Consider the following 55114-nt stretch of genomic DNA (forward strand, 5'->3'; position numbering starts at 1 on the left):
CACGCGCCTTCGTCGAGCAGCAGGACGCATTGCTCGCCGGCACACTGCCGGGCGACCTGGTGGAACACATGCACGGCCCGGCCAAGCGCTGTGTACTGGACGCCAAGGACATGGCGCGCAAGAAAATCTTCCAGGACAAACGCAAGACCCTGCACGAGATCGGCGCCTACACCACCCTGGAAATCCTGCTGAACGCGTTTTGCGGTGCCGCCCTGGAGCAGCATGGCGGGCGCACGCCGTCGTTCAAGAACCGACGCATCCTTGACTTGCTGGGCAACAGCGCGCCGAACCCAGCCTGGTCGCTGCACGCTTCGTTTCTGCGCATGATCGACTTTATCGCCGGCATGACCGACAGCTACGCCACCGAAATGGCACGGGAGATGACCGGGCGATCCAGCCCACAGTAAAACCTTAGGTTATGCCGCCTGCGTCCCGTACAGACTTTACCTACGACGGGAACAGAGCGGCCTGATCGAATTCGCACATCGGCTCGAGGAATAATCGCGCACGCTTCTTGCGAACCTGACACGCAATTCCTACGTCACGCCCCTCTGACTGAGCCATGTGCCTTCTATGCCCATACCCCGTCTTCGAATCCTATTGGTGGAGGATCATCCCTTTCAACTCCTGGCCACGCAGTGCCTGCTCAAAAGCTTCGGTTTCGAACAACTGACCCTTGCGGAAAATGCCGAGCAGGCGATCCGCTCGATGTCTTGCGCCACCCGCCCCTTTGACTTGATGCTGTGCGATCAATGCCTGCCTGACCTGCCTGGGCTGGAACTGGTAGACATTGCCAGCCGCCAACACTTCATCACCGGCGCAATCCTGTTGAGCGGGCTGCCCGCAACAGAGTTGTCCAACCTGACACTCCAGGCCCGGCGGCGCGGGCTGCCCCTGCTTGGTTATTTATTGAAGCCCCTGAATAAAGATGCACTGACAGAGTTGATTGCGCCACTGCTCTCGTTATAACTGTAGGACTATAAACACCGTTCACCGGTAAACAATCGCCGCAAAACCATCGCCGAATCCCTGGCACGGCTCCAAGGCTTACTGATCCAACTATTACTTACATCCGACGACGCAAAGCCTTATCGAACCGTAGGTCGTTACCTTTTATTATGTAGGAATTCTCCTGTTTTATATCTACTCCCCCCAACGCTCGTCCTCCTCCCTCTTCTTCTGAGCTAATGTGCCCGCTTTATTTGCACTTGCATGGAATATGATTATGAACACGGTTTTTATCATTGATGATCACCCGGTTATCAGGCTGGCGATTCGCATGTTGCTGGAACACGAAGGTTATAAAATCGTTGGCGAAACGGACAACGGTTGTGACGCGATACAAATGGTTCGCGAATGCCTGCCCGACCTGATCATCCTGGACATCAGTATTCCAAAACTCGACGGCCTCGAAGTGCTCTGCCGATTCAACGCGATGAACACCTCGATGAAAACCCTGATCCTGACGGCCCAGAGCCCGACGTTGTTTGCCACCCGCTGCATGCGCTCGGGCGCAGACGGCTATGTGTGCAAGGAAGGCGACCTGAGCGAACTGCTGAGTGCCATTCGTGCGGTACTGTCTGGCTACAACTACTTCCCCAGCCAGGCACTCAATTCCAATGGCGCCGACAGCAAGGACGCACTGGAACTTGAATTATTCAAGGCCGTGAACGACCGGGAACTGATGGTGCTGCAACTTTTTGCACAAGGTCGTACAAACAAAGAAATCGCCAAAGGTATGTTTCTAAGTAACAAGACAGTAAGTACCTACAAAAAAAGGCTGATGCAAAAACTTAAAGCCAAGTCCTTGGTAGAACTTATCGAGATGGCAAAACGAAACGCGCTAGTGTGAGAAAGCGGATGCCAAGGCGTATAAAGGACTATCTGATTATATTATTGGCCGGCCTGTGCTTGAGCACTACCGTGCCCGCGGCCCCTCAAATCGGACCGGAACACTTCACCTTATTGAGCCGCGCGGGTACCGTTCAACTCGATATTCAGCTGGATAAGACCCAGCGCCAGTGGCTAATGTACAAACGTGAGCTGGTACTGGGCACCTCGGCACCCGACTATCCGCCCTTCGACCTCACCTCCAGCGGTCGCGACTATGAAGGCCTGACCGCCGATTACGCAGGGCTGCTGGCCAAAGCCATGGCCCTGCCCGTCAAGGTATTGCGTTATCCGACACGAGACGCCGCGATCCATGCGCTGGAAACCGGGGAAATCGACCTGCTGGGCTCATCCAATGGCTTTGAGGCCGCCAACCCGAAACTCATCCTGTCGCAGCCGTATGCGGTGGACCAGCCCGTACTGGTGACCCGCGAAGGTGAAACGCGCAGTTTAAGCGATGGTCTGGCCGGCCTGCGCTTGAGCCTTGTTTATCACTACCTGCCGCTGAACGAAGTGGAAAAGTTATACCCGCAGGCGGATATCCGCGCCTTTCCTTCCTATCAAAACGCGCTCAATGCCGTGGCGTTCGATCAGGCGGATGTGTTTCTGGGGGACACTATTTCCACCCATTACATGATCAACAAGGGCTACCTCAAAAATATCCACATGGCCAACTTCGGCAAGCATGAAGCCTATGGGTTCAGCTTCGCCTTGCGTCACGATCAGGAGGTTCTACAGAGCATCGTCGACGCGGTGCTGACGGCCGTCCCCGTTAATGAACGAGACAGCATTGCCAAGCGCTGGAGCGCCGGCAGCGACATCTTGCTGACCGACAAGAAACTGCAACTGACCCAGCGTGAAGAGCGCTGGCTCAAAGATCACCCGGTGGTAAAAGTCGTGGTCAATGAGACGTTCGCGCCGCTGACGTTCTTCGATGCCGACGGCAACTTTCGCGGTATTACCGCCGACCTGCTGGAACTGATCCGCCTGCGCACCGGCCTGCGTTTTGAAATACAGCGCAGTCGCGAAGTCAGCACGATGATCGAGCAGCTCACCACGGGTAAAGCCGATATCATCGGGGCCATCGTCCCCAGCACCGAACGCGAGGTTCAGCTCAGCTTCAGCCGCCCGTACCTGGAAAACTCCTACGTCCTGCTGACCCGCAAGGAGCCCGACGCGGCCACAAACCTGGAGCAGATGGCAGGCAAGCGCCTGGCAATCACCCTCGGTAACCCCCTGGAAAAAACCTTGCAAGAGAACTTCCCACAGATTCGCCTGGTGGAAGTCAGCGATACCTTCAAGGCCTCGGAAATGCTGGCTCAGGGAAGCGTGGACGGGGCAGTGAACTCACTGGTCATCGCCAACTATTTCCTGGCCTCCCAGGTGTTCCAGGACAAACTGCAGATCAGCGCCAGCATTGGCACGCTGCCCGCCACCTTCGCCCTGGCCACGCCGCGCGGTGCCGTCGAACTGAGCTCAATCCTGGACAAGGCGCTGCTGAGCATTGCCCCGGACGAAATGGGCGTGATCAACAGCCGCTGGCGCGGTTACACGCCAGCCTCGGACAGTTACTGGCGCAATTACCACCAACTGATTGCGCAAATCATCATTGGCACCGGGTTGCTGCTGCTGATTTCCCTGACCTGGAACGCCTACATGCGCCGCCAGATCAAGCACCGCAAAATGGCCGAGCGCGCCCTCAATGACCAGTTCGAGTTCATGCGCGCACTGGTCAATGAAACACCGCACCCAATCTATGTGCGTGATCGCAAGGGCCTGTTGCAGACCTGCAATGACAGCTACCTGCAAGTGTTCGGGGTCAAACGCGAAGAGGTCATCGGCAAGAGTGTGGTGCAAATGGACATGGCCCTGGCGCCTGAAGCCGCGCAGTACCATGCCGACTACCAACGGGTGGTGGTGGAAGGCACGCCATTGATCCTCGATCGCACCCTGCACATTCACGGCAAAAAACTCACGATCTACCACTGGATCCTGCCCTATCGCGACTCGGACGGCGAAGTCCAGGGCATCATCGGTGGCTGGATCGATATCAGTGACCGGCGCCAACTGTTCGACGAGTTGCGCACTGCCAAGGAACGCGCCGACGAGGCGAACCGCGCCAAAAGCACCTTCCTCGCCACCATGAGCCATGAAATCCGCACGCCGATGAATGCCGTGATCGGGATGTTGGAACTGACGCTCAAACGCGCCGATCAGGGCCATCTCGACCGTCCGGCTATCGAAGTGGCCTACAACTCGGCCAAGGACCTGCTGGAACTGATCGGCGATATCCTCGACATTGCACGTATCGAATCCGGCCGCCTGAGCCTGGCTCCCGAGCGCGTGAACCTGCGCGAAGTGATCGAATCGGTGGTGCGCGTCTTCGATGGCCTGGCCCGCCAGAAAACCCTCAGCCTGTTACTCGAATTCGACCCCAACCTCGACAACACCGCCGTGCTGATAGACCCGCTGCGCTTCAAGCAGGTGCTGTCCAACCTGGTCAGCAACGCGATCAAGTTCACCGAGCGCGGGCAGGTGAAGATCAAGGTGCAGGTGCAAGCCACCGAGCAGCCCCAAGAGGTGCAGATGAAGCTGGTGGTCGAGGACACAGGCATCGGCATCAGCCGGGACGACCAATTGCGCCTGTTCGAACCCTTTGCCCAGGCGGACAACTCCGGGCACCTGGCCAGGAGCGGAGCGGGCCTGGGGCTGGTGATCTGTCGCAGCCTGTGCGAGATGATGGGTGGGCAACTGAGCCTGAGCAGCGTGCCAATGGTGGGCACTCAAGTGCAGGTCAGCCTGAAGATGACCTGCCTCAAGCCCATTGAAGCGCTGGACGAGCTCAAGTCTCAGGCGCCGACAGCCGCGGCGGTGCTCAATGTGCTGGTAGTGGACGACCACCCGGCGAACCGTTTGCTGATGTGCCAGCAATTAGGTTACCTCGGGCACCAGTTCACGGCAGCCCAACATGGCGCCGCCGGGTTTCAGGCCTGGCGCCAGGAGCACTTCGACCTGGTGATTGCCGATTGCAACATGCCCATCATGAATGGCTATGAGCTGAGCCGTTCGATCCGTGAATACGAGCAGCGAGAACAGCAGGTGCCCTGCGTAATCCTCGGTTTCACCGCCAATGCCCAACCCGAGGAGAAACTTCGCTGTGCGCAGGCGGGCATGAATGACTGCCTGTTCAAGCCCATCAGCCTCACTGCACTGGAGCAGCAACTGGCGCAGATCAAACCCCGATCCAGCGGCCAGCGGCTGGAACTCGATTGCCTGGACGCACTGACCGGAGGCGACCCGCAGTTGAGCCAGCGTTTGCTTGCGCAACTGTTAAGCAGCAGCCGTCAGGACCGCGAGGACCTGGTGGCCTTGATGGCCCGCCAGGCAGCGCCCCAGGCGATCATTGAGCAAGCCCACAAGATCAAGGGCGCCGCGCGCATCGTCCAGGCAAGTGCATTGGCCGCGCAATGCGAAGCACTGGAGCTGGCCTGCGCCCGCAACGAGGAGCGCCCCACGATAGACATGGGGGTCAAGGCCCTGGAAAAACTCATGCTGGAGCTGGAGAGGACGTTGCAAGTGCAGCTGCATAAGCTGGACAGCCAATAACGGCGGCCGACCCTCTCCTGCGGGATCAGCAGTCGGTCAACCGCAGGAAAATCGCCGCCAACTGCTCGATGCCCGCCTGGTCCTGCGCGGTAAAACGGGCCAGCGACGGGCTGTCCAGATCCAGGACACCCACCAGTAGGCCATCCTTGACCAATGGCACCACCAGTTCGCTGTTGGAGGCACTGTCACAGGCAATATGGCCTGGGAACGCATGCACATCTTCTACCCGCTGGGTTTGCCGGGATGCCGCCGCCGCACCGCAGACGCCACGACCGAAGGGAATACGCACGCAAGCGATCTGGCCCTGGAACGGGCCAAGCACCAGTTCTTCATTGCGATTGAGGTAGAAGCCCGCCCAGTTCAAGTCGTCCAACTGGTTGAACAGGAACGCCGAGAACTGCGCACTGTTGGCGATAAAGTCACGCTCATCGGCGAGCAGCGATTCCAGCTGCGCGCAGAGCATGGCGTAGCCATCCAGGCCGGTGCCGGCCTGTTGTAAATCGATCATGGTTGACGCTCCAACAACTTGAGACCCACCCAGTAACGGGCGAATTGATACGCGCAACGGCCGTTGCGGTTGCCACGCCCGGTGGCCCAGCGCACGGCCAGGATGTCGAGGGCTTCATCACGCTGCCACTGCAAGCCGGCCTTGCTGGCCAGTTCGCCGATCCAGTGTTCGACCACATCCAGGAAGTGTTCCTGGCTGAACGGATAGAACGACAGCCACAGGCCAAAACGGTCGGACAAGGCGATCTTGTCTTCCACCGCCTCGCTGGGGTGCAACTCACCGTCCACGCGCTTCCAATTGTCGTTGTCGCTCTGGTTTTCCGGCACCAGGTGACGACGGTTGGAGGTGGCATACAGCAACACATTTTCCGGCGCTTGCTCAAGGGAGCCGTCCAGTACGCTCTTGAGTACGCGATAATCGCCCTCACCCGCTTCGAAAGACAGGTCGTCACAGAACAGGATGAACCGTTGCGGCAGCTTGAGCAGTTGCTCGACCACGCGCGGCAGGTCAGCCAGGTGATCGCGCTCGATTTCAATCAGGCGCAAACCGGCCTTGGCATGCTGGGCCAGCAAAGCACGCACCATGGAGGATTTGCCGGTGCCACGCGAGCCCCACAGCAACGCATGGTTGGCGGGCAGGCCATCGAGAAATTGCTGAGTGTTGCGAGCCAGTTGCTCACGTTGCTTGTCCACGCCGATAAGGTCGGACAGGCGCATGTCCAGGCTCACTTCCAGCGGGAGCAAAAAGCCAGTACGGCCTTCGCGCTGCCAACGGGCGGCGAGGCAGTTATTCCAATCGATGGCTTGGCGCGGTGCAGGTAACAGCGGTTCCAGGCGCGCAAGGACCGCATCGGCCCGCTCAAGAAAGGCATTCAATCGAGAATCCACGATTATTCCTCTGGCAAGTTCTTGCAAAAGATGGCGTATTGGCAACCCTGTGGCAGACCCCACGAGGCTGCGTATAAAACGATTCATGCCGGCCAAGCCAAAGCCTGTGGATGTTCAGCTATGCTTGCCGGGCGAAGGGAAACGTGAAGTGGTTCAACACCCGATGGATATCAAGTTCGCCCACCGCTTGTCTTATAAACAAGCTCGATTGACTGTGCTGGTCGGTTTCGTCTTGGGAACCTTGCTCAGCCTGATCCAAATCGGCATTGATTATGCCAGCGAAGACGCCTCGATCAACCGTGAAATACGCTCACTGATCGAAATCAGCCATAACCCTGCCTCACGTATCGCCTACAACATTGATGCCGAACTTGCCCAGGAACTGACCCTGGGCCTGTTGCACTCGCCGGCCATCACCCACGCGCAACTGGTCGATAACAATGGCGTGGTACTGGCCGACGTGAACCGGCCGCGCAAAGAGAGCGCCTACCGGCCCATCAGTGACTTCCTGTTTGGCGCCAACCGCTTGTTTGAAGATCGACTGTTCCTGAGCCACATGCCCGAGGATTCCCTCGGCGTGCTGCGCCTGGACGTCGACACCTACGCCTTTGGCAGCCGTTTCCTGCACCGCGCCGAGATAACCTTGCTCAACGGGTTCGCCCGCAGCCTGCTGCTGACAGGCATTCTGCTGGGCCTGTTCTACGTGATGCTGACCCAGCCACTGGTGCGCATCATCCGTGCCCTGAGCACCAGCAAGCAGGCCCGCCTGGATTGCCCGCCGGGTCACGAAAACGATGAAATCGGCGTGCTGGTGAACGTCGCCAACCAGCAATTCGAAAACATGCAGACCGAAATCCAGCAACGGCGCCATGCCGAGGACCGCCTCACCGAGTACCTGGGCCAACTGGAAGATATCGTCTCGGCACGCACTCTGGAGCTTAAGGCCAGCAACCAGCGCTTGAGCCAATCCAACGATGAACTCGAAGCCGCCAAATTGACCGCCCTGGCCATGGCCCAGGCGCGCGCCGCGTTCCTGGCCAATATGAGCCATGAGATCCGCACGCCGCTCAATGGCTTGCTGGGCATGATCGCGCTGTCGCTCGACAGCCCGCTGAACGCCGAACAACGCCAGCAACTGTCCATCGCCCACGATTCGGGCAAGGTGCTGGTGGAACTGCTCAACGATATCCTCGACCTGTCGAAATTCGACGCCGGCCAGTTGGAGCTCGAACGCATCCCGTTCGACCTCGGCTCATTGGTGGAAGACACCGCCAACCTGCTGTCGCAGAACGCGGCGCCGAGTGTCGAGTTGACCTGCCTGATCGACCCGCTGTTTCCTGCGCAAGTCATTGGCGACCCGACACGGGTGCGGCAAATCGTCAGCAACCTGCTTTCCAATGCCTTGAAGTTCACCCGCTTCGGGCGTGTGGATGTGCGCCTCAGTGCCGAGGGTGGCCGGGTAAAAATCGAAGTCTGTGACACCGGCATCGGCATTGCCCAGGAAGCGCAGGTGAAAATATTCCAGCCGTTTACCCAGGCCGGTGCGGGTATCACACGCCAGTTCGGCGGCACCGGGCTGGGGCTGGCGTTGACGCATAACCTGTGTGAAGCGATGAAGGGCCGCTTGAGCATCAGCTCGGAAGTCGGTTTTGGCAGCCAGTTCTGTGCCGACCTGCCGCTGCCCACACACTTGCCGGCCGCACGACAAGCGCCGCTGTTGGGCGAAGTCATCGCCATCACCAACACCGGGAGTGGCCTGGCGGAATTGCTCGGCACCTTGCTGCCGGCTTGGGGGCTGGCGCTGCGCTGTTACTCCCAGGATGACGACCTGACCGGGCTGGCCCCCGACCTGCTGATCACCGATTGCCCGGAGTGCCTGTTCCGCCTGCGCCCTGGCATCAGCGCGCCGATCCTGCTGGTGACGGCCTATGGCAACTTCATGCCCAGCGAAGAAGTCGCGGCTCTGATGCCGCTGCAGCAACAGGCACGCCCGTTGAGCCGCAACGCGCTGTATCAGATTCTGCAGCGCAACCTGCGCAGCGAGGCGCAACTGATCCTCGACCCTGTCCAGATGGAAACCGTGCCCCTGGCACATCGCGCGCGCATCCTGCTGGTGGAGGACAACCCGGTCAATCAATTGGTAGCCAAGGGCATGCTCAGCAAGCTCGGCTGCGAAGTGATTGTGGCTGCCCATGGCGGCGAGGCGCTCAAGTTGCTGGAGGAGCAGCGCTTCGACATGGTGTTGATGGACTGCAATATGCCGGTAATGGACGGCTACGAGGCCAGCCGGCAGATTCGCCGCAGCGGGCGCTGGCCGGAGCTGCCTATCGTCGCCCTGACCGCCAACGCCCTGGCGGAAGAACGCGAGCGCTGCCGGGCGGCGGGAATGGATGACTACCTGGCCAAACCGTTTCGCCGCGAAGAGCTCAAAGCCCTGCTGGACCTGTGGGTGCCGAACTCGACAAGTTTTTGATCTGCGCCAGCAGCTCGTCCAGACCATTGCGCAACACGTCGGCCTGGTTCAGGTCGACACCGCTGTCGCACAGCAGCCGGGTTTTCAGGGCATGGGCCTGGTCGCGCAACTGTACGCCCGCGGGGCTCAGGCTCAGATGCACCTCGCGCTCATCCAGCGCGTTGCGCCGGCGCTGCACCAGCGCCAGCTGTTCCAGGCGCTTAAGCAGCGGCGTCAGCGTGCCAGAGTCCAGCATCAGGCGCTCGCCCAGGGCCTTGACCGTGGGTTGCGTTGGGGTCGCGCAGTGCCATTCCCACAACACCAGCATCGCCAGGTATTGCGGGTAGGTCAGGCCCAACTGATCGAGCATGGGCTTGTAAGCCCGCGTCACCGCTCGGGACGCGGCATAGAGCTTGAAACACAGCTGGTCGTCCAGCGCCAGGGACACGCGGGGCAAGTCGGTCATTTGAGCAGGGCTTCAATCTCTTGGGTCAGGGCTTCGGGCTTGGTGGTTGGGGCAAAACGCTTGACCACCTTGCCATCACGGCCGATCAGAAATTTGGTGAAGTTCCACTTGATACCTTTGGAGCCCAGCAGCCCCGGCGCTTGTTTTTTAAGTTGCACGAACAGTGGGTGGGCGTCGCTGCCATTCACGTCGATCTTCTTGAACAGCGGGAAGCTGACGCCGAAGTTCAGCTCGCAGAACTCGGAAATCGCCCCTTCGTTGCCTGGCTCCTGTTTGCCGAACTGATTGCAGGGAAAGCCCAGCACCACCAGACCCTGGTCCTTGTACTGCTGCCACACTTGCTCCAGGCCTTTGTACTGTGGGGTGAAACCACATTTGCTGGCGGTGTTGACCACCAAAATGGCCTTGCCGGCAAAATCGGCCAAGGTCTTTTGCTCACCCTTGATGGTGGTGCACGGGATGCTCAGCAGGTTGTCGCTCATGGCAGCGCCTCGGATACGGAGAAAGAGCTATAAAGGTAGTAGGCAATTCAATTGCGTGCAATTTAATTGACCGCAGTGATGCCTGCACATAGATCGTTCCCACGCTCCGCGTGGGAATGCAGCTCAGAACGCTGTGCGTTCGCTTCTAAAGTCGTGACGCGAAGCGCCACAGGAGGCGTTCCCACGCGGAGCGTGGGAACGATCAGTCAGCGTGGAACGAGGTCCAGGCACACCGAGTTGATGCAGTAACGCAGGCCGGTGGGCGGCGGACCGTCCGGGAACACATGCCCCAGGTGCGCGTCGCACTTGGCACAGGTGACTTCGGTGCGGATCATGCCGTGGCTGATGTCACGGATCTCGATCATCGCGCTGTCGGCAATCGGCGCGTAGAAACTCGGCCAGCCGCAGCCGGAATCAAACTTGGTGGTGGAATCGAACAGCGGCTCACTGCAGCAAATGCAGTGGTACACGCCATCAGTCTTGGTGGCATTGTATTTGCCGCTGAAAGGTCGCTCGGTGCCTTTGAGACGGCACACGTTGTACTGCTCCGGATCGAGCATCGCCTTCCATTCTTCAACGGTTTTCTGCAACTTATCCATCGATACACCTCGGCAACTGAAAAACCCTGATCTGTGTCTTTTCCATGGATCAGGCGGCACGTATGATTGCGCCTCTTCAAAACGCCAGTCTGGCACCCGCGCTACCGGCATTCAAACGTATTTATGGGTGCGAGCCCCGCAGGTTTCGCAGTACGGTAGTGTCCACGCCGTCTGGATCGTTCATTTTCAGGATCACATCGCCATGCAGGTCAGCAAATCGAACAAGCTCGCCAACGTCTGCTACGACATTCGCGGCCCAGTGCTCAAGCACGCCAAACGCCTGGAAGAGGAAGGCCATCGCATCCTCAAGCTGAACATTGGCAACCCGGCGCCTTTTGGTTTCGAAGCGCCGGACGAAATCCTCCAGGACGTGATCCGCAACCTGCCGACAGCCCAGGGCTACAGCGACTCCAAGGGCCTGTTCAGCGCGCGTAAAGCCGTGATGCAGTACTACCAACAAAAGCAGGTCGAAGGTGTCGGCATCGAAGACATCTACCTGGGTAATGGCGTGTCCGAGCTGATCGTGATGTCCATGCAGGCCTTGCTCAACAATGGCGATGAAGTGCTGGTGCCGGCGCCCGACTACCCGCTGTGGACCGCTGCCGTGACCCTCGCCGGCGGCCACCCGGTGCACTACCTGTGCGATGAAGGCGCGGACTGGTTCCCGGACCTGGCCGACATCAAGGCCAAGATCACCCCGAACACCAAGGCCCTGGTGATCATCAACCCGAACAACCCCACCGGCGCCGTGTATTCCAAAGAAGTGTTGCTGGGCATGCTCGAACTGGCGCGCCAGCACAACCTGGTGGTGTTCTCCGACGAGATCTACGACAAGATCCTCTACGACGACGCCGTGCACATCTGCACCGGCTCCCTGGCACCGGACCTGCTGTGCCTGACCTTCAATGGCCTGTCCAAGTCCTACCGGGTGGCGGGTTTCCGCTCCGGCTGGATCGCCATCTCGGGCCCCAAGCACAATGCCCAGAGCTACATCGAAGGCATCGACATGCTGGCCAATATGCGCCTGTGCGCCAACGTGCCGAGCCAACATGCGATCCAGACCGCTCTCGGCGGCTACCAGAGCATCAACGACCTGGTCTTGCCCCAGGGCCGTCTATTGGAGCAACGCAACCGCACCTGGGAACTGCTCAACGCGATCCCGGGCGTCAGCTGCGTGAAACCCATGGGCGCGTTGTATGCCTTCCCACGCATCGACCCGAAAGTCTGCCCGATCCTCAACGACGAGAAATTCGTGCTCGACCTGCTGCTGTCGGAAAAGCTGCTGGTGGTGCAGGGAACGGCGTTCAACTGGCCGTGGCCGGATCACTTCCGCGTGGTGACCTTGCCGCGTGTGGATGACCTGGACATGGCCATTGGTCGCATCGGCAACTTCCTCAAGTCCTATCGCCAGTAATCTAAAAGTCGCTGTACGACCGCCATTCGGTCGTACAGCGAGTATCTGGCAACACTTCTCTACCCTGCCTTCCCTCCTCGCTCGCCGCTGCACACCACGCACCGGTCAACCCCTTGTAATTACAGGGCGCCAAGCCATGAGCGGGGTGATCACCCGTCACTTTCCAGGTCAGAAATTCCCTTCAAGGCTCTACATTGATGCTGTAGGACACAGTTTGAAATAGTCGCTCGGTTGAATCACCTTAGGCCGCACCTTATATACCCCGCAGTACGCGACATATTAAGCATGAGGAGAACTCTACAACCATGATGCGCATCCTGCTGTTCTTGGCCACTAACCTGGCGGTCGTGCTGATTGCCAGCATCACCCTGAGCCTTTTCGGCTTCAACGGGTTCATGGCGGCCAACGGGGTTGATCTGAACCTCAATCAGCTGCTGGTTTTCTGTGCGGTCTTTGGTTTTGCCGGCTCGCTGTTTTCGCTGTTCATCTCCAAATGGATGGCGAAGATGAGCACCAGCACCCAGGTCATCACCCAGCCACGCACCCGGCATGAACAATGGTTGCTGCAAACCGTTGAGCAACTGTCCCGCGAGGCCGGCATCAAGATGCCTGAGGTCGGGATCTTCCCCGCCTATGAAGCCAACGCCTTCGCCACCGGCTGGAACAAGAACGACGCGCTCGTTGCGGTGAGCCAGGGCATGCTCGAACGCTTCTCCTACGACGAAGTGAAGGCCGTGCTGGCCCACGAGATCGGCCACGTAGCCAATGGCGACATGGTCACCCTGGCGCTGGTACAAGGCGTGGTGAACACCTTCGTGATGTTCTTCGCACGGATCATCGGCAACTTTGTCGACAAGGTGATCTTCAAGAACGAAGAAGGCCGTGGTATCGCTTACTTCGTGGCGACCATCTTTGCTGAAGTGGTGCTGGGCTTCCTGGCCAGTGCGATCACCATGTGGTTCTCACGCAAACGCGAGTTCCGCGCAGACGAAGCCGGCGCCCGCCTGGCCGGCACCGGTGCAATGATCGCAGCGCTGCAACACCTGCGCTCCGAACAGGGCCTGCCGGTACACATGCCCGACAGCCTGACCGCGTTTGGCATCAACGGTGGCATCAAGCAAGGCTTTGCCCGCTTCTTCATGAGCCACCCGCCACTGGAGGAGCGTATCGACGCGCTGCGTCGTCGGGGCTGATGCGACACAGAAAGGGGCGATTTGATCGCCCCTTTTTTGTAGGTGCTGATAACGCCATCGCGGGCAAGCCCGGCTCCCACATTGGAACGCATTCACTGTGGGAGCTGGGCTTGCCCGCGATGGCGATGCAATAGTCAACGCAGAGTCAGTTGATACACACGCTCCTCCAGCCGCGTAACGCCGTCCTGCACAAACTTCCAGCTCTCGCCCAGGATGTCTTGCTCTTCAAGTACAGTCAGGCTCCAACGCAAGCCCAGCAACACCCTGACTTCCTCGTCAGCCACCGCAAATGGCGGCCCAGCCTTCTGCGTCTGATCATAGTCCAGGGTGATCAGCAGCCCCTTGCAACCAGGGCGCAGAAGCGTATTCAGATGCTCAGCATATTGCGCCCGCATCAGCGGCGGCAGAGCGATCAACGCCGCGCGATCATAGAGTGCAGTGCAATCGCTCACCGCCTCGGCGTCGATGGCGAAGAAGTCGCCGCACCACACCTCGATCAAGCCGCACGCATACACCTTGAACGCACCCTGCTGGCGGATATGCGGCGTCAACGATTGCTCATTGAAGAAGGCTTCAACCGCCTGCTCCGACAGTTCGACGCCCATTACGCGATACCCAAGGCTTTCAAGCCAGATCAAATCCAGGCTCTTGCCACACAACGGCACCAGCACTTTCCCAGCATCCGGCAATGCCAGTTTCGGCCAATGCCGTTGCAGGTAAGGGTTGACGTCAGGCAGGTGAAAGCCAATCTGATTGCGCGCCCAGCGCTCTTGCCAAAACTTAGGCTCCATAAATCACCCTGAAAAATCGATCAAAAGGCGCTAAAACTTATATTAGATTTAGATCAATGATCTGATTGAAGATGGGCCTATGTTAACCCTCAGGACCCGACTTATGCTCCCCAGCCTGTTTATCTCCCACGGTTCGCCCATGCTCGCCCTGCAACCCGGTGCCAGTGGCCCGGCGCTGCGCCGTTTGGCGGCTGAACTGCCACGGCCAAAGGCTATTGTGGTGGTATCGGCGCATTGGGAAAGCGACCAATTACTCGTCACTGGCAGCGCCGCCCCGCAAACCTGGCACGACTTCGGTGGGTTCCCTCCCGAACTGTTTGCCGTGCAGTACCCGGCGCCGGGCAACCCGCAGTTGGCCGCGCAAATCGTCGGGCTGCTGCAAGCCGATGGCCTCGGCGCGCAACTCGATGAACGCCGCCCCTTCGACCACGGCACCTGGGTGCCGCTGTCACTGATGTACCCGGCGGCGGATATTCCAGTGGTGCAGGTTTCCTTGCCTAGCCGCATGGGCCCGGCGTTGCAAACCCGAGTCGGGCATGCCCTGGCGAGCCTGCGCGAACAGGGTGTGCTGTTGATCGGCTCCGGCAGCATCACCCATAACCTGGGTGAGCTGAACTGGCGCGCCGGCCCTGAGAGCATCGAGCCGTGGGCGCGGGATTTTCGCGATTGGGTGGTGGAAAAACTTGCCGCCAACGATGAAGCGGCCCTGCACGACTACCGCCGCCAGGCGCCGCATGCCGTGCGCAGCCATCCCAGCGATGAGCATTTGTTGCCGTTGTACTTTGCACGGGGCGCCGGAGGGGATTTCAGTGTGGCGCATCAGGGGTTCACCTTGGGCGCGCTGGGGATGGACATCTACCGTTTCGGCTAACAGAGATCTAAAGGTGGGAGCTGGCTTGCCTGCGATAGCGGTGGTTCAGTTAGCCTATTTGCCACTGATACACCGCTATCGCAGGCAAGCCAGCTCCCACATTTGATCGGGTGCTGATCCGAAAGAAATGCCAGGCATAAAAAATCCCCGAACCAGTCGGGGATTTTTTATATGCGATCAATCAGCCCAAAGGCGGATCAATCTTCGCGGTAGCGACGCAGCTTCAGCTGCTTACCGGCAACGCGAGTGTCTTTGAGCTTGGCCAGCAGTTTTTCCAGACCGTCTTCCGGCAGCTCCACCAGGGAGAAGCTGTCACGAACCTGGATGCGACCGATGGCTTCACGTGCCAGGCCACCCTCATTGAGGATAGCGCCCAGCAGGTTCTTGGCGGCGATGCCATCACGCGCGCCCAGCGCGGTACGGCAGCGAGCACGACCTTCAGCCAATGGAACCGGAGCGCGACGCTCACGATCACCACGGTCTGGACGGTCACCGGTACGCTCTGGACGATCACCGCGTGGCGCGTTGTTCGGTACCAGTGGGCGTTCTTTCTCGATCGCTGCCAGGGTCAGGGCCTGACCGTTGGTGGCTTTGCGCAGCAGAGCTGCAGCCAGGGCACGTGGGGTGCAACCGATATCGGCAGTCAGGCGGTCCAGCAGGTCGCCGTGGGTCGATTCAGCGTCAGCCACCAGCGGCGACAAGCTGTTGGTCAGTTTCTTGATGCGAGCATCGAGAACGGCCTGGGCATCCGGCAGGCGGACTTCGGCAACTTTCTGACCGGTTACACGCTCGATCACTTGCAGCATGCGGCGCTCACGCGGAGTCACCAGCAGCAGTGCACGACCTTCGCGACCCGCACGGCCGGTACGGCCGATACGGTGAACGTAGGACTCTGGATCGTAAGGCATGTCAACGTTGAACACGTGAGTGATACGTGGAACGTCGAGGCCACGGGCGGCAACGTCGGTCGCCACAACGATGTCCAGACGGCCATCCTTGAGGGAGTCGATCACGCGCTCACGTTGGTTCTGGGCAATGTCACCGTTCAGCGCAGCGGCTTTGTAGCCTTTGGCTTCCAGGGCACTGGCCAGGTCCAGGGTCGCTTGCTTGGTGCGCACGAACATGATCAGGGCGTCGAAGTCTTCGACTTCCAGCAGGCTCAATACAGCCGAGGTCTTCTGGTCAGCGTGAACCAACAGGTGAGCCTGTTCGATCGCGGTAACGGTCTGAGTCTTGGTCTGGATCTTCACGTGTTGCGGATCGCGCAGGTGGCGTTCGGCAATGGCACGGATCGACTGTGGCAGGGTGGCCGAGAACAGTACGGTCTGACGGGTCGGTGGCAGCGCTTTAAAGATGACTTCCAGGTCATCCATGAAACCCAGCTTCAACATTTCGTCAGCTTCGTCCAGAACCAGGTGGTTCACGGTCGACAGCACTTTCTCGTCACGACGCAGGTGGTCGCACAGACGGCCCGGCGTGGCGACAACGATCTGTGCGCCGTTACGGATTGCTTTAAGTTGTGGGCCCATAGGCGCGCCGCCGTAAACGGCCACAACGGTTACGCCAGGCATTTGCTTGGCGTAGGTTTCAAAAGCGGTTGCTACTTGCAGCGCCAACTCACGGGTTGGCGCCAGGATCAGGGCTTGCGGCTCGCGCTTGGCAGGATCGATGCAGTGCAGGATAGGCAGGGCGAACGCGGCGGTTTTACCGGTACCGGTTTGCGCCTGGCCAATCATGTCCTGGCCGGCCATGATGATCGGGATCGATTGCTGCTGAATAGCCGAAGGTTCTTCGTAGCCGGTCGCGATGACGGCAGCGAGAATGTTCGGGTTAAGATTAAAAGCGGCGAAGCCGCCGGTTTCCTGGGTCATGGGTCTGCCTCTAAGTGCATCCGCAAAGACCCATGCTCCAAAGCTGCGCATGCCGTGTTGAGACTCAAGAGTCGCCCTGGCTGCTTTGTCGGCGGGGATTTGCGAAAACGAATGAATGAAAAAGATTCGTCAAGGGAGAGTCCGCTGTGCGGACGTGCAGCCGAAGCTGACTTCGGGGAATTGCGCTACCTAAACGCGGCCCGGTTAAAGGCCGGCGCGCACTATACCGGAAATAGCTGAAAAAGGGAGCTTTTTTTATCCGAAAGTGCCGATATACCGCGCTGCGTCACCTTCTTTGCGTATACCCGCGCCAAGGTCTATTTTTCAAAGGCCCGGCCCTGTTGGTCACAACACTTAAACGGTTCACCTGCCCATTAAGGCCCACTGGTCTAAAACCCTACCCAAGCCCCCGAGGCCACCCCCGATGAATCAAGCCAGCAGCAGTCGCGTCAGCCGTGAATTACAGGGTCATGTCCTGCTGTTGGGACTGGATCGAGTGGCCAAGCGCAATGCCTTTGACCTGGACCTGCTCAATGAGCTGAGCCTGGCCTATGGCGAATTTGATCGAAACGACGACGCTCGCGTGGCCGTGGTATTCGCCCACGGCGAACATTTTACTGCCGGGCTGGACCTGGCCAATGTCAGTGGCGTGATGTCGGGAGGCTGGCAACCACCGTTGGGCGGCTGCGATCCGTGGGGCGTGTTTGCCGGCCCCCGCGTCAATAAACCGGTGATCGTCGCGGCCCAGGGTTACTGCCTGACCATCGGCATCGAATTGATGCTGGCGGCGGATATCAACCTCTGTGCCAGCAATACGCGCTTTGCGCAGATGGAAGTGCAGCGCGGGATTTTCCCGTTTGGCGGCGCGACCCTGCGCTTTCATCAGATCGCCGGCTGGGGCAACGCGATGCGCTGGCTGCTGACCGGCGATGAGTTCGACGCCCATGAGGCGCTGCGGCTGGGGCTGGTGCAGGAAGTGATGGCCAGTGAAGACCTGCTGCCGCGCGCCATCGAACTGGCCAGCCGCATTGCCCGCCAGGCACCGCTGGGCGTGCAGGCGACGTTGATGTCGGCGCGCCAGGCACGCATGGAAGGTGAAGCCGTGGCGGCGGCCGGGTTGCAGGTGGTGGTGGAGAAACTGTTGAACAGTGAAGATGCCAAAGAAGGTGTGCGGGCGATGGTTGAGAAGCGGCCGGGGGTGTTCAAGGGGATTTGAGTAGGCTGTGCGGGCCTCATCGCGGGCAAGCCCGCTCCCACAGGTGGAATGCATTTCAACCGGAAAATGCTATTCAACTGTGGGAGCCGGGCTTGCCCGCGATGGCGTCAGTACGGGCAACTAAGTCGCCGGCCGAATCGCCTTGATCAACGCCTGCAACGAATACCCCAACCGCGGCGCCAACGCCTCGGCGCGGTCCGACAACGCTGCCATATCCAGTTCCTGATCCAGCTCCGAAGGCACCAGCAAAATCACATTGCCCTCCTTCACCGGCAGTTCCCAGTAATGCCGGTGATACAACCCGCGCAACAACGCCGCGCCCAATGGTTTACCGTCATCGGTCGCCCACTGGTTGATCACCAGCCAGCCACCCGGGTTGAGTTTTTTCTGGCAGTTTTCCAGAAAGGTCCAGGCCAGGTGCCCGACGCCTGGGCCAACATCCGTATACAAGTCGACGAAAATCAGGTCGGCCGACTCGGCGGTATCGAGCAATTGCAACGCGTCACCAATACGGATGTACAAGCGCGGGTCGTCATCCAGCCCCAGGTACTCGATGGCCAGGCGCGGCACATCCGGGCGCAGCTCGATGGCCTCGACGTCTTCCAGCGGCAGAAACTTGAGGCACGCCTGGGTCAGCGTACCGGCGCCCAGGCCGAGGAACAGCGCGCTTTCCGGTTGCTCATGGCACAACGCGCCAATCAACATCGCGCGGGTGTAGTCGTACTCGAGCCAGCTCGGGTCGGCGGTAAACACGCAGCTTTGCTCGATGGCATCGCCAAACTCGAGAAAACGGTAATCAGCCACTTCGAGCACACGAATCATGCCGAAATCATCATGGACTTCAGCCAGCAGGCGCTCGACACGCTCCTCGCTCATCACTACTCCTAAAGGGTTTACCGCACGGCAAAGGCGCGATTGTCGGCCAAGCGGCGGCAACAGGTCACGCACTAATTGCTGCTAACATTGGCGCCCGACCGTCAATCAACCTATCGAGTTCATGATGAGCCAACCCTGGAGCCCCGACAGCTGGCGCGCCCTGCCGATCCAGCAACAACCCCAGTACCCGGACGCTGCGCACTTGCTGCAAGTGGAGCAAAGCCTGGCCAGCTACCCGCCACTGGTATTTGCCGGGGAAGCACGCGAATTGCGCCGTCAGTTTGCCGAAGTGACCCAGGGCCGCGCCTTCCTGTTGCAAGGTGGTGATTGCGCCGAAAGCTTTGCCGAGTTTTCTGCTGCAAAAATCCGCGACACCTTCAAAGTACTGTTGCAGATGGCGATCGTGATGACCTTCGCCGCCGGTTGCCCGGTGGTCAAAGTCGGACGCATGGCCGGCCAGTTTGCCAAGCCGCGTTCGGCCAACGATGAAACCATCGACGGCGTCACCCTGCCCGCCTACCGTGGCGACATCGTCAACGGCATCGGCTTCGACGAAAAAAGCCGCGTGCCAGACCCGGACCGACTGCTGCAGTCTTACCACCAGTCCACTGCCACCCTGAATTTGCTGCGCGCGTTTGCCCAGGGCGGGTTTGCCGACCTGCACCAGGTGCACAAGTGGAACCTGGACTTTATCGCCAACTCCGCGCTGGCCGAAAAATACAGCCAACTGGCCGATCGCATCGACGAAACCCTGGCGTTCATGCGCGCCTGCGGTATGGACAGCTCGCCGCAATTGCGCGAAACCAGCTTCTTCACCGCCCACGAAGCGCTGCTGCTGAACTATGAACAGGCCTTCGTGCGCCGCGACAGCCTGACCAACGACTACTACGACTGCTCGGCCCATATGCTTTGGATCGGCGACCGCACCCGTCAGCTGGACGGTGCCCACGTCGAGTTCCTGCGCGGGGTCAACAACCCGATCGGGGTCAAGGTCGGCCCGAGCATGAAGCCTGAGGACCTGATCCGCCTGATCGACATCCTCAACCCAGACAACGACCCAGGCCGCCTCAACCTGATTGCGCGCATGGGCGCCGGCAAGGTCGGCGACCACCTGCCCAACCTGATTCGTGCGGTACAGCGCGAGGGCAAGCAGGTGCTGTGGAGTTCGGACCCGATGCACGGCAACACCATCAAGGCCAGCAGCGGCTACAAGACCCGCGACTTTGCGCAGATTCTTGGCGAGGTGAAGGAGTTCTTCCAGGTCCACCAGGCCGAGGGCAGCTATGCCGGCGGGATCCATATCGAGATGACCGGGCAGAACGTCACCGAATGCATTGGCGGCGCGCGGCCGATTACCGAAGATGGCTTGTCTGACCGTTATCACACGCATTGCGACCCACGGATGAATGCCGATCAGTCGCTGGAATTGGCGTTTTTGATTGCCGAGACGTTGAAGCAAGTCAAACGCTGAGGTTTGGGTTGCCTGGGCCGACGCCATCGCGGGCAAGCCCGCTCCCACAGGGGAATGCATTCCAACAGGGGAATGCAATTTTTATGTGGGGCTTGCCCGCGATGGCGTCCTAAAGTTCAACACCCAAGCTGAGCATCGCCACCCGAAGCCGCACCGCGCTCGGCCGCTGGCAGTTGAGCTGCACCTGCTCCAACCCAAGCCAGCCCGCCATCTGCCGCAGATTCAGGGCCAACGCCTGCATCCCTTCCTCATCCAGCCCCGGTTCTTCTTCATGTACCGCGTGTACCGCCAGGCGCCCATTGGCGCGTTCGGCGCGCAGGTCAACCCGCGCGGCAATCCGCTCATTGTGCAAAAACGGCAGCACGTAGTAGCCATACACCCGTTTGTGTTGCGGGGTGTAGATCTCCAGCCGGTAACGAAAATCGAACAGACGCTCGGTGCGGCTGCGCTCCCAGATCAATGAATCGAACGGCGAGAGCAAGGCGCTTGCGGGCACTTTGCGTGGCACTTTGGGTTCAGGCAGGCAGTAAGCCGCCTGCTTCCAGCCCTGCACCTGGCACACCTGCAACTGCCCATCCTCGACCAACTCGGCCAGGCGGCCACGGCTGTCGGCGGGGTCCAGGCGGAAATAGTCGCGCAGGTCTTTTTCGGTGGCGACGCCCAATGCAGTCGCGCTGTGCAGCAGCAAACCGCGCTGAGCTTCGGCTTCGCTCACAGACGCTTGAAGAATATCGGCGGGAATGACCCGTTCCGGCAAATCATAGAGCCGCTCAAAACCGCGCCGGCCCGCGACGGTGACCAAACCGGCGGCGAACAGCCATTCCAGTGCGTGTTTTTCCTCACTCCAATCCCACCAGGGGCCGGCACGCTCCTCGCGGGTCGACAAGCTGCCCGCGCCCAATGCGCCTTGCTGCTCGACGGTGTGCAGCACGCGCTGAATGGTGGCCTGCTGCTCACGCCCAAAGCGCGCCATCTGCGAATAGATGCCCTGCCCTAACTTTGCCCGCTCCATGCGCCAGCGCATCAACGGGTACAGCGCCATGGGCAGCAAGGAGGCCTCATGGCCCCAATACTCAAACAACGAGCGGCGCCGGCCCTGGCTCCAGGCAACGTGTTCAAGGATCAACGGGGAGTAATGGCCCAAGCGCGAAAACAGCGGCAGGTAATGCGAACGCACCACGGCGTTGACCGAATCGATCTGCAATACCCCCAACCGCTCAATCAAACGGTTGAGGTGCGCAGCCTTGATCAATGCTGGCGCTTGGCGCCCGGAAAATCCCTGGGCCACCAGCGCCATGCGGCGTGCTTGCTTGAGGGAAAACGACAGGTCGACGGGCATGGGTCTCTCCGTGTGAGCTCGCCGACCACCCTACTGCATCCTGGCTTATTTTCGCAGCGGGTCTTGCCAGAAATGCAGATGACGCTCCTGCTCGACATCGCTGCGGTTAAGCCCAATATCCTTAAGCGCTTCATCGCTCAAGCTTGCCAGGGCATGGCGCTCCTCATGCAGCGCCTGCCAGCGGGCAATGCTGCGAAGCAGCACGGAAAACGGGCGCTTGCCCAGCAACACAAAACCTTTCTGACCTTTCATCTTCTCGCCCTCCAGTGGGGATGGCGCAAGTGTGTGCCTGGCCTTATGATCAATCCAACGAATGTTTCTTATGCAATACATCTCTGAGATTGATCAATTGTCCAGCTACCCTAGCATTGACACCGACGTACTGCGCACCTTCGTCGCCATCGCCGACCAGGGCGGTTTTACCCGCGCCGGCGAGTTGGTCAACCGCACGCAATCGGCGGTGAGCATGCAGATGAAGCGGCTGGAAGAAGACGTGCTGCAACGCAAGTTGTTCGAGCGCGATGGCCGCCAAGTAAGGCTCACGCCGGAAGGCGAGGTATTACTGGGTTATGCACGGCGCATCCTGAAACTGCACAGTGAAGTGTTCAACACCTTGCGCGAGCCACATATGGTGGGATTGGTGCGCATCGGCACGCCGGATGACTACGTGATGCGCTTTCTGCCGGGCATTCTCAAACAGTTTTCCAAGGCCTACCCGCTGATCCAGATCGAGATGCACTGTGAGTCGTCATCGGTGTTGATGCAGCGCAGAGACTTGGCGCTGACCGTCATCAGCCGTGAACCCGGCAAGGAAATCGGCGAGTTGTTGCGCACCGAGCGCATGGTGTGGGCGGCCGCGCCCTGCTTCTGCGTGGACGAGCACGATGCATTGCCCCTGGCCGGTTCCGGTACTGACTGCCTTTACTACCAGTGGACCCGTGCAGCGCTGGATGCGGCCGGGCGTGATTATCGCATGGCCTACCACAGCTCTAATGTGGCGGCGATCCAGGCGGTGGTTAACGCTGGCCTGGCAGTGATGGTGTGCATGGAAAGCCTGGTGACCGACGACTTGCGAATCCTGAGCAGCGACGACGACTTCCCGCCACTGCCCTCGATGAACCTGCACTTGTTACGCAACCCGGCAATGACCTCGCCGATCACCGAATGCCTGGCGCAATACATCGTCGAAGGCTTCAGACTTTAAAGGTCAACATCACCGCGCACACCGCCAGGAAAGCGCAGAACAGCCCGCGCAACACACGCTCCGGCAACGCATGGGCGACTTTCACGCCCCAACTGATGCTCAGCAGGCCACCCACCGCCAGCGGCACGCCGATCATCCAGTCCACCTCATGGTGCCAGGCGTAGGTGACCAGCGTCACACTGGTGCTGGGCAATGCCAGAGCCAGCGACAAACCTTGCGCAACCACTTGGGTGGTGCCGAACAGGCTGGTCAGTACCGGCGTGGCAACCACCGCGCCGCCCACGCCGAACAAGCCGCCCATGGAACCGGACGCAGCACCCAGCACGCCAAGCCATGGCCAGGAATAACGCATTTGCGCAGACGGCGGTGCGTTGCGGGTGAACAGGCGCAGCAGGTTGTACGCCGCCAGCGTCAGCAAGAACGCGATGAAACCGATGCGCATGGCCCCGGCGTCCAGGCCCACCGCCCAGATCGAACCCAGCCAGGCAAAGCTGAAGCCCATGACCCCCAGCGGCAGCGCGTGACGCAATTCAATCCGGTTGCGTTGATGGTAACGCCACAACGCCAGCATCACGTTGGGCACGACCATCACCAAGGCCGTGCCTTGGGCAATCTGTTGATCCAGGCCGAACAACACGCCCAGTACCGGAATTGCGATCAGCCCGCCACCAATGCCAAACAAGCCGCCGACCGTACCGAGCGCCGCGCCCAATACCAGATACATCGCCAAATCCATCACCGCTCACCACTCCAGAAGCCCAGGCCTTGCATGCTACGCAGTCGGCTATAGCGTGGAAACGCACAGCAACGCACAATGGCTGTGCCAATCTCGCATAAGCGCACACCCATGAACCCCAACACTCTGACCGAGCAACTGAGCCTGTTTCTGGATGTATTGGAGACCGGCAGTTTTTCCGCCGCCGCGCGCCGCCACCCACTGACACCCTCGGCGGTAGCGCGGCGCATCGACAGCCTGGAAAGCTCGGTGGGCAGCCGCCTGTTCCAGCGCAGCACCCACGCGGTGCTGCCCACGCCGGCGGGCCTGGCCTTCGCCGAGCGGGCGCGGCGGATCGTCAGCGAATTGCAGCTGGCCCGTGCCGAAGCCGTGTCCTTGAGCCATGCGCCGGAAGGCTTGATCCGGGTGGACGCCCCGGCCGCCTTTGGTCGACGGCACTTGGCGCCGGTAATTGCCGACTTTTTGAATGTGTACCCTGGGCTCGATGTGCACCTGCACTTGATCGACAGCTTTGTCGATATGCAGGGCGCGCACCTGGGCAAAGTCGATTTGGTGCTGCGCGCCGGGCATATCGTTGACACTCGCCTGGTGGCCACGCCCCTGGCGAGCATTGTGCGCATCGCCTGTGCCAGCCCGGCATACCTCAAAAGCCATGGCACGCCCAGCCACCCACGCGAGCTGAGCGAGCACGATGGCCTGGACTGGGACGGCCTGGCGCCGATGTTCGCGTGGCGCTTCGAACTGGATGGGCGCCGCACCCTCTACCGGCCGCGGCGTATCCGCATGAGCGCCAACAACGCCGAAGCCCTACTGTCTGGCGCCCTTGCCGGGCTGGGTATCGCCCACCTGCCCACGTGGCTGGCCAGCGAATACCTGGTGCGCGGCGAGTTGCTGCCGCTGTTTTGCGAAAAAGGCCTGCCCAGCCCGGAAACCGCTGGCATCTACGCGTTGCGCCTGGAACAGCAACCGAATGCGCGCAGCCGTTTGCTGCTGGAATACCTCAAATCGCGTTTCAGCCCTGTGCCGCCATGGGATCTGGCGCTGCAAAGCGGCCTGGTCTGACCGGTGCGCCAGAATTATCTGGCGCATTAAAGGTTTGCCCGCTAGATTCCTGGGCATACACGCTTTTTAAGGCAGCACCATGAGTAAAAATCCCAACCCGTGCGAAAACCTGATGCTGGACAACCAGCTGTGTTTCGCCCTGCACTCCACCTCGTTGCTGATGACCAAAGTCTACAAGCCGCTGCTACAAGCCCTCGGCCTGACCTACCCGCAGTACTTGGCCATGATGGTGCTGTGGGAAGAGGATGGCTTGACCGTCGGCGAAATCAGCCACCGCTTGCTCACCGACCCGGGCTCCCTCACGCCATTGCTCAAACGCCTGGAAGCCGAAGGCCTGCTCAGCCGCACCCGCAAGCGTGAAGATGAGCGGGTGGTGGTGGTGGAACTGACCGAAGCGGGACGTGCCTTGCAGGAAAAGGCGATGGGGATTCCGCAGTGCATTCTGGGGGCGAGCGGTATGCAGCTTGAGCAGTTGCGCAAGCTGCAGGCGGATCTGATTGCGTTGCGTAGTAATTTGCAGGGTGCCGTCTGACGCGATTTTCCAAACACTAAAAATCTGAATGTGGGAGCGGGCTTGCCCGCGATAGCGTTGTGTCAGTCGCCAGATGTGCTAACTGATTCACCGCCATCGCGGGCAAGCCCGCTCCCACATTTTGGGATCTTTGTACTCAACAAAACATTTTTTATATTTATCTTGCGCGCTAAATATTAGCGCTATATATTCGCCTCACCAACTACTTAGCGCGCAAACATTTAGCGCTAAACAACAAGAGGACGATACCATGCAAACGCTCTATACCGCAGTAGCCACCGCCACCGGCGGCCGTGATGGTCGCGCTGTTTCCAGCGACAACATCCTCGACGTCAAACTCTCCACCCCAAAAGAACTGGGCGGCGCTGGCGGCCAGGCCACCAACCCCGAGCAACTGTTCGCCGCCGGCTATTCGGCCTGCTTTATCGGCGCGCTGAAATTCGTCGCCAGCCAGACAAAACGCAAAATCCCGGATGACGCCTCGATCACCGCCCACGTCGGCATCGGCCAAATCCCCGGCGGTTTCGGCCTGGACATCGACCTGCACATCAGCCTGCCGGGCCTGGCACAAGACGAGGCGCAAAGCCTGGTCGACGCCGCGCACCAGGTCTGCCCGTACTCCAACGCCACCCGTGGCAACGTCGATGTGCGCCTGCACGTGACGGTCTGATTTACACACGCGCACAAAAAAGCCCGACGCCAGGTCGGGCTTTTTTTGTCGTACGGTTGGGCCAGAATTACTTCTTGGCGCGACCTTTGTACGAACCACCTTCACGGGTGTCGATCTCGATCATGTCGTCGATTTCGATGAAATCAGCAACTTGCAGCTCGGTACCGTTAGCCAGTTTGGCAGGCTTCATCACCTTGCCCGAAGTGTCGCCGCGAGCGGAACCTTCGGTGTAGGCAACTTTACGCACGATGGTGGTCGGCAGCTCTACGGAAACCAGACGGTCTTCGAAGAAGATCGCTTCGCAAACGTCTTCCATGCCTTCTTCCACGAACGGCAGAACGGCTTCGATATCTTCAGCGTTCAGCTCGTACATGGTGTAGTCGGTGGTGTCCATGAACGTGTAGGTGTCGCCGCTGATGAAGGACAGGGTCGCTTCTTTGCGGTCGAGGATCACGTCGTCCAGTTTGTCATCGGCGCTGTAGACGATCTCGGTCTTGTAACCGGTCAGCAGGTTCTTCAGCTTGGTCTTCATGATTGCGCTGTTACGACCAGACTTGGTGAACTCAGCTTTCTGAACCAGCCAAGGGTCGTTTTCGAGACGGATCACTGTACCGGGTTTCAGTTCTTTACCAGTTTTCATTGCATATATCCGAAATTTGGATGGGATTTACAAAATTCAAGGTGGCGTATCATATCCAACTTTCATAAAACTGTACCAGCGCCGTCGCAAGATCGGCCTGCAAGCCTTGTTCCAGACACCAGGTTTTCGCGTGCAGGTGTACCTCCGGCCAGTGTTCCATGAGCATTTTCCACGCTTGTGCCATATCGCCATCAGCGTTCCAGGCTTGCCACAGGGTCACCACAGCGACCTTGGCGGCGGGCGACAACGCGGCGGTGTACAGCGCCAGAAAGGCGTCGAGCTTGTCCAGGTGGATGTCTTCGTCCTGGCGGTAGATGTGCCACAGCAACGGCCGCCCCGCCCATTGGGCACGCACGAACGAGTCTTCGCCGCGCACGGCGTTGAAGTCGCAGCACCACAGCAGGCGGTCATATTGTTCCTGGCGCACGAACGGCAGCACCTGCACGGTCAGCGCCTCGCGTTGATGCACATCTCCCACCGCCAGCGCCTCGACACCGAGCCAGCGCTGCACGTCGCCGAGGATGCGGCCTTCCGGCACCAACAGATGAGTGGCATGCCCATCCGTCGCCAACACGTCCAGCCAGCTGGCGAGCCCGGCATTTTCATAGGCAAACAACGACATCAGCCGCGCACCGGCTGCCGGAACGACGCCTATGGACTGCAGGAATTGTTGTCGCGCTGCGCCGTCATGCTGAAATGCCTGACGCTGCTCCAACAACCCGCCTTCACGCAAAAGCCCGCCCGTGCCCGGACGAAACCCCGGAAAGAAGAAGTACTTTTGCACGCCCTTGAACTTCACCGACGGCAGACGGTGGCAACCCACCACCCAGTCTTCGGCGCTGAGGTAATCCAGGTTCATCCACAACGGCGTGCGTTCGCGCGCGGCCATGGCCTCCATATAATCGGGCGGCAACTGGCAAGCGAAGGCGGCGATCACAACGTCGGCGGGTGGTGTCTGCGGCCAGTCGGCCGGCCAGTGACGCACTTCAACGCCTTCCTGCCATTGCTGATCGCGCTGCACCTCGATTTCGGGGCACATGCGTTCGAAGGCGCGCAGGTCGTCGACCCATAAGCGCACTTCGCACCCGTGCTCAACCACCAACTGCCGGGCCAGGCGCCAGGTCACGCCGATGTCGCCGTAGTTGTCGACGACGCTGCAAAAAATATCCCAGCGGGCTTTCATTCCGGGCTCCAACATTCAAAGGCTCGATTGTCCGCATAAATGCGCCGATGCAGAAGGCTTGATCGCGATTATTCTGCACAGTGGCTGTGCGACAATCGCCGCCACGCCGTCAATGCCTGCCAGGAGGCCAACATGTCTGAACGTCCGTTGTCGCTGTTCAAGCTCAGTGCTGCCGTGGCCTTTGGCCTGTGGCTGGGTTTTATCGCCATTGTGCTGACCGCCTGGCTGGCCTCGCGCTACCTGTTCCCGCAAAGCCTCGCACCCGTGGCTCAAGCGGTTCAACAAGCCGTTCAACAGATGGGCAAACCGGCCGCTGTGGCGCCGGAGCCGCCGAACCGTATGTTCGAGCAATACACCGAGAACCTGCGCAAGCAGGAACAACAACAAACCCTGGACCAGGCGCGCAACAATGCGCGCAACCTGTCCAACCCCAAATGCCAGTTCTGGCTGCAACAAGACCAGAACGCGCCCAATGAAAAGAGCAAGGCGAATGTCCTGCAATTTTGCGAATGACCCAGCACACCCATGAATAAACATGCCGTTCACCAGTTGATCCTGGAAAAACTCAGCGTCGACCTCGACATCGCTCAGCGTGCCGCACAGACCGCCTACGAAACCGCGACCCACGAAGAAAACATCGCGGAGAACAAGTACGACACCTTGGGGCTGGAAGCTTCCTACCTCGCGGCCGGGCAAGCCAAACGCGTCGAAGAGATCAAGCAAGCGCTGGCGTTGTGCCAGAACCTGCAACTACGCGCCTACGATGATCAACGCGGGATTGAGGTCGGCACGCTACTGGGCCTGGAGGACGAGAACAGCCGCCAGCAGTGGCTGTTCCTGGCGCCGGATGCGGCAGGCTTGAAAGTCGATGTGGTGGGCCAGCCGGTGACCGTCATCACCCCGCGCTCGCCCCTGGGCAAAAGCCTGCTGGGCAAGTTCGAGGGTGATGAGGTGGAGATTCTGGTGGCGGGCGCCCGGCAACACTTCACGGTTACCGAGGCCAAGTAAACCACTCTAAGCACAGGGGCTTACCGTGGCGAGGGAGCTTGCTCCCGCTCGGGTGCGCAGCGCCCGCAAGCTTTTTGGGGCCGCTACGCAGCCCAGCGGGAGCAAGCTCCCTCACCACACCTGCAATAATCAATATCAGTGGACGGGCAATTCAACGCCGTCAAACAGCTCTTCCAGTTCCTGCTTGTTATGGCACTGGATCGCCTTGGCCATGACTTCACGGGTCAGGTGCGGTGCAAACTTCTCGATGAAGTCGCACATGAAACCACGCAGGAAGGTGCCACGGCGGAAGCCGATCTTGGTCACGCTGGACTCGAACAATTCGCTGGCGTCGAGCACGACCAGGTCTTTATCGAGGTTGGTGTCGACCGCCATCTTGGCGACGATACCCACACCCAGGCCCAGGCGCACGTAGGTCTTGATCACGTCGGCGTCAGCGGCGGTGAACACCACTTTCGGCGTGAGGCCGCGATGGCTGAAGGCTTCATCGAGCTTGGAGCGGCCGGTAAAGCCGAACACATAAGTGACGATCGGGTATTCAGCCAGGGCTTCGAGGGTCAGCTTCGGCAGCTTGGCCAACGGGTGGCCCTGGGGCACGACCACGCAACGGTTCCAGCGGTAGCACGGCATCATCACCAGGTCGCCGAACAGCTCAAGGGCTTCGGTGGCGATGGCAAAATCGACGGTGCCGTCAGCGGCCATCTCGGCGATCTGCATCGGCGAACCCTGGTGCATGTGCAGGGCCACATCGGGGTATTGCTTGATGAAATCGCGGATCACCGGCGGCAAGGCATAACGCGCCTGGGTGTGGGTGGTGGCGATCGACAGGGTGCCTTTCTTCTCGTTGGAGAATTCCTGGGCGATCTGCTTGATGCTTTCGACTTTGCGCAGGATCTCGCCGGCGGTGGTGATAATGCGCTCACCGGCCGGGGTCACACGGGTCAGGTGTTTGCCGCTGCGCGCGAATACTTCGACGCCCAGCTCGTCTTCGAGCAGGCGGATCTGCTTGCTGATACCGGGTTGCGAGGTGTAAAGGCTTTGAGCGGTAGCGGAAACGTTGAGGTCGTGGTGCGCCACTTCCCAGATGTAGCGCAGTTGTTGAAGCTTCATATATGTCCCTCAAAGCGGATAGACGCCACGGGTATCAGCGACGGTATATAACTATATTAAAGGTCAGACAGATAAATCTAGAACTTTTTATCGTTTTTACCCATCACGTGTCATCAGTGCGTCGACGCTGCAGCGACGGCACCATGTAAACCGGCACTGTGGCCAGTTGCAGTACCCGCGCCGCCGTGCGCCCAAGCGGTGTGGCGGTCGCGGTTGTGTGGCTATGACTACCTACGATCAACAGGTCAACGGAAAGTTTACGCAGCTCATCGAGAATCACCTCGCACGGGTCCCCCTGGATCACGCGCACCGAGCGAATCAACTGCAGGTCTTGCTCGCCCTCCCCCAACTCCTCGCGGAAACTGTCGAGCACCCGTTGCTCGATGGTCGCCATCACCGTGTTCAGGCCCTGGCTCTGCCATTCACTCAGGGCCTTCTCATCAAGGTAGCTTTGCAACACCGATTCGGCGAACAACCCGATCGGCTCGACCACATGAATCACATACAAATCCGCCTTGAACGTCCGGGCCAGCGCCAGCGCATGTTGCATGACATACGGCGCATACAGACCGAGGTCCGTGGCATACAACATCGAACGAATCATAGAACCTCCTGGACTGCCAGGATGGCGGGGATTGATTGAGCTTAGCAGCTAGCTCTCGGTCTGGATTTTCAACTCATTGCTGATGCCATGGGGCACATGCCCGGTGGTCACCACCTCCCTGGCTTTCTCACAATGACCGGCCTGGTCATCGAAAAACACATCGGCGGCGAACGCCTCCAAAAACGCGGATTTCTCCAGGCCGCCAAGGAACAGTGACTCATCCAGGCGGATGTCCCATTCGCGCAAGGTGCGAATCACCCGCTCATGGGACGGCGCCGAACGCGCGGTGACCAGGGCGGTGCGGATCGGGCAGGCGTCGTCCGCGAACTCGCGCTGCAACAGGTTGAGCGCCGCCAGGAAGCCCTTGAACGGACCGCCGTGCAAAGGCTCGCGTGCCGACTCGCGCTCGCTGGCATGAAACGCCTCTATCCCACCGACCTGATACACGCGCTCCGACTCATCGGAAAACAGCACCGCATCGCCGTCGAATGCAATGCGCAGTTCTTCACTCGATGCCCGGCGCGCGCCGCCGGACAGAATCGTCGCCGCAGCAAAACCAGCATCCAGGGCGCTGCGCACATCTTCAGCGTGGGTCGACAAAAACAAATGGCAACCAAACGCGGCCAAATAAGGATATGGACTACGCCCTCCTACGAAAGCGGCGCGGGAAATATCCAGGCCGTAATGCTGGATCGAATTGAACACGCGCAAACCGGTGTCGGCGCTGTTGCGTGACACCAGCACCACTTCGACGCGGGCACGCCCGAGGCTGGCGTTAAGGCTAAGGAGCTTTTTGACCAGCGGGAAGGCGTCGCCGGGTTCGAGGGTTTCTTCCTCGTGTTCGATCTGGTATTTGCGATACGCCTCCACCCCTTCGTTCAGGTAGATCTTGTGGCTGTCGCTCAGGTCGAACAGTGCCCGCGACGAAATCGCCAGCACCAGTTTGTCGCCCAATCCTTTCGCCATAGTGTTTCTCCCCAATTCAGCGATTGCGCCGATCAATAAAACTCAAGGCCTGGTAGAGCGCCTGCATGCGTGGCAATTCACAGCCCGCCGCTTTGGCAGCGGCCAATGGCCGGGCGTAGATCGCCGCCAGTTCCAGCGGGCGTTTGTGCACGTGGTCGTGGTACATGCTGGGCAGGTAGTCAGCCATGGTGTCGGTCATGGTGAGCATTTGCTCGACGTAACTGCCGGGAATTTCATGGCCACAGGCGTGGGCGCCCTTCACCACTTCAGTCATCAGGGCCTGGATCAGTTCGCGGCTGGACTCATCGGCCATCATCGCGCTGGTGCCGGTGCCCAGCAATACCGAGAGGCCATTGAACGGCACATTCCAGACCAATTTATGCCACCGCGCCTGGTGCACATTGGCCATGGCCTGGGACTCGATGCCGGCCTGGTGAAACAGCGCGGCGCCCTCCTCGACAATGGCCTTCTGCTGCGCCTCATCGTTGGCCGCCGTGCCACTGTGATAGCCAAGATTCACCCGGCCCAACGCCTGATGCTCGACGACACCCGGCCCGGAACGATGCACGCCGATGTAACACAAGCCGCCCAACAGGTGCAGCGACGATGGCAGGTGTTCGCGCAGGCTGTCTTCAACATCGAGGCCGTTTTGCAGGAGCACTACCTTGGCGCCCGGTGCGGCGACCTGGGCAAGGGTTGGGGCCAGCTCCACGTTGCCGGTGGATTTGGTGCCGACCAGCAGCCAGTCGCACGCCGGCATATCGGCAGCCTGGGCATAGGCCTGCACAGGGTGCAGGTGCAACTTGCCGTGCACAGTACTGTTGAGGTGCAGGCCATGCTCGGCGACCGCCGCATATTCACTGCGCAACAGAAAGTGCACATCGAACCCGGCACGCGCCAGCATCAGGCCGTAAAAACCACCGATGGCGCCGGTGCCGATAATGCCGATGCGGGGCGACTGTGCTGTCATGGCAGATCCTCTGGAGTACGGGTAAGTGCTTGATTAATCGCGTCCGCAAGGTCGGGCCGGGTAAGACGCGCCTGTAATTGCCCAAGGAATTGACCCTCGCACACGAGGAACAACGTGGGCAAATGAAAGATCTGGTAGCGCTCAACCGCCCCGCCGTTGTGCCCGGCATCCACCCAGCACACGCGCTCGACCGGCAACGTCCAGCCGGGCAGTTGCTGGCGTGCCCAACGGCAACTGGAACAGCCCACGCTGGTAAACACCAGCAGCGAAATACCTGGCAATCCCAGCAATTGCTGGTCAATATCCAGGTCGGTCAATTCCAGTTCCTTCACTATACTGCTGCCACTGCCGTCAATTGGACGGTGCTCGGAGTCCGTGTACATGGGTCGTTTTTTACCTCACCCTGATGATGTCGCTGTCGAGTTAATCCAACGTCCCGCCCCCGCTATTCCCCGCCAACGCCTGCACACTATCGGCCTGGGCGGCGTCGCCTGCAATTGCCCGCGTGCCTGGCGCCAGGGCACGGCGGTTGATCTACGCATCCCGTCACTGGGTGCCAGCGCCCGTTATCCGGGCTATGTAGCCTGGTGTCGCAAAGTCGATAATGGCTACCGTATCGGCGTTTCCTTTACCGATGAACATGCCTTGTTCGGTGCGCGCATGGGCGAGCAAGTGTGCCAGATCGAACGCTACTGCCGCCTGCACGAAGACGCCGAGCCAACCCCTGCCCAGCTCGAGACCATGGCCCGTGAGTGGGTTTCACGCCATGCCAGTGAGTTCGCCCACGACACCTTTGTGGCGCCGGTGCTGGATTAAAGCCGGCTTTGCCCATTGTCGCGGCCCCGTGTTACGCGCTAAGGTTCCTCCCCCCTGCATTCAAATCATGCTGTGCCCGCCGCACGGGGATAGCAGGCGGCCGGCACCCGTGACCCTGGCGAGTAACACGATGGCTGATTTACCGATCAATGACCTTAACGTCGAATCCAACGAGACCCTGATCACCCCTGATCAGCTCAAGCGCGAAATCCCTTTGAGCGATGCTGCCCTGCAGACCGTGACCAAGGGCCGCGAAGTCATTCGTGACATTCTCGATGGCACCGACCACCGCCTTTTTGTAGTGATCGGCCCGTGCTCGATCCACGACCTCAAGGCTGCCCACGAATACGCCGAGCGCCTTAAAGTGCTGGCGGCTGAAGTGTCCGACACCTTGTATCTGGTGATGCGCGTCTATTTCGAGAAACCACGCACCACCGTCGGCTGGAAAGGTTTGATCAACGACCCGTACCTGGACGACTCGTTCAAGATTCAGGACGGTTTGCACATCGGTCGCCAATTGCTGCTGGACCTGGCCGAAATGGGCCTGCCGACCGCGACCGAAGCGCTGGACCCGATCTCCCCGCAGTACCTGCAGGACCTGATCAGCTGGTCGGCCATCGGCGCACGCACCACCGAGTCCCAGACCCACCGCGAAATGGCGTCCGGCCTGTCCTCGGCCGTGGGTTTCAAGAATGGCACCGATGGCGGCCTGACGGTTGCGATCAACGCCCTGCAATCGGTGTCCAGCCCACACCGCTTCCTGGGTATCAACCAGGAAGGTGGCGTGTCCATCGTCACCACCAAGGGCAACGCCTATGGCCACGTGGTATTGCGCGGCGGCAACGGCAAGCCCAACTATGATTCGGTCAGCGTGGCGCTGTGCGAACAGGCGCTGAACAAGGCCAGGATCAAGCCGAACATCATGGTCGACTGCAGCCACGCCAACTCCAACAAGGACCCGGCCCTGCAACCGCTGGTGATGGAAAACGTCGCCAACCAGATTCTTGAAGGCAACCAGTCGATTATCGGCTTGATGGTCGAAAGCCACTTGAACTGGGGCTGCCAGTCGATTCCAAAAGACCTGGCCGACTTGCAGTACGGCGTGTCGATCACCGATGCCTGCATCGACTGGTCAGCCACCGAGACCACCCTGCGCAGCATGCATGCCAAGCTCAAGGACGTGTTGCCCAAGCGCAAACGCACCTGACCTTACACTGCGCACACAAAAACGCCGGGCTTAGCCCGGCGTTTTTGTGTGCGGCATCTGATTGATCGTTCCCACGCTCTGCGTGGGAATGCAGCCATGGACGCTCCGCGTCCCGCCTCACTCAATATTCAGAGCTTCGCGGCATGGCGCTGATGGCGCTCCATGTAGCGCTCTACGTAAGAGCACGAAGGGATCACGGTGTACCCGGCCTCTTCGGCGAACTTCAACGCTTCCTCGGTCAACGCAGCAGCAATGCCGCGCCCGCGCAATGCGTTGGGCACGAAGGTGCGATAGATGTCCAGGGTCTGTTTGCCCAGGTCCATATAGGTCAGATAGGCACGATGACCGTCCACATTGGTCTCGAACTGATGACCAGCCTGGTCATGGTGGATGGACAACGCCTCGCTCATCACTACTCCTCGCGGGTCTTGGATTTCGACCCCTACCTTACCGATGTTTTTCCGGCGAAGGAACATCTACGCCACCCCGTGCCGGTTTCGACAACGAGAAAACCTATAGCGCTCACAACCAGCACGTAGAGAATAGTAGGCACCAATGCTGCAATAGCTCAAGGCGCACTCGTCATCCCTTGCCGCTGGCGGTTACAGAAAGGGCTTCGATCAATCGATGATCGATAGCCTGAACATTGCCGGCAGTTGAAGCTTGAGACGAACTGCCGCTCTTAAAGTCACCTCTAGATGCGCCTACATGCGCAAAAGATGCCGGGCCAGGCAAAGGCCAACTGAAAAAAAGTGTCATCGTAGATATATAAATTTACACCTGCTTACCCAGCCTGACACAGGCTGGCCGGACCTCTCAGCTTGGATCCAGTTCCCGACGAAATGAAAATTTTTGAGCAGTTTTTATACAAACCTCCAAAAGATTAGCCAAAATAGATACGGCACAAGAATTTTTTTTGCTTCTTGCGCTACGTCAGTTTACTTACTACAAGTAATGAGTAGTATGTACGCCGGCTATCAGCTCACCCTGAGAAAGTAGCCATTTAATAGAAAGTCCTTGAAGGGGAACACGATGAACAACGTTCTGAAATTCTCTGCTCTGGCTCTGGCCGCAGTTCTGGCTACCGGTTGCAGCAGCGTCTCCAAAGAAACCGAAGCTCGTCTGACTGCAACTGAAGACGCAGCAGCTCGCTCCCAGGCTCGTGCAGACGAAGCCTACCGTAAAGCTGATGAAGCTCTGGCTGCTGCTCAAAAAGCACAACAGACTGCTGACGAAGCTAACGAGCGCGCTCTGCGCATGCTTGAAAAAGCAAGCCGCAAGTAATAATCCCTCGGGGTTGTTATCAAGCCGATCCATTCTTGGATCGGCTTTTTTATTGCCTGCAATTCAGCCCTGAATCCAGCGCAATAAAAAGCCCGCCATAGCGCAAGGCCTTGGCGGGCTTTTGATCGAACAGGCTTATTGCTGCAGATCGATTGGCGTGCTGGACACCACCGGCGTGTTGGCACCCGGTACCCCAATCTCGGTGGGCAGGCCATCTTCGGCGGCCACCACATCACGCACCTGATCCCAATTGACGCGCAAATTGTTGGCCAGGTCTTCGCGCTTGAGCAGGGCATTGATGACCGCGGTGTGCTTGTCGACCACCGAAGGCGTGCCATCGTCGTTCAGCGGCGTATGCGCTTCAAGGTAGACCTTGCCGCCACTGCTGCCGAACTTGTACGCATCGTTGATGATGCGCACCGAGGTGCCGACCGGCACCATGTCGGCCATCTCCAGCACGTTGTTGTTGAACATGCGGAAGCAACCGTGGCTTGTACGCGTGCCGATACCAAATTTCATGTTCGAACCATGGATCAGGTAACCCGGCGTGCCCAAGGTGAACTTGAACGGCCCCAGTGGGTTATCCGGCCCGGCCGGCACCACATTGGGCAGCGGGTCGCCATTGGCGGCGTGCTCGGCCTTGATCGAGGCGGGCGGGGTCCAGGTCGGGTTGGGGATTTTGCCGGTGATGGTGGTGTGCGCGACCGGCGAACCCCAGCCCTCACGGCCAATGCCCAACGGGAAGGTGTACACCACGTTCTGTCCCTTGGGATAGTAATAGAGCCGGTATTCCGCCAGGTTGATCACGATACCTTCACGCGGGCCGGGCGGCAGAATAAACCGCGTGGGCAGCACAATCTCGGTGCCCGCGCCGGGCAACCAGGCATCCACACCCGGGTTGGCCGCGACCATTTCCGAATAGCCCAGGTCATAGGTGGTGCCCAGGTCGGCAAAGGTGTCTTCGTACTTGGCCTTGATCACCTGGACCTGACCGACGATGTCTTCACCCGGCGGGGGCAAGGGCAACTGCAAGGCTGACGCCGAACCGGCTGCACACAAGGCAGCAAGAGACAGGCAGCAGGTAACGACGGAAAGGCGCGACAACATCCGGAAAATCCTTCGCAGAACGACGGGTAGGAAAACACTGATTGTATACGTGAAGCGCGATCCAGGCATCAACCTGCCCCGCTGCTACTCGAAGCGCAGCTCTGGCCAGATCAGCGGCGTGCCACGCTTTTGCGATTCGAGAATTGCCCGGCACAGCGGGCACAGGCGCTGGTCCTGAAAAATCGCACGGTCCACCGATGACCAGCGTGGTTGCGCCGGCAACAAAGTGCCGCACAGCGTGCGGTCGATCGAGCCACCCAGCTCCAATTGACGCGCAACCAGATGCACCCGGACTTCCTGGCAGGCGAACAGATCCAGCTGCTCGTCAGGCTCGATCAGTTGGTAATTGAACAGGGACCAGGCAGGGCGCGACATCGGGGGCTCCAGATCGGGGGGGCGCCACCTTAGCCGAAAGCCTGCCGGTAGAAAAGCGTCATAGCAGCGGTTTTAGCGTCGGCCAGACATTTTCCAGCAACTTGCCCTGTGCGCCGACTGCCGGGTGAAGCTGATCGGCCTGCATCAACTCGGGATGGCCGCCCACGCCCTCAAGGAAAAACGGCACCAGCGGGATGCTTTTTTCCTTGGCCAAGGTACCGTAGACCTCGGCAAATGCCGTGGTGTATTTAGGGCCATAATTTGGGGGCAACTGCATCCCCAGCAGCAGCACCTTGGCGCCCTTGGCCTTGGACTGGTCAATCATCGACGCAAGATTTTGTTTCAATTGCGCTGGCGGCTGCCCACGCAGGCCATCATTGCCACCCAACTCGAGAATCACCACATCCGGTTTATGCTCTGCAAGCGCCGCCGGCAGCCGCGCCAGGCCTCCGGCACTGGTGTCGCCGCTGATGGAGGCGTTGACCACTTTATCGTCGAAACCTTCGCTCTTGAGCCGTTGTCCCAGCAACGCTACCCACCCTTTGCTGGTATCCAGCCCGAAACCGGCACTGATACTATCGCCAACGATCAGGACTGTACCCGCCGCTGCGTTCTGGGCCATGCACATCAAGGCCAGGCCAGCACTCAAAAACCACATTCGCATCGGATTCTCCATGGGCGCAAGCATTCTCACCGCGCGAAACCTTAGCAAAGTGGTTCCCAGCGCGGAAGGTGAACTGACTATCCTGCACGAACTGAGCCTGGAACTGAACAAGGGCGATAGCCTGGCTATCGTCGGCAGCTCCGGTTCCGGTAAATCCACCCTCCTCGGCCTGCTGGCCGGCCTCGATCTGCCCAGCAGCGGTGAAGTCACGCTGGCCGGGCAAGCCTTGAGCACCCTCGACGAAGACCAGCGCGCACGCATACGCGCCGAGCACGTGGGTTTTGTCTTCCAGTCATTCCAACTGCTCGACAGCCTCAATGCGCTGGAAAACGTCATGCTGCCGCTGGAGCTGGACGGCCGCAAGGACGCCCGCGAGCGCGCCACCCACCTGCTGGAGCGTGTGGGCCTGGGCCAACGCCTGACCCACTCGCCGCGCCAGCTTTCCGGTGGCGAGCAGCAGCGCGTCGCTATCGCCAGGGCCTTCGCCGCCGAACCGGATGTGCTGTTTGCCGATGAACCCACCGGCAACCTCGACAGCCACACCGGCGAGCGCATCAGCGACCTGCTGTTCGAACTCAACAAAGAAAGCGGCACGACCCTGGTGCTGGTCACCCACGACGAGCGCCTGGCCCACCGTTGCCGGCGCCTGATCCGCCTTGAAGCCGGCCTGATGGTCGCGCCCCTGGAGCCTTGATGGCACGTTTGCCGCTGTTGCGCCTGTTCAGCCTTGCCATGCGCCAATTACTGCGCGACGCCCGCGCCGGTGAGTTGCGCGTGTTGTTTTTCGCCCTGCTGGTGGCGGTCACGGCCAGCACCGCCATTGGCTACTTCGGTGCACGCCTGAACGGCGCCATGCTGTTGCGTGCCACCGAATTCCTCGGTGCCGACCTGGTACTCGAAGGCAGCTCGCCGGCCCGCTTCGAGCAAATCAGGTCAGGCACCGAACTGGGCCTGGATCACGCGCGCATTGTTGAGTTCTCCAGCGTTATCGCGACCGATAATGGCATCCAGCTCTCCAGCATCAAGGCGGTCAACGAGCAGTACCCGTTGCGCGGCGAACTCAAAAGCGCCACGCAGCCGTTCGGCGCAGAAACTGCAGGAGGCGGCCCAAAACCCGGCGAAGCCTGGGTGGAAGCACGGCTGCTGACGGCGCTGGACCTCAAAGTCGGCGACAGCATCGACGTGGGCATGAAAACCCTGCGGCTGACGCACATCCTGACCTACGAGCCCGACCGCGCCGGTAACTTCTACAGCCTCACGCCGCGGGTGATGATCAACCTTGCCGACCTGGACGCCACCGGCGTGGTGCAACCCGGCAGCCGCGTGAGCTACCGCGAACTGTGGCGTGCGCCCCAGGGCAGCACGGCACTGCAAACCTATCGCGACCTGGTCAAGCCGGGCCTTGCCGCCAACCAGCGCTTGCAGGATTCGCGTGACGGCAACCAGCAGATCGGCGGAGCCCTGGGCAAGGCCGAGCGTTACCTGAACATGGCCAGCCTGGTGGCAGTGCTGCTGGCCGGCGTGGCCGTGGCGCTGTCGGCCAACCGCTTCGCCAGCCGCCGTTTCGACGCCAGCGCGCTGCTGCGTTGCCTGGGTTTGTCACGCCGCGAAACAATGCTGCTGTTCAGCCTGCAACTGAGCGTACTGGGCCTGTTGGCCAGCCTCACCGGCGCCGTGCTCGGCTGGTTGGCGCAATTTGGCCTGTTCTATTTCCTGCATGACTTGCTGCCGGCCGACGTGCCGCCCGGCGGGCTGCTGCCAGCAGTGGCCGGCATCGGCACCGGGCTGGTCGCCCTCGCCGGCTTCGCATTGCCGCCCCTGGCAGCGTTGGGTCGGGTGCCGCCGCTGCGGGTATTGCGACGTGACATGCTGCCGATCCCTTCCAGCACCTGGATGGTGTATGGCGCTGCGCTGTTCGCCCTCGGCCTGATCATGTGGCGCCTGAGCCTCGATCTGGTGCTGACCTTCGCGTTGCTCGGCGGTGGCGTGATGGCCGCGCTGATCCTTGGCGGCCTGCTGTTGTTGTTACTGCAAAGCCTGCGCCGGCTACTGGCTCGCGCCTCGCTGCCCTGGCGCCTGGGTTTGGGCCAGTTGCTGCGCCATCCCTTGGCCGCAGCCGGCCAGTCCCTGGCGTTTGGCTTGATCCTGTTGTCCATGGGCTTGATCGCCCTGCTGCGCGGCGAATTACTCGACACCTGGCAAAACCAGCTACCCAAGGACGCCCCCAACTATTTCGCCTTGAACATCCTGCCGGCCGATAAAGACGCCTTTGGCGCCCGCCTGCTGGAGTTGCAAGCACAAGCGGCGCCGCTGTACCCGGTGGTGCCGGGCCGCTTGATCAGCATCAATGGCGCGCCAGTGCAGGAGATTGTCAGCAAAGACTCCAGCGGTGACCGCGCTGTGCAGCGCGACCTGAGCCTGACCTGGGCAGCCGACCTGCCACCGGGCAACCTCCTCACTGCAGGCGCTTGGTGGTCACAGCAACCGGGCGATGGCATCCCAGGGGTGTCGGTAGAAGCCAAGGTCGCTGAAAGCCTGAAGCTGAAGCTCGATGATCACCTGGTGTTCACCGTCGGTGGCGAGAACCGCGAAGCACGGGTGACGAGCCTGCGAACCATCAACTGGGACAACTTCCAGCCCAACTTTTTCATGATTTTCCAGCCGGGCACCTTGAAGGACCTGCCCGCTACTTACCTGACCAGCTTCTATCTGGCGCCGGGGCATGACCAACAGATCGTCGACCTGTCCCGGGCCTTCCCGGCCGTCACTATCCTGCAGGTCGAAGCCTTGCTGGAGCAGCTGCGCAGCATCCTCGCCCAAGTGACCCTGGCGGTGGAGTACGTGTTGCTGTTTGTACTGGCGGCGGGCATGGCCGTGCTGTTTTCGGGCCTGCAGGCCACTCTGGATGAGCGAATTCGCCAAGGCGCGCTGTTGCGTGCGCTGGGGGCCGAGCGCAAGTTGCTGGTCAAGGCGCGACGGATCGAGTTCGGCTTGCTGGGTGCGGTAAGCGGCTTGCTGGCAGCCCTGGGCACCGAGCTGGTGACCTGGGTGCTGTACCGTTACGCCTTTGACCTGGCGTGGCATCCGCACGCGTGGTTGCTATTGCTGCCAGTGATCGGTGCCGTGCTGATCGGCGGCGCTGGTGTATTCGGTACGCGTCGCGCGTTGAATGCCAGCCCATTGACGGTGTTACGCGAAGGTTGAAAACCAGCGCTGGCCAGCACGCCCGACGGCGTGCCGGCCAGCGTTTACTTCACATACTCGATACCCGTAATCCACCAGCACACCTCGCCGGTTGGCGTCTGCACCATGGCTTCATCGTCGACTTCCTTGCGCAGCAACGCCCGGGCCATCGGGGAGTCGATGGAGATGTAATCCATGCGCTCATAAATTTCGTCATAGCCGACGATCCGAAACCGCTTGGTCTCGCCCTGCTCATTTTCGATATCGACCCAGGCGCCGAAAAACACCTTGCCCTCCTGCTCGGGCATGTACTCCACCACCCGCATGTCTTCCAGGCGCTTGCGCAGGTAACGCACACGCCGATCAATCTCACGCAGCAGTTTCTTGTTGTATTGATAGTCCGCGTTCTCGCTGCGATCACCGAGGGACGCCGCCCAAGTCACCTTGCGGGTGGTATCCGGACGCTTTTCACGCCACAGGTAATCCAGCTCTTTTTTCAGCGCCTCATGACCTTCTTTGGTTATCAGCTTGGTACTCAAACGCGTGCATCCCCAGACAGTGTCCAATGGTGCCGATACGCCAAGGCGTCATGCCCTGGCGCCGGCCGGCTGGGGTTGATGATAAATGAACCCTGAAAAGTAGCCAGACCGTAGAACACATCAGCTTCAAGCCTGGCCGTCCAGGGTTTGATCAAGCTCCAGGAGTACACTCTGCAGGCGCTGGCGTATTCCCGCCACCTGCGACAGCGCCAGCGTCAACTTCTCAGCCTTTTGGCCAACCTCAAGGTTTCGCGCCTGCAACTGCGTTGCTTGTTGCTGCAACTCCTGGCTCCTTTCGTCCAGCTCACTCTGTTCCTGCTCGAGTCGTGCCTGCCACTGCGTTAGCATTTCCTCGCGCTCGTTCACCGCAAGTTGCTGTTGCGACAGCTCTTGGGCGACCTTTGCCAGGCTGGACAACGTGCTGTCTACCTCAACCAACGAGGCATGTTCCATCTTCGGCACAGGTGGGCGCGGTGCAGGCGCTGCTTGCTCGACCTGAACAGGTGGCGCGCTGAGCTCGACGGGCACTGGCACTGGCACTGGCACGGGTTCTGGTTCAGGTTCAGGTTCTGGCGCAGGGGCTATCGCGGCGGGAGCCTCCAATGGTTGAGCCTGGGCCGGCTCTGAAACGGGCGGCTCGACGGGCCTGGCTGGGTTCGTGGCCCTGGGCGGCGAAATCATCTGCGACGAGAAGCGAATCGAAGGCACGATCAACGAAGCACTTTCGATGGCCGGCAGTACGGGTGCCGACATGCCCAGGGTAATGACCTTCATGACCAATGCCTTCTTGATGATCATCGAGTGATGGTCCTCAGGCCTGGCGGGCGGTAACTTGCAGCCTTTCAAATCAATGAAATGAAAAGGCACCGAGGATTCGATAACGGTGCCGTTCTTAGTCCCGGAAGCAGCGGCCACCATCAGGATTTGCTTGAACACTTGCATGGCAACTTGCAGGTCTTCCTTGGACTCGACCCCGCCGAGGAAGTACCGGTCGAGTTTCTTGCGTAGCGCCGCGATGTAGACCCTGGAGTTACCAGGTTCGGTCTCTTCATCCAGGCTATAGACCAAAAAATTGGAATCGGTCTGTGCAACGGCAAACCCACAAAGCAGTGCACCGTTGACCGGCGTGTCCTGACCGCTGCGTTCAAGAACAAGCGTGCGAAGAAGCATCATGATATTCAGGCCTTATTGCGAAAGAGTAAACCTTATATAAGCGCCAGATAAATACCCGGCCATTAACTAACCTCGGAACAACGCAATTGTTTCAGCAAGTTATCCGATTCGGCGTAGGAATTATCTGAGAAGTATGTCCCCTTGTTCCCAAGTCCAATGATTAAACGTATCTTTCTCGGCGCTTACCGTGCATGACGGTACAAGTTCTTACGCCTCGCAAAACTTATTCGGTAAAAAGATGCTCGAGATAAGCAGCCTGACAAAGCGTTTGGGTAAAAGAAACGTCATCACTAATCTCTCGTTCAGCGCTCAACGCCAGGAATGTATCGGCTTGTTCGGGGAGAGTGGCGCAGGCAAAACCACACTGCTGAATGTTATCTCCGGTTTGGCCAGCCCCTCGGCCGGGCATGTCACTGTCGAAGGCTTTGATACCCAGGCTCATCCTCTGCAAGCGCGAAGAGCCCTCGGCTATCAACTCCAGGACGGCCTTAGCCATCAAACGATGTCGGTCAAAGGCGTGCTCAATTTCATTGCCGCCGTACGCGGCTTCAGCGGTGCTGAAAAACGCAGCCGGGTTGATCGAGCAGCCATGCGCCTGGAATTATCACGTGTACTCGATGCACCGATCGATACGCTTTCCGTCGGTTTGAAGCGCAGAGTCGCTATCGCCCAGGCGATCCTGCACACCCCCGGCCTGCTGCTGCTCGATGAACCGATTGAGGGGCTGGCAACGGATCAACTGCTCAAGTTCAAGACCCTGATCCAGTCGCTGACCGAAGACATGACGGTCCTGATCGCCTCCCGGCATTGCGACAACCTGTCGAGCCTTTGCACGCGCGCCTTGGTTATCGCAGCAGGGCACCTTGTGGCAGACACCCCGCTGCCCGATTTGCAGCGCAACTCCCGGCATTACCGAGCTGTCACGCTGGCCGCAGAAACACCCCTGGATTTACTCGCCCTTGCCGTATTACCCGGCGTGGCAGGTATAGAAGAGGACCGGCATGCGCCCGGCACCGTAACGGTTCTGGCGATGCCCGGGCACGCCATCTACCCCCATATCAACGCACTTATCGCCAGCCGCGGCTGGAACATAACGTCACTGAATCTGGAGCCAGGTCGCCTGAACGAAGTCGTTCAGCATCTGAGCCACGAGGTCACTCTTTGAAACTGCTGCCTGTCATTTTCAAGCGCCAACTGGCCAGTTATGCCTGTACACCCAGCACGTACCTCGGTATTGCCGCGTTTCTAGTGTTGTGCGCCACCTTGGGGTTGTACACAAGCAAATGGCTGGAACAGGAAAGCGGCGACCTGCAGGTGTTTTTCCAATTGCACCCTTGGCTCTACCTGCTGCTGATTCCCATGTTGTCGACACAATTATGGTCGGACGAACACCACGCCGGCATGCGCGACATGATGAAAACCCTGCCTATCACCAGCGCAGAGCGGGTCATCGGAAAGTTTCTGGCTGCGTGGGTCGTGTGCGCAATCGCATTGCTGCTTACTTTCCCACTGGTAATCCTCGCCAACTACCTCGGCACCGCCGACAACCGTGTTATCGCTTCACAGTTTCTAGCCAGTTGGTTGCTGGCCGGCGCTTATCTTTCTGTCGGATGCTTTACGTCTACCCTGACCCACCAACGTTTGGCTGTCTTCCTGATAACGGTGGTGATGTTACTGGCCGCCAGCGGACTTTCATCGGTTCTCGACGCACTTGAGCATCAGGCGCCGATCTGGGTCGTAGACAGCCTGGTCTCGATTAACCCGATTTCACGTTTCGGGGCTATCGACAACGGCAAACTAACGCTGCATGACGGCTTGTACTACATCAGCATGATCCTTGCCTTTCTCTCGGCATCCACCGTCACGCTCAACTACAAAACCAGTTGAGAAGGAAAGCAAACGATGCGTTCTACTCTGAGTACGGGTATGACACTGGTGGTCATATTGCTGCTTTTCCTTGCATTCAATCTCGCGTGGGTCGGCAAACTACCGAATATCCGCTGGGACTTCTCACAGCAGAAAATCCACACGTTATCGCCCCCTGCGCGACAACTGCTTGCCTCTCTGGAACACCCACTGGATTTGTATTACTTCAACTCAAGTAATGACCCAAGAAGAAGCCAGGCAATAAACCGCTTCGGCGAACGAGTGGAAGATTTACTCAAAGAGTTCGAAAAAGCGTCAGCAACCATGATTAACCTACATGTTATAGATCCTACTCCTTATTCAGAGGATGCCTACAAGGCCGGCCTGTTCGGATTGGATGACAAGCAAGGCTTTCTTGGCCTCATCGGCACCCGCCCAGGCCAGCCCGCGCAACGTATCAATGTACTGCGCCTGGATGACGAGCCCTTGCTTGAGTACGAAATCAGCCATCTGATCCACCAACTGATGCACCCCGAGCCCCCCACCGTCGGCGTATTGACGGGGTTGGCATTGAACGCGTCCGGTGAACAGTTGCTGGCACAGATGCATCAGCATTTTGATCTGACAGGCCTGGCATCAAGCACTCCGACAGTGCCCGAATCGATCAAAACCCTGATGGTTGTGCACCCGCGCGCCCTGCCGGAACAAACCCTGTATGCGATTGACCAGTTTGTATTGAGGGGCGGCAAACTGATGCTCTTTATTGACCCGGTGAGCGAGGCCGAGACAAACGCCAAACCCGTCGACACAAGGCTGGACGGGCTACTGGCGGCTTGGGGCATACAGATGCCGGCGGACAAACTGCTGGTCGATCACGCATTTGGTTCAGGTGCGCCAGCAGTACTGCACCCGGCCAAGCTGAACCTGCCACGGCAAGCAATGGCGGCCAACGATGTGAGTGCCTGGAAACTGGATACAGTCATCGTATCAAGCAGCGGTGCGCTGTCGCGCGTGAGGAAAAGCCGCACCACACTCACGCCTCTGTTACAAAGCTCCAGGCGCTCCACCCTGCTGGACGCAGGCCGCTTTGCAGCAACGTCTGCAGACGACTTACTGGCTGAAGGGATACCGGCTGCCACGCAACCCCACGTGATCGCGGCGCGCCTCGAAGGCCCCGCCTACTCGGCCTTTCCAGACGGCATTGACGGGCAGCCTGCAGGCTTGCAAAAGGCCGCACAGATCGAGGTGGTGGTGGTCGCGGACACCGATTTACTGATGGACGCTGTGATCAACTCTGCGCCCAACAACAACGTGATGTTTGTCTTGAACACCTTGGATAACCTTGCGGCTCCCGACGTGCTCGCAAGCATTCAACCCCGTGCAAGCAGCCAGTCCACCCACGCACTGGAGCAACTGCGCGAGGCGGCCGCACAGGCTTATGCACAAAAGGCCGGGGAACTGCAAAAACGGCTGGAGCAAACCGAGCAAGAATGGCAACGCCTGAACCCACCGAGTATTGGCTTCGGCACCCGTGCAGTGGACACCAATATCCAGTTGCAGGCGCTCAACAAGGAACGCCTGCGGCTGCCCATGGAGTTGCAGGCACTCAAGGTCCAGGCGTATGCATCGGTGCATCGAACAGAACGCAACCTCAAGCTGCTGATGATTGGCGCAGTACCGCTGCCGTTATGCCTGATCGCCTGTGCAGTGTTCCTCTACCACCGGCGTCGTCGATCGGCGGCTGTCGTTCACTGATCAGCCGTCAACGACGCGCAATCAGCCCTTGCCGGGCGATGCGCGTCAGTTGGCGGATCACCTCCTCGGCATCGCCCGCGCTGGGTGCCTGGATAACGGCAAGATCAAAGCTGTTGCTGGCAAAACGCGCCAGGGAGTCGCCATCTTCCACAAACTGGATCAGAAACGCTGAAGGGCGCCCGGTGCGGCGCGGCCATCCGTCGAGGTAACGCAGCAAGGTCGGCTGATGCTTGCCACCCAAGAGGATTTTGGGGTTGCGTTGAGTCAGGTCCGCGGTGATCGGAGCCAGGCGTATGAGGGGGCGTGGTGCATTCATCGTGTCGTGTCTCTGCCTCAAAAGTCTGCGGGCAGGTGAGAGGCAACACCGAACCAGCGCTTTAGCGGTATTTCGAAACCTGACTCTTGATGAGTGCATGCTTCTGTCGGGCTGCATTGAGTCCCAGTGGCGCCCCGCAATTAGCTGTTTAAATCGGCGCATGAGCAGCATCCTAGAGAAGCCGGTGGGGCGATGTCAAGAATCCCGAGCAATGAAAAAGCCCGCTCATGGCGGGCTTTTTCAGCAGGTAACGCGGGTCATCAGTGGGCAATGGCGCGGTCGACCGAAAGTTTGCCAGCACCTTCGAAGAGTACCGCCAACGCACCACCGAGCAAGGCCAAGGCGAACTCATAACCGTTGTTGGCCATGAACAAGCCGTTATGGATATGCACCGAGAAGATTGCCACCAGCGACAGGAAGGTCAGGCCCAAAGCCGCTGGGCGCGCCAGCAAGCCGATGATCAAGGCCAGGCCAGCAAAGAACTCAGTACCGCCGGACAACACCGCCATCAGCGTGCCTGGGGTCAGGCCGAGGCTTTCCATGTATTGCGCAGTACCGGCCAAGCCGCCGCCGCCAAACCAGCCAAAGAGCTTTTGCGAACCGTGAGCGGCGAAAACGATGCCGACAAAAATTCGCAGGATGGTCAGGCCGTAACCGGCGCGAGTGGACAGAATGCGAGTGATCAGTGGGCTCATGGAGAGAATCCTTTTCAAAGTAGGGGTTGGTTGGCCGCTATATTAATCGGATCAGACAATGATAAAAGCGCAAAAATCGCCTAATACTTATCGATAAAACCGATTATTTTCGTGAGGCAATTTTCGGCGCCGACGGCTCCAAGGATTCACGCTCCCGATCAAACGCCAAGTAATACTTGTTCACGCTATTAACATAGCTGACGCCGCCCATTCCCACCTGTTCCATGGCAATACGCTCGACCTGGAAGAACCACTGATTGGGGTTCAAGCCCCGCCGGCGAGCCTCTGCACGCATACCCTGGACCCGCTCCGGCCCCATGTTATAAGCCGCCAGCACAAAGGCCATGCGCTCGCGCTCGTTGAGCTTGGGGCTGGCGAAGAACTTGCGGCGGATCATCGCCAGGTAGCGCGCACCGGCCTGCACGTTGCTGTCCAGGCTCTCGATATTGTTCACCCCCACCCGCTGGGCCGCCGATGGCGTGATCTGCATCAGCCCGGTCGGCCCGCCGCTGTTGCGCGCGCCAGGGTCCAGGGCGGATTCCTTGAACGCCAGCGCGGCCAGGTTCAGCCAGTCCATACCCTGCTCGCGGGCGTGCTTTTGCAGCACCGGACGCAGTTTCTCCAGGCGCTGGCGGTCGGCGCGGGCCAGCGGGTTGCGCACTTGGTAGAGACGTCGATAGATCCGCTGGAACGCCACGTCCTGGTCGGACGGCGTGTGGTAAGTCTTGAGGAAGCGATCGATACTGGCCCGCAGCATCGAGGCATCCTGGCGCACAAACCAGTATTCGTCGCCCGGCTCGCTGATCACCACCTGCCGATCAAAACGCAGTTTGGGCAGGATTTTCGACCAGCGTTCGGCAATCGGTTTTTCAACGATGGTGAGGTGGAAGATCCCGGCCTGGACCATCTCCAACACATCCTCCACGGCCAGCGTAGGGTCAACCCACTCCACCTTTACCGGCGGGCGCTTGTGCAGCGCCAGTTGCTGGTTGACCTGATTGATCGCGTCCGCCGCCGCACTGCCGGTGGTCAACGCCAGGGTGCGCCCGGACAATTGCTCCAGCTTGGTAAACCGCCGCTCACCCTTCACGCCCACCAGCCATAGCGGCACACCACTGGCAATCGGGTCGCTGGTGCTGATTTTGTGCGCGGCCTTCACATCGAGTAATTCACCCGGCGCCACCAAGTCGCCTTCGCCACGGGCCAACGCGCCGAGCAATTGGTCCTTGGCCTTGGGAATAATCTTGAGGTTGATTGCTTCTCCATCCCGGGCATGGCCGTTCAGGTATTGCTCGAAGGCTCGCAGACGATGGTATTCGACCCCGATGGCCTGGCCCTGGACCTCACCGGAACTGTTACGGCTCTGGTTGACCAGCACACGCAGGGTGCGGCTGGAACGGATCTGCGCCAAATCACGAACCTTGCCGGGCTTGGTCACTTCCAGCGGCCCGTCCAGACGTGCGACCGCCGCCATGGGCAGCAGTAACGTCAGGCACAACATAAGCAACGCCGAGGGTCGGATCATCCGCTCTCCGGAAAGAATACTGGCCAGCCATCTCGTGAAAGACGAGAAGCTGGAGGTCAGAAACAGAGCGCTTCAAGCGCTGGCAAGGCACGCAACGGTGGCGTCGGGGCAGGCGGCGGGCCAGCCACAATGTCACTTGCGACGTTCAAAGACAGCTATAACGCGTTGTAGTTCTTAGTTTTTCTTATAAATCTACAGCTCTGATATGCTTTCCGGCCGCAGGCGGAGCTAGCACCATGCAACTCATTGATATCGGCGTCAACCTGACCAACCCCAGTTTCGACGAGAGGCACCAGGCCGTTCTCGACCGTGCCTACGCCGCCGGCGTGCAACAATTGGTGCTCACCGGTACCAGCGTCGAAGGCAGCGAGCAAGCCCTGGAACTGTGCGTAAACCTCGATGACAGCGGCCAACGCCTGTTCAGCACCGCCGGCATCCACCCGCACTCGGCCAGTGACTGGAACGGCGACAGCGCCCAACGTTTGCGCGGGTTGCTCAACGAAAGCCGCGTGCGTGCGGTGGGCGAATGCGGGCTGGACTTCAACCGCGACTTTTCCCCGCGTCCGCAGCAGGAAAAAGTCCTTGAAGAGCACCTGGCACTGGCGGTTGAGCTGAAACTGCCGGTGTTTCTGCACGAACGTGACGCCAACCAGCGCCTGTTGGAGATCCTCAAGGATTACCGCGACCACCTCAGCGCCGCCGTGGTGCATTGTTTTACTGGCGAGCAACAGGCGCTGTTCAGCTACCTCGACCTCGACTTGCATATCGGCATCACCGGCTGGATCTGCGACGAGCGCCGTGGCACACACCTGCATCCGCTGGTCAAAGAAATTCCCCGTGGCCGCCTGATGCTGGAAAGCGATGCGCCGTACTTGCTACCGCGCACCCTGCGGCCGAAGCCGAAAAATGGCCGCAATGAACCGGCTTATTTGCCCGAAGTGCTGCGTGAAGTGGCACTGCATCGCAATGAAACGCCGGAAGACCTGGCCGAGCACAGCACCGCCTGCTCCCGTGCGTTTTTCGGTTTGCCCTCGGTGGCAACGCAGGGTTCGACGTGAGCTCAGAAGCCATACCCGATTAAATGTGGGAGCTGGCTTGCCTGCGATGCAGGCACCTTGGTATGTCAGGTGTACCGAGTTGATGCCATCGCAGGCAAGCCTGCTCACACATGATGCGGCGCATTGACCCATGTCAAAAACGCTTTCCTGAGTAGCGGCACAATAATGGCACCTTGCCAATGCTGTTTCCGCTATCAGAGAAAACCTTCCATGGGTGCCTGGCTTAGCAATATCTCGCTGAAGTACAAATTCTGGGCCGTGAATGCGGTCGCTTTCATCACCACCTTACTGCTGGTGCTCTATGCCGTGCAGCTCGAGCAACAGGCCCGCAGCGATGCATCTCGGGCCTCGGCGCAGGCCCAGGCGCGATTACTCGGTGCCTGGCCGGCCAACACCCCATTACCCAAAGATGAACATTGGCTGACCTTTGCCCGCGGCCAAATCCCATCGTTGGCTGATCAGGAGCTGTCCGCCTTGAGCACCGCCAGCGGTTGGGTCGAACTCAATCACATGCCCTTGCTCGGGGAAAACCCACTGATCGGTGCCGACGTCGTCACACGGGCCGATGGCCAACAGATCGCCGTGTTGGCCTATGGCCGCAGCCTCAGTCAGGTTTTCAGTGAACGCTTCGCCAACTACGCCGTGGCCGTGTTGATCCTCATGCTGGCGATGCTCGGTGCCTCGCAGTTGTTGATCCGCTTCCTGCTCAGCCAACTCAACACCCTCAAGGACGTGATGCTGCACGTGGAGAAGACCGGCGACCTGTCGGCCCGCGTGCCCCTGGCCTGCACGGACGAGGTGGGCCAGATGGCCAGCGCCTTCAACGCCATGCAGGCCGGCTATCAGCGCGTGGTGAGTACCGTGGCGCGCACCGCCCAGCAACTCGATGACGGCGCCGCGCGCCTGGCCAGCAGCATGAACGAGGTACAGCACGGCATGCTCGGCCAGCAAAGCGAAACCGACCAGGCGGCTACCGCCATCAATGAGATGACCGCCACCGTCTACTATATCGCTCAACATGCCGGCGCTACCCGCGACCTGTCCCAGACCGCCGACACCCTCGCCGGCAGCGGCCAGGAAGTGGTCTCCCGGGTACAGCGCTCTATCGCCGGCCTGTCCACCGGCGTGCAGCAGACGGCTGAAATGATCCAGAAACTCGCCGAAGACAGCCAGAAAATCAACGGTGTGGTCGGCGTGATCCATAGCATTGCCGAACAGACCAACCTGCTCGCCCTCAACGCCGCCATCGAAGCCGCCCGCGCCGGCGAAATGGGCCGTGGTTTTGCCGTGGTCGCCGACGAAGTACGCAACCTGGCCAAGCGCGTGCAAAGCTCCACCGATGAAATCACCCGCATGGTGTCGGCGCTGCAAGCCGGCACCCGCGACGCGGTGGACTTCATGCAGGAAAGCTCGTTCAAGGCCGACGACTGTGTGCAACAAGCCCAGGATGCCGGTGCCGCACTGGCCGAAATCACCAGTGCTGTGGCCCAGATGCGCGAAAGCAACACCCAGATTGCCGTGGCCGCCGAACAGCAGAGCCATGTGGCCGAAGAGATGAACCGCGCGGTGGTGAGCATTCGCGATGTCACCGAGAACACCGTGCAGCAGACGGTGGAGTCGGCCACCACCAGCAATCAGCTGGCGACCTTGGCCGGGGAGTTGAGCAAGGCGATCGGGCAATTGAAGCTATAAGCCAAACAAGGCTGGCTATGGCCTCCATAGCGAGCCTTGATTCGCCGTCCCAGGTGCCTGCGACCTAAACTTTGTCCATGTTGTTTCAACGGACAGAGGATTGATCATCATGGGCAAACGTCACCCCAACTTCCCCGCCTGGCAATGGCGCACTCAGCCACAGGCTCACCAGCACCCCACCAACCTGGGCCTGCAACTGATTGCCGTGCCTTTGCTGATCATTGGTTTTCTGTTGATGGTGTCTGGCGTATTCAGCTTCAGCCTGGCCAGTTTTGCCATCGGCGTCGTCGGCGTGTTGGCTGGCCTAGCGCTGCAACGCCACGGCCGCACGCTGGAGGCCCAGGGCAGCCAGCACTTCTGAGGCTCAGGCGAAGACCACCACGGTCTGGCGGCTGATGGCGATCAACTCGCCGCTCGGGCTCCACAGCGCGGCAGCGGCATGGCCGTAGCCGTCGCGGGCGTGCTCGATGTTGACGTAGTACTGGCACCAGTCGAGGGTGGTCAGGCTTTGCAGCGGCTGGATGAACTCGATGGTCCAGGTCAAGGTGCTGCCCGGCGCGGGCTTGGTCAGGTGCGGCAGCAAGGCCGGTGGCCAGGCGTCGACCAGGGCAAGAATATGCGACTCGGTCAGCGGCTCTTCCTTCACGTCCCCACGCAAACGCACCCAACCGCCCATGTCGCGGGATTTATTACCGGTAAACGGCAGGCCGTCGACACTCCAGCGCATCGCCAGGTGGCGCATGAATTCGGGGGTAACGCCCTTGATATAGGGCAGTTCCTGGCACTCATCCCAGTGTTTGAACACCGGCGGCGCTTCGCTCGACACATCAATTACCGACTCACGGGCCGCGCCAAAGCTGGCTTGTACCAAGGTCGCCACTTCGCCGTTCTGCACCACGCGGCCGAGCAACTGGCTGACCGCCTTGCCTTCGCGCAGCACTTCGACTTGATAACTGGCGGGCACATCCGGCGCTACCGGGCCGACAAAGGTGATGGCCAGCGAGCGCAAAGGCCGTTCCGCCGGCACTTGGGCGCGCAAGGCTTCGTATTGCAAGGCAGCCACCAGGCCACCAAAGGTTGCGCGGCCCTGCGCCCACTCGGCAGGGATGGTCACTTCCAGCGGGTTGTTACGGGCGGCATCGAGCAAATCACAAAAGCGCATGGCAACCTCACATCCAGAAAACCGATGTCGGGATCTTAACCAGCAGGTTGAGCAGGCACAGCGCCTATTCCGGCCAAAAGCCGGACCGGTTTAGAAACAATCCGCGCTGAGCTTGTCCAGCACCCGATCCGCCTGGCCTTCAGCCTTGGCCATGGTGCGCTGCCAAACCGCAACACACGGCTGCAGGTCGGGTTGATGTTCAGCCTGGGCCAGCCATTGCCAGCAATCGTGCCAATCGCCCAGGGCGCCTTGCGCTTGCTTGAGGCGTTGCATCGCCTTGGCCGGCAGTTTGTCCAGTTCGGGGTAGGCTTCGGCCGCGTAGCGCACGCGCTTGATCAGCAGGCGCAGACGGTGGCGGTCATGATCCGGGTCTTTGAGGGCGTCATCGAGTTTCTGCGACTGCTTGGCCAGACGCTTCTCGATCCGCGGGCGCAGGCCTTTGAGCAGTCTCTGGTGTTGGGAGGCGCGGATAAAACGCGGGAAGGCATCCAGGATCAGCAGCAAATGCGCGAGTTCCGGGCTTTGCGCCACCTGGCGGTAAGCATCGGCCTGCAAACGCAGGCGCCGGTCGGCCGCCGCGTGATGGCCGTGCTGCTGCAAATACGCCGCCAGTACCTCACGGTCACGCAACGGCGTGGTCAATTGGCCGACCGTGCTGGCGGCCAATTCCAGCTGCTCGACACCCGGTAGCCCACGCAAGGGGCGCAACAAACTGCGCAGGCGCCGCACGGTGGTGCGCAGGTCATGCAAGGCTTCATCGTCGGTAACGGCGGCGAGGCGAGCCTGGCAGCTCAGTAACCCTACTTCCAGGCCAATGACCTGAGCGACTAACTGATCAACCAGCGCTGACATCCCTTCCCCCTTAACGATGAAACCCTAGTCCCCGCTTACCGATCAACGCCCGGCGCGGGACTCACGAATGTAGAAGCGCGCTTTCTCGGCCTTGTTGGAACAGCCTTCAAACGCTTCGAATTGCTGCTGGGTCTTGGCGCCGGTTAACAGCGACAAAGCCTTAGAGTAGCTCACGGTGCCGGCAAAGCCTTCGGCCTTGGCCAAATCCAACTCGTGCCAGGCCGCATCCAATTGCGTGCCACAGCTGTCGCGGTATGCGGTTTTGCCGGCACAACCGGCCAGGGCCAACACGATCACAGGCACACACATCCAGGCTTTCATCAATGACACCTCAAATATAGAAAAACAGTCGTAGGCTGTAGACGTTGCCTCCAAGGAAAAGTGCCTTGGGGGCCGCCTGAAATCAGAAGTGTCCATTCAAAAGTGCTTTCAGCAGTGCCTGCTCAGAAATGCCTACCGCCAGAGCATACCCGAGCGTAATGGCTATTCTGGAAAAATATTTTGATGCCCTCGGCCGGTAAGCGCATTGTGGGCCACTGTTTTGCGAAGGATCAGCTCATGAAAAAACGTGTTGCCTTGGTGCTCGGCTCCGGCGGCGCCCGCGGTTACGCCCACATCGGCGTGATCGAGGAAATCGAACGGCGCGGCTACGACATCGCCTGTATCGCCGGCTGCTCCATGGGCGCCGTGGTCGGCGGGATCTACGCCGCCGGCAAGCTCGACGAATACCGCAACTGGATCGAGAGCCTCGACTACCTGGACGTGCTGCGCCTGGTGGACGTGAGCTTTCGACTGGGGGCGATTCGTGGCGAAAAAGTCTTCGGGCAAATCCGCAAGATCGTCGGCGAGATCAATATCGAAGAACTGCGGATTCCCTACACCGCCGTGGCCACCGACCTGACCAACCAACAGGAAATCTGGTTCCAGGAAGGCTGCCTGCACCAGGCCATGCGCGCTTCGGCGGCGATTCCCAGCCTGTTCACGCCGGTGATGCAAGGCAACCGCATGCTGGTGGACGGCGGCCTGCTCAACCCGCTGCCGATCGTGCCGGTGGTGTCGAGCCATTGCGACTTGATCATCGCAGTCAACCTCAACGCCACCAACCAGAAGCACTACCACCTGCCAGTGATCCAGCGCCCGCCGGCGTTCAAGAGCCGCTTCAACAGCTTGGCCAAATCACTGGGTTCGCACCTGCCGTTTCGGCGCAAACAGGCCGAGCAACTGATGA

57 protein-coding genes and 1 pseudogene (2 of these 58 only partly in view) are annotated in these 55114 nt (G+C 59.9%); 28 read left to right on the forward strand and 30 right to left on the reverse strand.

Going from position 1 to position 55114, the window contains the following annotated elements; translation table 11 throughout:
- From AOA62_RS15190 to AOA62_RS15205, 4 genes are all read left to right on the forward strand, one after another.
- On the forward strand, nucleotides 1-407 hold the 3' end of the coding sequence (locus AOA62_RS15190; RefSeq protein ID WP_017136178.1) for a deoxyguanosinetriphosphate triphosphohydrolase. The gene continues 925 nt to the left of window position 1, outside the view; only the last 407 of its 1332 coding nucleotides appear in the window; the start codon falls outside the window, past its left edge; it ends in the stop codon at nucleotides 405-407.
- 166 nt (nucleotides 408-573) lie between these two features.
- A complete protein-coding gene (locus AOA62_RS15195; protein WP_017136177.1) occupies nucleotides 574-969 on the forward strand; it encodes a response regulator in 396 nt (131 codons plus the stop codon).
- Between the two features lie 256 nt (nucleotides 970-1225).
- The gene (locus AOA62_RS15200; RefSeq protein WP_017136176.1) at nucleotides 1226-1852 is read left to right on the forward strand and encodes a response regulator transcription factor; all 627 of its coding nucleotides are present in this window, start codon (nucleotides 1226-1228) and stop codon (nucleotides 1850-1852) included.
- 8 nt (nucleotides 1853-1860) lie between these two features.
- The gene (locus AOA62_RS15205) at nucleotides 1861-5496 is read left to right on the forward strand and encodes a transporter substrate-binding domain-containing protein (RefSeq protein ID WP_099549064.1); all 3636 of its coding nucleotides are present in this window, start codon (nucleotides 1861-1863) and stop codon (nucleotides 5494-5496) included.
- Between the two features lie 25 nt (nucleotides 5497-5521).
- On the opposite strand, the gene AOA62_RS15210 is transcribed toward AOA62_RS15205, so the two are convergent.
- Together AOA62_RS15210 and AOA62_RS15215 are read right to left on the reverse strand one after the other, a co-directional pair.
- Nucleotides 5522-6004, reverse strand: coding sequence for a GAF domain-containing protein (locus tag AOA62_RS15210; protein WP_017136174.1), 483 nt, complete (start codon nucleotides 6002-6004; stop codon nucleotides 5522-5524).
- Nucleotides 6001-6891, reverse strand: coding sequence for an ATP-binding protein (locus AOA62_RS15215; RefSeq protein WP_017136173.1), 891 nt, complete (start codon nucleotides 6889-6891; stop codon nucleotides 6001-6003). The genes AOA62_RS15210 and AOA62_RS15215 overlap by 4 nt, the downstream gene beginning before the upstream one ends.
- 163 nt (nucleotides 6892-7054) lie before the next feature.
- On the opposite strand from AOA62_RS15215, the gene AOA62_RS15220 reads away from it, so the two are divergent.
- On the forward strand, nucleotides 7055-9364 hold the full coding sequence (locus tag AOA62_RS15220; RefSeq protein ID WP_099549109.1) for a response regulator: 2310 nt from the start codon (nucleotides 7055-7057) through the stop codon (nucleotides 9362-9364).
- Here AOA62_RS15220 and AOA62_RS15225 read toward each other — a convergent pair.
- From AOA62_RS15225 to msrB, 3 genes are all read right to left on the reverse strand, one after another.
- The gene (locus AOA62_RS15225; protein ID WP_099549065.1) at nucleotides 9318-9809 is read right to left on the reverse strand and encodes a MarR family winged helix-turn-helix transcriptional regulator; all 492 of its coding nucleotides are present in this window, start codon (nucleotides 9807-9809) and stop codon (nucleotides 9318-9320) included. The genes AOA62_RS15220 and AOA62_RS15225 overlap by 47 nt on opposite strands.
- Entirely contained in the window at nucleotides 9806-10291 is a 486-nt protein-coding gene (locus AOA62_RS15230) for a glutathione peroxidase (protein ID WP_099549066.1), read from the reverse strand. Before AOA62_RS15230 ends, AOA62_RS15225 begins: the two co-directional genes overlap by 4 nt.
- A 206-nt stretch (nucleotides 10292-10497) precedes the next feature.
- Nucleotides 10498-10890 (reverse strand): peptide-methionine (R)-S-oxide reductase MsrB, encoded by a 393-nt coding sequence (msrB, locus tag AOA62_RS15235; protein ID WP_099549067.1) that lies wholly within the window; start codon nucleotides 10888-10890, stop codon nucleotides 10498-10500.
- A 202-nt stretch (nucleotides 10891-11092) separates the two neighbouring features.
- Between msrB and AOA62_RS15240 the strand changes: the two genes are divergently transcribed.
- Both AOA62_RS15240 and htpX read left to right on the forward strand, forming a co-directional pair.
- Nucleotides 11093-12304 (forward strand): pyridoxal phosphate-dependent aminotransferase, encoded by a 1212-nt coding sequence (locus AOA62_RS15240; protein WP_017136168.1) that lies wholly within the window; start codon nucleotides 11093-11095, stop codon nucleotides 12302-12304.
- Between the two features lie 305 nt (nucleotides 12305-12609).
- A complete protein-coding gene (gene htpX / locus AOA62_RS15245; protein WP_017136167.1) occupies nucleotides 12610-13497 on the forward strand; it encodes a protease HtpX in 888 nt (295 codons plus the stop codon).
- A gap of 134 nt (nucleotides 13498-13631) precedes the next feature.
- Here htpX and AOA62_RS15250 read toward each other — a convergent pair whose 3' ends face one another.
- A complete protein-coding gene (locus AOA62_RS15250; protein ID WP_099549068.1) occupies nucleotides 13632-14288 on the reverse strand; it encodes a thiopurine S-methyltransferase in 657 nt (218 codons plus the stop codon).
- Nucleotides 14289-14391: 103 nt separating this feature from the next.
- Between AOA62_RS15250 and AOA62_RS15255 the strand changes: the two genes are divergently transcribed.
- On the forward strand, nucleotides 14392-15159 hold the full coding sequence (locus tag AOA62_RS15255) for a class III extradiol ring-cleavage dioxygenase (protein WP_017136164.1): 768 nt from the start codon (nucleotides 14392-14394) through the stop codon (nucleotides 15157-15159).
- A 197-nt stretch (nucleotides 15160-15356) separates the two neighbouring features.
- Here the strand turns inward: AOA62_RS15255 and AOA62_RS15260 are convergent, their stop codons facing one another.
- The gene (locus AOA62_RS15260; RefSeq protein WP_017136163.1) at nucleotides 15357-17030 is read right to left on the reverse strand and encodes a DEAD/DEAH box helicase; all 1674 of its coding nucleotides are present in this window, start codon (nucleotides 17028-17030) and stop codon (nucleotides 15357-15359) included.
- A gap of 424 nt (nucleotides 17031-17454) precedes the next feature.
- On the opposite strand from AOA62_RS15260, the gene AOA62_RS15265 reads away from it, so the two are divergent.
- Complete coding sequence (locus tag AOA62_RS15265; RefSeq protein WP_017136162.1) at nucleotides 17455-18246, forward strand: crotonase/enoyl-CoA hydratase family protein; 792 nt, start codon at nucleotides 17455-17457, stop codon at nucleotides 18244-18246.
- A 120-nt stretch (nucleotides 18247-18366) separates the two neighbouring features.
- Here AOA62_RS15265 and AOA62_RS15270 read toward each other — a convergent pair whose 3' ends face one another.
- The gene (locus tag AOA62_RS15270; RefSeq protein WP_017136161.1) at nucleotides 18367-19122 is read right to left on the reverse strand and encodes a spermidine synthase; all 756 of its coding nucleotides are present in this window, start codon (nucleotides 19120-19122) and stop codon (nucleotides 18367-18369) included.
- 124 nt (nucleotides 19123-19246) lie between these two features.
- On the opposite strand from AOA62_RS15270, the gene AOA62_RS15275 reads away from it, so the two are divergent.
- The gene (locus tag AOA62_RS15275; protein WP_017136160.1) at nucleotides 19247-20593 is read left to right on the forward strand and encodes a class II 3-deoxy-7-phosphoheptulonate synthase; all 1347 of its coding nucleotides are present in this window, start codon (nucleotides 19247-19249) and stop codon (nucleotides 20591-20593) included.
- Nucleotides 20594-20702: 109 nt separating this feature from the next.
- Here AOA62_RS15275 and AOA62_RS15280 read toward each other — a convergent pair whose 3' ends face one another.
- Together AOA62_RS15280 and AOA62_RS15285 are read right to left on the reverse strand one after the other, a co-directional pair.
- Nucleotides 20703-21932, reverse strand: coding sequence for a winged helix-turn-helix domain-containing protein (locus AOA62_RS15280; protein ID WP_099549069.1), 1230 nt, complete (start codon nucleotides 21930-21932; stop codon nucleotides 20703-20705).
- A gap of 45 nt (nucleotides 21933-21977) precedes the next feature.
- Nucleotides 21978-22184, reverse strand: coding sequence for a DUF1127 domain-containing protein (locus AOA62_RS15285; RefSeq protein WP_026013616.1), 207 nt, complete (start codon nucleotides 22182-22184; stop codon nucleotides 21978-21980).
- Between the two features lie 70 nt (nucleotides 22185-22254).
- Between AOA62_RS15285 and AOA62_RS15290 the strand changes: the two genes are divergently transcribed.
- Nucleotides 22255-23136, forward strand: a complete 882-nt coding sequence (locus tag AOA62_RS15290; RefSeq protein WP_099549070.1) for a LysR family transcriptional regulator — start codon at nucleotides 22255-22257, stop codon at nucleotides 23134-23136.
- Here AOA62_RS15290 and AOA62_RS15295 read toward each other — a convergent pair.
- Nucleotides 23126-23875, reverse strand: a complete 750-nt coding sequence (locus AOA62_RS15295; protein WP_017136156.1) for a sulfite exporter TauE/SafE family protein — start codon at nucleotides 23873-23875, stop codon at nucleotides 23126-23128. The genes AOA62_RS15290 and AOA62_RS15295 overlap by 11 nt on opposite strands.
- Before the next feature lie 108 nt (nucleotides 23876-23983).
- On the opposite strand from AOA62_RS15295, the gene AOA62_RS15300 reads away from it, so the two are divergent.
- The 3 genes from AOA62_RS15300 to AOA62_RS15310 all read left to right on the forward strand — a co-directional run bounded on the left by AOA62_RS15300 (nucleotide 23984) and on the right by AOA62_RS15310 (nucleotide 26136).
- Complete coding sequence (locus tag AOA62_RS15300) at nucleotides 23984-24934, forward strand: LysR family transcriptional regulator (RefSeq protein ID WP_017136155.1); 951 nt, start codon at nucleotides 23984-23986, stop codon at nucleotides 24932-24934.
- Between the two features lie 79 nt (nucleotides 24935-25013).
- A complete protein-coding gene (locus AOA62_RS15305; protein ID WP_017136154.1) occupies nucleotides 25014-25466 on the forward strand; it encodes a MarR family winged helix-turn-helix transcriptional regulator in 453 nt (150 codons plus the stop codon).
- A 250-nt stretch (nucleotides 25467-25716) separates the two neighbouring features.
- Complete coding sequence (locus tag AOA62_RS15310) at nucleotides 25717-26136, forward strand: organic hydroperoxide resistance protein (RefSeq protein ID WP_056857183.1); 420 nt, start codon at nucleotides 25717-25719, stop codon at nucleotides 26134-26136.
- 67 nt (nucleotides 26137-26203) lie between these two features.
- Here AOA62_RS15310 and AOA62_RS15315 read toward each other — a convergent pair whose 3' ends face one another.
- Nucleotides 26204-26776, reverse strand: coding sequence for an elongation factor P (locus AOA62_RS15315; protein WP_017136152.1), 573 nt, complete (start codon nucleotides 26774-26776; stop codon nucleotides 26204-26206).
- A 49-nt stretch (nucleotides 26777-26825) separates the two neighbouring features.
- Entirely contained in the window at nucleotides 26826-27959 is a 1134-nt protein-coding gene (gene earP, locus AOA62_RS15320; protein ID WP_099549071.1) for an elongation factor P maturation arginine rhamnosyltransferase EarP, read from the reverse strand.
- Nucleotides 27960-28091: 132 nt separating this feature from the next.
- Between earP and AOA62_RS15325 the strand changes: the two genes are divergently transcribed.
- Both AOA62_RS15325 and AOA62_RS15330 read left to right on the forward strand, forming a co-directional pair.
- Entirely contained in the window at nucleotides 28092-28472 is a 381-nt protein-coding gene (locus tag AOA62_RS15325) for a hypothetical protein (protein ID WP_069788695.1), read from the forward strand.
- Between the two features lie 12 nt (nucleotides 28473-28484).
- Nucleotides 28485-28967, forward strand: a complete 483-nt coding sequence (locus tag AOA62_RS15330) for a GreA/GreB family elongation factor (RefSeq protein WP_069788694.1) — start codon at nucleotides 28485-28487, stop codon at nucleotides 28965-28967.
- Nucleotides 28968-29102: 135 nt separating this feature from the next.
- Here AOA62_RS15330 and cysB read toward each other — a convergent pair whose 3' ends face one another.
- The 5 genes from cysB to AOA62_RS15355 all read right to left on the reverse strand — a co-directional run bounded on the left by cysB (nucleotide 29103) and on the right by AOA62_RS15355 (nucleotide 33000).
- Complete coding sequence (cysB, locus tag AOA62_RS15335; RefSeq protein WP_003189876.1) at nucleotides 29103-30077, reverse strand: HTH-type transcriptional regulator CysB; 975 nt, start codon at nucleotides 30075-30077, stop codon at nucleotides 29103-29105.
- Nucleotides 30078-30180: 103 nt separating this feature from the next.
- The gene (locus AOA62_RS15340) at nucleotides 30181-30681 is read right to left on the reverse strand and encodes a universal stress protein (protein ID WP_099549072.1); all 501 of its coding nucleotides are present in this window, start codon (nucleotides 30679-30681) and stop codon (nucleotides 30181-30183) included.
- 48 nt (nucleotides 30682-30729) lie between these two features.
- Nucleotides 30730-31647: a 5'-nucleotidase gene (locus AOA62_RS15345; RefSeq protein ID WP_017136148.1), complete on the reverse strand. Its 918-nt coding sequence runs from the start codon at nucleotides 31645-31647 to the stop codon at nucleotides 30730-30732.
- A gap of 16 nt (nucleotides 31648-31663) precedes the next feature.
- Entirely contained in the window at nucleotides 31664-32617 is a 954-nt protein-coding gene (locus AOA62_RS15350) for a putative 2-dehydropantoate 2-reductase (protein WP_099549073.1), read from the reverse strand.
- Nucleotides 32614-33000 carry a co-chaperone YbbN gene (locus AOA62_RS15355; RefSeq protein WP_099549074.1) on the reverse strand — a complete coding sequence of 129 codons (387 nt, stop codon included), beginning with the start codon at nucleotides 32998-33000 and terminating at the stop codon, nucleotides 32614-32616. Before AOA62_RS15355 ends, AOA62_RS15350 begins: the two co-directional genes overlap by 4 nt.
- On the opposite strand from AOA62_RS15355, the gene AOA62_RS15360 reads away from it, so the two are divergent.
- Complete coding sequence (locus tag AOA62_RS15360) at nucleotides 32999-33433, forward strand: PilZ domain-containing protein (protein WP_099549075.1); 435 nt, start codon at nucleotides 32999-33001, stop codon at nucleotides 33431-33433. The genes AOA62_RS15355 and AOA62_RS15360 overlap by 2 nt on opposite strands.
- A gap of 130 nt (nucleotides 33434-33563) precedes the next feature.
- Nucleotides 33564-34640 carry a 3-deoxy-7-phosphoheptulonate synthase gene (locus tag AOA62_RS15365; RefSeq protein WP_017136144.1) on the forward strand — a complete coding sequence of 359 codons (1077 nt, stop codon included), beginning with the start codon at nucleotides 33564-33566 and terminating at the stop codon, nucleotides 34638-34640.
- A gap of 128 nt (nucleotides 34641-34768) precedes the next feature.
- On the opposite strand, the gene AOA62_RS15370 is transcribed toward AOA62_RS15365, so the two are convergent.
- Complete coding sequence (locus AOA62_RS15370; RefSeq protein WP_003189869.1) at nucleotides 34769-35050, reverse strand: GNAT family N-acetyltransferase; 282 nt, start codon at nucleotides 35048-35050, stop codon at nucleotides 34769-34771.
- Between the two features lie 622 nt (nucleotides 35051-35672).
- Here AOA62_RS15370 and oprI point away from each other — a divergent pair.
- Entirely contained in the window at nucleotides 35673-35924 is a 252-nt protein-coding gene (gene oprI / locus AOA62_RS15375) for an outer membrane lipoprotei OprI (RefSeq protein WP_003172710.1), read from the forward strand.
- 135 nt (nucleotides 35925-36059) lie between these two features.
- Here the strand turns inward: oprI and AOA62_RS15380 are convergent, their stop codons facing one another.
- The 3 genes from AOA62_RS15380 to AOA62_RS15390 form a co-directional block, all read right to left on the reverse strand.
- The gene (locus AOA62_RS15380; protein ID WP_017136143.1) at nucleotides 36060-37031 is read right to left on the reverse strand and encodes a L,D-transpeptidase family protein; all 972 of its coding nucleotides are present in this window, start codon (nucleotides 37029-37031) and stop codon (nucleotides 36060-36062) included.
- A gap of 84 nt (nucleotides 37032-37115) precedes the next feature.
- Nucleotides 37116-37406, reverse strand: a complete 291-nt coding sequence (locus AOA62_RS15385) for a hypothetical protein (protein WP_017136142.1) — start codon at nucleotides 37404-37406, stop codon at nucleotides 37116-37118.
- Nucleotides 37407-37464: 58 nt separating this feature from the next.
- A complete protein-coding gene (locus tag AOA62_RS15390) occupies nucleotides 37465-38070 on the reverse strand; it encodes an arylesterase (RefSeq protein WP_017136141.1) in 606 nt (201 codons plus the stop codon).
- Between the two features lie 10 nt (nucleotides 38071-38080).
- Here AOA62_RS15390 and AOA62_RS15395 point away from each other — a divergent pair, with 10 nt between their 5' ends.
- Together AOA62_RS15395 and AOA62_RS15400 are read left to right on the forward strand one after the other, a co-directional pair.
- Nucleotides 38081-38764 carry an ABC transporter ATP-binding protein gene (locus AOA62_RS15395; RefSeq protein ID WP_017136140.1) on the forward strand — a complete coding sequence of 228 codons (684 nt, stop codon included), beginning with the start codon at nucleotides 38081-38083 and terminating at the stop codon, nucleotides 38762-38764.
- Entirely contained in the window at nucleotides 38764-41274 is a 2511-nt protein-coding gene (locus AOA62_RS15400) for an ABC transporter permease (protein WP_099549076.1), read from the forward strand. The genes AOA62_RS15395 and AOA62_RS15400 overlap by 1 nt, the downstream gene beginning before the upstream one ends.
- 44 nt (nucleotides 41275-41318) lie before the next feature.
- Here AOA62_RS15400 and greB read toward each other — a convergent pair whose 3' ends face one another.
- Together greB and AOA62_RS15410 are read right to left on the reverse strand one after the other, a co-directional pair.
- The gene (gene greB / locus AOA62_RS15405; protein ID WP_056857197.1) at nucleotides 41319-41792 is read right to left on the reverse strand and encodes a transcription elongation factor GreB; all 474 of its coding nucleotides are present in this window, start codon (nucleotides 41790-41792) and stop codon (nucleotides 41319-41321) included.
- A 126-nt stretch (nucleotides 41793-41918) separates the two neighbouring features.
- Nucleotides 41919-42965 (reverse strand): hypothetical protein, encoded by a 1047-nt coding sequence (locus AOA62_RS15410; protein WP_099549077.1) that lies wholly within the window; start codon nucleotides 42963-42965, stop codon nucleotides 41919-41921.
- A gap of 238 nt (nucleotides 42966-43203) precedes the next feature.
- Between AOA62_RS15410 and AOA62_RS15415 the strand changes: the two genes are divergently transcribed.
- From AOA62_RS15415 to AOA62_RS15425, 3 genes are read left to right on the forward strand one after another with little or no spacing between them, the layout of a single operon-like run.
- Entirely contained in the window at nucleotides 43204-44130 is a 927-nt protein-coding gene (locus tag AOA62_RS15415) for an ABC transporter ATP-binding protein (protein WP_099549078.1), read from the forward strand.
- Nucleotides 44127-44852 carry an ABC-2 transporter permease gene (locus AOA62_RS15420; protein WP_017136134.1) on the forward strand — a complete coding sequence of 242 codons (726 nt, stop codon included), beginning with the start codon at nucleotides 44127-44129 and terminating at the stop codon, nucleotides 44850-44852. The genes AOA62_RS15415 and AOA62_RS15420 overlap by 4 nt, the downstream gene beginning before the upstream one ends.
- Before the next feature lie 15 nt (nucleotides 44853-44867).
- Nucleotides 44868-46586 (forward strand): Gldg family protein, encoded by a 1719-nt coding sequence (locus AOA62_RS15425; protein WP_099549079.1) that lies wholly within the window; start codon nucleotides 44868-44870, stop codon nucleotides 46584-46586.
- A gap of 7 nt (nucleotides 46587-46593) precedes the next feature.
- Here AOA62_RS15425 and AOA62_RS15430 read toward each other — a convergent pair whose 3' ends face one another.
- The 3 genes from AOA62_RS15430 to AOA62_RS15440 form a co-directional block, all read right to left on the reverse strand.
- The gene (locus tag AOA62_RS15430) at nucleotides 46594-46902 is read right to left on the reverse strand and encodes a hypothetical protein (protein ID WP_003172695.1); all 309 of its coding nucleotides are present in this window, start codon (nucleotides 46900-46902) and stop codon (nucleotides 46594-46596) included.
- 260 nt (nucleotides 46903-47162) lie between these two features.
- Nucleotides 47163-47597, reverse strand: coding sequence for a DoxX family protein (locus AOA62_RS15435; RefSeq protein WP_017136132.1), 435 nt, complete (start codon nucleotides 47595-47597; stop codon nucleotides 47163-47165).
- 103 nt (nucleotides 47598-47700) lie between these two features.
- Nucleotides 47701-49122 carry a transglycosylase SLT domain-containing protein gene (locus tag AOA62_RS15440; RefSeq protein WP_017136131.1) on the reverse strand — a complete coding sequence of 474 codons (1422 nt, stop codon included), beginning with the start codon at nucleotides 49120-49122 and terminating at the stop codon, nucleotides 47701-47703.
- 236 nt (nucleotides 49123-49358) lie between these two features.
- Here AOA62_RS15440 and AOA62_RS15445 point away from each other — a divergent pair, with 236 nt between their 5' ends.
- The 3 genes and pseudogenes from AOA62_RS15445 to AOA62_RS15455 all read left to right on the forward strand — a co-directional run.
- A complete protein-coding gene (locus AOA62_RS15445) occupies nucleotides 49359-50180 on the forward strand; it encodes a TatD family hydrolase (protein WP_099549080.1) in 822 nt (273 codons plus the stop codon).
- A 210-nt stretch (nucleotides 50181-50390) separates the two neighbouring features.
- Nucleotides 50391-51872: a methyl-accepting chemotaxis protein gene (locus AOA62_RS15450; protein ID WP_099549081.1), complete on the forward strand. Its 1482-nt coding sequence runs from the start codon at nucleotides 50391-50393 to the stop codon at nucleotides 51870-51872.
- 109 nt (nucleotides 51873-51981) lie between these two features.
- A pseudogene (locus AOA62_RS15455) lies at nucleotides 51982-52230 on the forward strand (terminase); the annotation flags it as partial.
- 6 nt (nucleotides 52231-52236) lie between these two features.
- On the opposite strand, the gene AOA62_RS15460 reads toward AOA62_RS15455, so the two are convergent.
- The 3 genes from AOA62_RS15460 to AOA62_RS15470 form a co-directional block, all read right to left on the reverse strand.
- Nucleotides 52237-53034, reverse strand: a complete 798-nt coding sequence (locus AOA62_RS15460; protein WP_099549083.1) for an acyl-CoA thioesterase II — start codon at nucleotides 53032-53034, stop codon at nucleotides 52237-52239.
- A gap of 90 nt (nucleotides 53035-53124) precedes the next feature.
- On the reverse strand, nucleotides 53125-53886 hold the full coding sequence (locus tag AOA62_RS15465; protein ID WP_099549084.1) for a CHAD domain-containing protein: 762 nt from the start codon (nucleotides 53884-53886) through the stop codon (nucleotides 53125-53127).
- 42 nt (nucleotides 53887-53928) lie between these two features.
- Nucleotides 53929-54207: a hypothetical protein gene (locus tag AOA62_RS15470; RefSeq protein WP_010176194.1), complete on the reverse strand. Its 279-nt coding sequence runs from the start codon at nucleotides 54205-54207 to the stop codon at nucleotides 53929-53931.
- Between the two features lie 237 nt (nucleotides 54208-54444).
- Between AOA62_RS15470 and AOA62_RS15475 the strand changes: the two genes are divergently transcribed.
- Nucleotides 54445-55114, forward strand: partial view of a patatin-like phospholipase family protein gene (locus AOA62_RS15475; protein WP_099549110.1) — the 5' portion only. It continues 368 nt past the right edge of the window; the window shows 670 of its 1038 coding nt (coding positions 1-670); the start codon lies at nucleotides 54445-54447; its stop codon lies beyond the right edge, outside the window.

This window comes from Pseudomonas sp. 2995-3, assembly GCF_002742565.1.
Taxonomy (GTDB): Bacteria; Pseudomonadota; Gammaproteobacteria; order Pseudomonadales; family Pseudomonadaceae; genus Aquipseudomonas; species Aquipseudomonas edaphica.

Bases quoted from the DNA above. Each gene is read 5' to 3' on its own strand.
- AOA62_RS15195 (WP_017136177.1), top strand. From the start codon at position 574: ATGCCCATACCCCGTCTTCGAATCCTATTGGTGGAGGATCATCCCTTT.
- AOA62_RS15200 (WP_017136176.1), top strand. From the start codon at position 1,226: ATGAACACGGTTTTTATCATTGATGATCACCCGGTTATCAGGCTGGCG.
- AOA62_RS15205 (WP_099549064.1), top strand. From the start codon at position 1,861: ATGCCAAGGCGTATAAAGGACTATCTGATTATATTATTGGCCGGCCTG.
- AOA62_RS15210 (WP_017136174.1), bottom strand. From the start codon at position 6,004: ATGATCGATTTACAACAGGCCGGCACCGGCCTGGATGGCTACGCCATG.
- AOA62_RS15220 (WP_099549109.1), top strand. From the start codon at position 7,055: ATGGATATCAAGTTCGCCCACCGCTTGTCTTATAAACAAGCTCGATTG.
- AOA62_RS15225 (WP_099549065.1), bottom strand. From the start codon at position 9,809: ATGACCGACTTGCCCCGCGTGTCCCTGGCGCTGGACGACCAGCTGTGT.
- AOA62_RS15230 (WP_099549066.1), bottom strand. From the start codon at position 10,291: ATGAGCGACAACCTGCTGAGCATCCCGTGCACCACCATCAAGGGTGAG.
- msrB (WP_099549067.1), bottom strand. From the start codon at position 10,890: ATGGATAAGTTGCAGAAAACCGTTGAAGAATGGAAGGCGATGCTCGAT.
- AOA62_RS15240 (WP_017136168.1), top strand. From the start codon at position 11,093: ATGCAGGTCAGCAAATCGAACAAGCTCGCCAACGTCTGCTACGACATT.
- htpX (WP_017136167.1), top strand. From the start codon at position 12,610: ATGATGCGCATCCTGCTGTTCTTGGCCACTAACCTGGCGGTCGTGCTG.
- AOA62_RS15250 (WP_099549068.1), bottom strand. From the start codon at position 14,288: ATGGAGCCTAAGTTTTGGCAAGAGCGCTGGGCGCGCAATCAGATTGGC.
- AOA62_RS15255 (WP_017136164.1), top strand. From the start codon at position 14,392: ATGCTCCCCAGCCTGTTTATCTCCCACGGTTCGCCCATGCTCGCCCTG.
- AOA62_RS15260 (WP_017136163.1), bottom strand. From the start codon at position 17,030: ATGACCCAGGAAACCGGCGGCTTCGCCGCTTTTAATCTTAACCCGAAC.
- AOA62_RS15265 (WP_017136162.1), top strand. From the start codon at position 17,455: ATGAATCAAGCCAGCAGCAGTCGCGTCAGCCGTGAATTACAGGGTCAT.
- AOA62_RS15270 (WP_017136161.1), bottom strand. From the start codon at position 19,122: ATGAGCGAGGAGCGTGTCGAGCGCCTGCTGGCTGAAGTCCATGATGAT.
- AOA62_RS15275 (WP_017136160.1), top strand. From the start codon at position 19,247: ATGAGCCAACCCTGGAGCCCCGACAGCTGGCGCGCCCTGCCGATCCAG.
- AOA62_RS15280 (WP_099549069.1), bottom strand. From the start codon at position 21,932: ATGCCCGTCGACCTGTCGTTTTCCCTCAAGCAAGCACGCCGCATGGCG.
- AOA62_RS15285 (WP_026013616.1), bottom strand. From the start codon at position 22,184: ATGAAAGGTCAGAAAGGTTTTGTGTTGCTGGGCAAGCGCCCGTTTTCC.
- AOA62_RS15290 (WP_099549070.1), top strand. From the start codon at position 22,255: ATGCAATACATCTCTGAGATTGATCAATTGTCCAGCTACCCTAGCATT.
- AOA62_RS15300 (WP_017136155.1), top strand. From the start codon at position 23,984: ATGAACCCCAACACTCTGACCGAGCAACTGAGCCTGTTTCTGGATGTA.
- AOA62_RS15305 (WP_017136154.1), top strand. From the start codon at position 25,014: ATGAGTAAAAATCCCAACCCGTGCGAAAACCTGATGCTGGACAACCAG.
- AOA62_RS15310 (WP_056857183.1), top strand. From the start codon at position 25,717: ATGCAAACGCTCTATACCGCAGTAGCCACCGCCACCGGCGGCCGTGAT.
- AOA62_RS15315 (WP_017136152.1), bottom strand. From the start codon at position 26,776: ATGAAAACTGGTAAAGAACTGAAACCCGGTACAGTGATCCGTCTCGAA.
- earP (WP_099549071.1), bottom strand. From the start codon at position 27,959: ATGAAAGCCCGCTGGGATATTTTTTGCAGCGTCGTCGACAACTACGGC.
- AOA62_RS15325 (WP_069788695.1), top strand. From the start codon at position 28,092: ATGTCTGAACGTCCGTTGTCGCTGTTCAAGCTCAGTGCTGCCGTGGCC.
- AOA62_RS15330 (WP_069788694.1), top strand. From the start codon at position 28,485: ATGAATAAACATGCCGTTCACCAGTTGATCCTGGAAAAACTCAGCGTC.
- cysB (WP_003189876.1), bottom strand. From the start codon at position 30,077: ATGAAGCTTCAACAACTGCGCTACATCTGGGAAGTGGCGCACCACGAC.
- AOA62_RS15340 (WP_099549072.1), bottom strand. From the start codon at position 30,681: ATGATTCGTTCGATGTTGTATGCCACGGACCTCGGTCTGTATGCGCCG.
- AOA62_RS15345 (WP_017136148.1), bottom strand. From the start codon at position 31,647: ATGGCGAAAGGATTGGGCGACAAACTGGTGCTGGCGATTTCGTCGCGG.
- AOA62_RS15350 (WP_099549073.1), bottom strand. From the start codon at position 32,617: ATGACAGCACAGTCGCCCCGCATCGGCATTATCGGCACCGGCGCCATC.
- AOA62_RS15360 (WP_099549075.1), top strand. From the start codon at position 32,999: ATGGGTCGTTTTTTACCTCACCCTGATGATGTCGCTGTCGAGTTAATC.
- AOA62_RS15355 (WP_099549074.1), bottom strand. From the start codon at position 33,000: ATGTACACGGACTCCGAGCACCGTCCAATTGACGGCAGTGGCAGCAGT.
- AOA62_RS15365 (WP_017136144.1), top strand. From the start codon at position 33,564: ATGGCTGATTTACCGATCAATGACCTTAACGTCGAATCCAACGAGACC.
- AOA62_RS15370 (WP_003189869.1), bottom strand. From the start codon at position 35,050: ATGAGCGAGGCGTTGTCCATCCACCATGACCAGGCTGGTCATCAGTTC.
- oprI (WP_003172710.1), top strand. From the start codon at position 35,673: ATGAACAACGTTCTGAAATTCTCTGCTCTGGCTCTGGCCGCAGTTCTG.
- AOA62_RS15380 (WP_017136143.1), bottom strand. From the start codon at position 37,031: ATGTTGTCGCGCCTTTCCGTCGTTACCTGCTGCCTGTCTCTTGCTGCC.
- AOA62_RS15385 (WP_017136142.1), bottom strand. From the start codon at position 37,406: ATGTCGCGCCCTGCCTGGTCCCTGTTCAATTACCAACTGATCGAGCCT.
- AOA62_RS15390 (WP_017136141.1), bottom strand. From the start codon at position 38,070: ATGCGAATGTGGTTTTTGAGTGCTGGCCTGGCCTTGATGTGCATGGCC.
- AOA62_RS15395 (WP_017136140.1), top strand. From the start codon at position 38,081: ATGGGCGCAAGCATTCTCACCGCGCGAAACCTTAGCAAAGTGGTTCCC.
- AOA62_RS15400 (WP_099549076.1), top strand. From the start codon at position 38,764: ATGGCACGTTTGCCGCTGTTGCGCCTGTTCAGCCTTGCCATGCGCCAA.
- AOA62_RS15410 (WP_099549077.1), bottom strand. From the start codon at position 42,965: ATGATGCTTCTTCGCACGCTTGTTCTTGAACGCAGCGGTCAGGACACG.
- AOA62_RS15415 (WP_099549078.1), top strand. From the start codon at position 43,204: ATGCTCGAGATAAGCAGCCTGACAAAGCGTTTGGGTAAAAGAAACGTC.
- AOA62_RS15425 (WP_099549079.1), top strand. From the start codon at position 44,868: ATGCGTTCTACTCTGAGTACGGGTATGACACTGGTGGTCATATTGCTG.
- AOA62_RS15430 (WP_003172695.1), bottom strand. From the start codon at position 46,902: ATGAATGCACCACGCCCCCTCATACGCCTGGCTCCGATCACCGCGGAC.
- AOA62_RS15435 (WP_017136132.1), bottom strand. From the start codon at position 47,597: ATGAGCCCACTGATCACTCGCATTCTGTCCACTCGCGCCGGTTACGGC.
- AOA62_RS15440 (WP_017136131.1), bottom strand. From the start codon at position 49,122: ATGATCCGACCCTCGGCGTTGCTTATGTTGTGCCTGACGTTACTGCTG.
- AOA62_RS15445 (WP_099549080.1), top strand. From the start codon at position 49,359: ATGCAACTCATTGATATCGGCGTCAACCTGACCAACCCCAGTTTCGAC.
- AOA62_RS15450 (WP_099549081.1), top strand. From the start codon at position 50,391: ATGGGTGCCTGGCTTAGCAATATCTCGCTGAAGTACAAATTCTGGGCC.
- AOA62_RS15460 (WP_099549083.1), bottom strand. From the start codon at position 53,034: ATGCGCTTTTGTGATTTGCTCGATGCCGCCCGTAACAACCCGCTGGAA.
- AOA62_RS15465 (WP_099549084.1), bottom strand. From the start codon at position 53,886: ATGTCAGCGCTGGTTGATCAGTTAGTCGCTCAGGTCATTGGCCTGGAA.
- AOA62_RS15470 (WP_010176194.1), bottom strand. From the start codon at position 54,207: ATGAAAGCCTGGATGTGTGTGCCTGTGATCGTGTTGGCCCTGGCCGGT.